Source organism: Synergistes jonesii, assembly GCF_000712295.1.
Taxonomy (GTDB): domain Bacteria; phylum Synergistota; class Synergistia; order Synergistales; family Synergistaceae; genus Synergistes; species Synergistes jonesii.
In genome coordinates, this window is sequence record NZ_JMKI01000054.1 from 1 (window position 1) to 57,671 (window position 57,671).

Below are 57,671 nucleotides of genomic sequence, written 5' to 3' on the forward strand. Positions count from 1 at the left end.
ATGGGGCGTCGGCGCGCGCATCGGCGCCGCCATACGGTCATTCGCGCCGCCGACGGAAAGCCGCGGGCATACCGGCGACGGAACGCCGACAGGGCGGACAGTGCGCCCGCATATCCGCCGCGCCCATTGGCACGGTTTTTGGACGGGCGCGAGAAAAGAGCCGGAAAAGCGGCGCTTCGTACACCGTTGGATACCGCCGATCCCGATAAACGTCCGACCGGACGACGAACTGCCGGCGGTGATACGGGCGGTGAAGAAAAATAAAGGAGAAGCAAAATGATAAAGTATTTTCCAGTTTCAGCGTTAAGCGACAAAGATAAAAAAATAATCATAAAGAAATTCCCGCTCGCCGGCACGCCGGCCGAAGCGGATTATACCGGCGACGGTACAGTGTTTCTCGTCGTCGTGCAGGGGCGTCCCGCGAAAATGTTCTACCCGCTCAAAAACAGAGAGGGGACGCCGGAGCTGCCGGAGGAGTTCTTCGTGAACATACACCCTGAAGCGGAGGGGCTGACCAACATCTATCTTGGCAGGGTGTCGGGCGGCGTATTTTTCGCCATGCGCCGACTTGAGGAAAAAGAAAAATCCTCCGTAACTGATGAATACATGTCCGTCTCCAGCGCGGCGCAGATTATCGGCGTCACGCGGGCGCATTTGTCGCATCTCTGCGCGAAAGGCCGCGTTCCCGGCGCCCAGCGCATCGGGCGCTTCTATCTCGTGCCGCGCGAATGGGTGGCGGCGCGCGTGCTGGCTCGAGTCGGCAGCGTCACGCGCGCCGAAGCGGCACGGCGCCTGGGCGTATCCCGCCAGTATGTAGGGCAGCTCGTTCGGTCTGGCAAGCTGGAAACCGCCGACGATGGGCGCGTAATACTGGACTCGCTTGCGCGCCTGATGGCGGAGCGGGAAGGAAAATAAAATCGGGGCGGAATCTCCTTCATTTAGAGGTGTTGATTTTCTCAACGGCCTCTTTTTTCTTTTCCTCATAACCACGAGAGCGATTTCTCCTATGTAAAACTATAGTAAGCATAAAAAACTGACGGTAGAAAACACGGTAGAAAAAAAGAAAAAATCTATTGAAAATAAAAAGCGCCGGCGCGAAAAGCCACGCCGGCGCTTAATCTTCATGGTGGAGATAAGGGGATTCGAACCCCTGACCTCTTGAATGCCATTCAAGCGCTCTCCCAACTGAGCTATATCCCCATAGACAACGTGAGAAATTATACAGACTCCTGCCGGCGCTGTCAAGAATTTTCTGTGCGGCCGGCGGCGGTTGATTGCAAAAGCTAAACTCTACCCCCAAAGGCTTAGGGCGTTGCGTCAGCTTCTGCAAGTGAAGCGAATTTTCATTCGCTCCTTTTGCCTTTTTTGAAGCGTTAGTTTCGCAGCTCTTGGTTTTGCGGGAAATCTTTTCAAAAGCGGCTTTCGATGTTATTATGTTAGATAAAATCTAATAGAAGATGAGGTCTGAAACGATGGAAAAGTGCGCGTGCCGTGGTTCGTTTCTTGAGAGATTCATCCAACCGTCGATACTGTTGCTTCTCAGCAAAAAGCCGATGCACGGCTTTTCGATCCTGAAAAGCCTCTACAAAAGCGACCTGATGGATTACAGCTCGCTGGACCCGACCGGACTCTATAGGATGCTGAAGAAGATGGAGGAGGCCGGTCTGCTCAGCTCTGAAGTCGAAAATGAAAACGGCCTGCAGGGAAGGCGCGTCTATTCGATAACGCAGGAGGGGCGCGTCTGCCTTGTGTTCTGGAGGGCGACGCTGCTCGACTATCAGAAGAAGATCGTGCGGCTCGCGGAGGCGATACCGGAGAACGTGGAGGACGGCCTCGAATAAGCGAAGGGGCACAGCAGGCGTAAAGCGGATTTCCGCGAATGCAGAGCCGCAATATAATAAATTCCGGAGATGATGGTAATGTCTGCAAACGGCGGCGATGAGAGGAGCTTCGAGGCTGTCACGGCGAGCTGCGTCAAATATTTCGGCGCGCCGCAGGGAAGGCACCCGATGGAGATAGTGCGCGAGGTGATGGACGACGTGAATTTTCCGATGCACAATTTCGCGCACCACTATCTCGTGCCGGCGGTGCTGCTTGCCGCGATGAGCGTGAGGGACGGCTCGACGGCCGAGAGCTTTGAGAAGAGGCTCGCCGAGACGGCGAAGCGCGCGAAGAACGTGCTTCCGGCGTTCTGCGGCTTCTACGGCGCTTGCGGAGCGGCGGTCGGCTGCGGGATTTTCATGAGCGTCTACACCGGCACGACGCCGCTGTCGAAGGATACGTGGTCCTTATGCAATTACGCGACGTCGGGCGCGCTCGAAAAGATGGCGGATATCGGCGGCCCGCGTTGCTGCAAGAGGAACACCTTCACGGCGCTCAAATTCATGAAGCAGTACATAGCCGACAATCTGTCCGCCGAGCTCGACCTGCCGGAGGAGATCGAGTGCGGCTACAGCAAGTTCAATGCCGAGTGCATCAAAAAGGATTGCCCGTACTACAAAGAGGAGGGCGAATAGATGAAGAAATCCCTTATCCTTGCCGTTCGGCATAAGCCTCCCTTTCGTTCACAGCGAAGGGTGCCGACCTGGTGATCTACGGCGGCACGATAACCGAGGGAAGCCAGGACGTGACGCTGTCGACCTCGTTCCTGTTGTTGACGATGGCTGAAATGATTGGGGCGTCGAGCGGCCTCGGCTATTTTATAAAGAATTATTTCGACTACGCCAATTATACGAACGTGATAGCGGGTATAATTCTTATCGGCATCGTCGTGAGAGTTTTGAACGTTTTTCTTTCCTTCGCAGAGAGGCGTCTGATAAAGTGGAAGGAATAGCGAAAGCACCGGGCGTCAAAAAATATATTATAGAAAGGCACTGAAGCGGCATGTCCAGAAGAATAGTGATGATGGACGGGGCTGTCGGAACCAGCCTCTGGGAAAAAGCGGAGAAAAAGGTGTCGGTGTGGCACTACAACATCGAAGAGCCGAAGATAGTCGCCGAGCTGCACTCCGAATATCTTGCGGCGGGCTCGCAGATAATCCTCGCCAACACCTTCGCCGCCAACGGCGCGGAGGTGGCTCGCGACAGCTCCTACACGGTCAGGCAGGTCGTGGGCACCGGTGTAAGGATCGCGAAGGAGACGATCAACGGAAAGGCGAAGGTCGGGCTCGCTATCGGACCTCTGACCGGCTTGCTGAAGCCCTTCGGCGAGATCACGGCCGACCGGGCGAAGGAGCTCTTCGAGGAGCAGATCGGCTGCGGAATGGAAGAAGGGCCTGACCTCATTTACATTCAAACCTTCATGGACCTCGAGATGATGAAGATAGCGATTCGCGCCGCGAAGCATTACGACGTGCCCGTGCTCTGCTCGATGAGCTTCATGGGCGGAGTGAACGCCGCCGGCAAAAAGCCGAAAAAGGCTCACACGATGATGGGCAACTCCGTCAAGGATATAGTGGACGCCGCCGTCGAACTCAAGGTGGACGCGATAGGCATCAACTGTTCGATGGGCCCCGTCGACGCGCTGCCGGTGCTCAGGGAGTACAGGGAAACCACCGATCTGCCGCTGGTCTTCAAGCCGAACGCGGGAAAGCCGAAGATGGGCGACGGGCAGGCGGCCGGCGCCGAGTTCGACATCGAAACCTTCGCCGACGACGTGCTGCCCGCGGTGGACGCCGGAGCGACGTACATCGGCGGCTGCTGCGGCTCCAACCCGGCCTACATCAAGCGCCTCGCCGAAAAGGTCAGGGCGAAGCTGGAAGCCGAAGGCTAAAAAATAAAATTTCGCACAGGTACGACGCGCCGCGGTCAAAAACGCGGCGCGCCCTTTTTGCCTGAATAAAACTCCCGGCTAAGCTGGGAGATCCTTTTTTGTCGTCAGACAGGCGCGAAAATTTTTCCGGTGTCCGTGCCTGATAAGTTTTTTAATCGTCCGCCTCCGTGGCGGCGATATTTTTCTCCTCTTCCGGCGCGGCGCACTATAAAATAGTGTATATAAGAGTATAAATATATACTGTAACAGATTATAATGTTAAAATATACTTGAACATTCGCTTGAATGTTAATATAATAATTGAAGTATAGGGTTTTTAAAATAAATATTTCAATTATAGTTTTTTGGGCTTAGAACAGAAGCGGAACGGACAGGGGGCTTGGGCATGTACACCGCGAATGAAGCACAGCTGAAGGCGTTTAAGAAGGAGCACGCTTATCTGAAGACAAAGCTCGACCTTGGGAAGGAGATACTTTGGTTAACAAGATCTGAATGCATCAAGGCGGGGCCGAGCGTCGAGGAAACGCTCGCTATAGTGAAGGACGCGATGACAGCGCACGGGAAGAAAGAGTACGAGATGCCGGCAAAGATAGGAATACATCCCTTCGAGGACGTATTTTTCCATGCGATGCCGGCCTACGTCCCCGGCAAAACGGCCTGCGGTATGAAATGGATAGAGTGCTTCCCACGCAACCCGCGAGAATATGAGCTGCCGCAGACTACGGGGCTGCAGATAATGAACGACGTGATGACGGGCGTGCCGGTCGCCGTTATGGACTGTACGTGGCTGACCGCGATGAGGACCCCGGCCGTCACGGCGCTCGCGGCCGCCGCGCTGCATCCGGATGCAAAGACCTTCGGCATGTTCGGCTGCGGCGTGCAGGGTGTCGGGCACGTCCGCTTCGTCGCGAAGACGCTGAAGAAGCTTGAGCGCATATATATCTACGACAAATATCCGGAGTGCATGGACCGGCTGATGGCGCAGGTGCGCGGCGAGGTCGGCGTGCCGATAGTCAAGGCGAAGAGCGTTGAGGAGGCCGTCAAGAGCTGTGAGGTGCTGAGCTCTGCGACGTTCATCGTGCGCAAGCCGATGGCTATCGCGAAAAAGGAATGGGTACGGAAGGGGCAGACGATTCTGCCGTGCGACCTCAACACTTTCTGGGAACCGTCGATCGCGCTTGAGGCGGACAAGTATATCGTCGACAGCTCCGACGAGCACGAGCTCTTCAATGAAATGGGCTACTTCCCCGACGGGCTGCCGAAAATTTTCTGCGAGACGGGCGAGATGCTTGCCGGACTGAAGGAGGGGCGCGCGAAGCGCGGCGAATTGATAGTCTGCAGCAACATAGGAATTTCCACGAACGACATAGCAATGGGTCAAGCGATTCTTTCGCGCGCCCTCGAAATGGGAATCGGCACGAAGATGAAGCTGTAGCGCGGGTGTCTTTTAAGGGCCGGATTTTTTTGAGCGGCGCGTCCGGCATGGGTGGGTCGGCCCAGTTGTCGTGTACGCCTATTTGTTATCAGGCGGCCGCGCGCCGCCTGATATCTGTTTGCCTGAATAAAACTCCAGGCTAAGCCGGGAGTTCCTTTTGCGCGGCGCTGGCCGAAAAATACTTGAGAAAACCGCTGAAAGCCGCTGAATTATATGTTATGTCGGCGGCATTCTGCTATAATTACGGAAACAATAAAATATTGTCTCTCAGGGGAAGGGAAACCGGTGCGTATTTTCTATGCCGGTGCGGCCCCGCCACTGTAGCTCGGACGAAAGCGAAAGGATGCCACTGGATTTTTCCGGGAAGGCTCGCGATTAGGATGAAGGGAAGCCAGGAAACCTGCCTGTGAGAGCTCAAGGGGGGATCCGTTTGCGCGGGCGAACGTCTTCACAGCAGGCTCGGAGTTTATGGGCCTGCTGCCGGCAGACACGGTAAGGACACGGGGGATCGCTTCCGGGTCTTTTTTTATGGGCTCCGGAACTTTTTCCGGATAGGTTTTGAAAGGACGGTAAAGAATCGTGAAATCATTTGTAATAGCGCTCGTAACGTTTACACTCGTAATGTCAGGCGTCGCCTACGCCGGCGCGCCGAAGGACAAGCCGGACAAAAAGGGCGTCCTGATCGTCGCCTTCGGCACCTCGATGCCGGATGCGAGAAAGGCGATCGACAACCTCGTCAATTCCGCTAAGGCGGCCTTCCCGGGGACGGAGGTGCGCCTCGCCTATACGTCGAACATCATCCGTAATAAGATAGCCAAGGAGCAGAAGGTCAATATCCCGACGCCGACGTCGGCCCTCGCTCAGATGAACGACGAAGGTTTCACCCACGTATACGTGATGCCGACGCATATCATACCCGGGGAAGAGTACGACGACATTTCGGGCGTGGTTAACGGCTTCGCGGCGATAAAGGGAAAGTACGAATTCAGGGAGCTGAAGCTCGCGCGCCCCTATCTCTCGTCAGCCGACGACTGCGACGCGATGGCCGATATCCTTGTAAAGCGCTTCGCGAAGGATCTCGCGAACGCCGGGACGGAGATCGTCCTTATGGGGCACGGCACGCCGCATCACGCGGCAAACGCCATGTACAGCCAGCTTCAGCTCTCGCTCGATAAGAAGGCCCCCGGGCGCTTCACGCTCGGCACAGTAGAAGCGGCGCCGATGATCGAAGACGTCGTCGCGCGCCTCAAACACAACACAGCCGTAAAGTCGCTCGTTATTTCGCCTCTCATGATCGTTGCGGGCGATCACGCTAACAACGACCTCGCCGGCAGGGATGACCCCGAGTCATGGTACAACCAGCTGAAGGGTGCCGGCTACAAGGATATCAAGGCACACTTGGTCGGGCTCGGGGAGGATGAAGGGATAGCGAAGCTCTTCGTAGCAAAGATAAAGGATATGATGAAATAAAAATGACCGACGCCGAAGAGCTTTCGAGGCACAGGGGAAAACTCAGCGGCAAGCGCCTGCGGTTGGCGGCGCTGCTCTGCCTGCTGCTCTTTATCTCCGCGCTTTGGAGGCTCGGCGCGGGCGAATGGGACATACCGGCCGCCCGCGTCGCGGCGCTGTTGAATCCCTTTTTGGACGAAAGCATGGGCGCGTCGCCGGAGGCTCTTGTCGTAAGGAGCATCCGGCTGCCCCGCTTTTTTGCCGCCGTCGGCTGCGGCGGGCTTCTCGCCGCGTCCGGAGCGGTGCTCCAGGGGTTGCTTACTAACGCGCTCGCAGAGCCCTATACGCTCGGGATTGCGGCGGGTGCGGCGTTCGGAGGCGCGCTCGGCTTTTTTCTCGACTCGTATGCGGTGGTGCCGATGGCTTTTTTAGGCGCGATGTCCTCGCTGTGGCTCGTCAGCCTCATAGCCGCGCGCAGCGGAGGAGGCGCGTCCAGCATCGTTCTCGCCGGCGTCGTCATGAACGCGATACTCTCCGCCGGCGTGACGTTCCTCAAGGCGATCGCGGACGACCGCCTCGGAGCGATAGTCCTCTGGCTGATGGGCAGCCTTTCGGGGGCGTCGCCGTCGGCGGCCGTCATAGTCTGGTGCTCGTCTCTTATATTGTTCGTCCCCGCCTTTGTCTGCGCGCGCCAGATCGACGCCTGCTCGCTCTCCGAGGGGCAGGGCGAACTGCTCGGCGTCGAGGAGAAGAAGCTGCGCGCGCTGCTGCTTGCCGTTTCATCGCTCGCCACCGCCGCGGTAGTCAGCTTTTTCGGGATAATCGGCTTCGTCGGGCTCGTCGTGCCGCATCTTACGCGCTCCTTTATCGGGCCTTCGACGCGGCCGCTGCTCGTCTTCTGCTTCCTCGGCGGCGGGCTGCTGCTCGTGCTCGCGGACGGAGCCGCGCAGGCGATGGGCGAGCTTCCGGTCGGCGTCATCACCGCGCTGATAGGCGGCCCCTTCTTCTGCTGGATATTGATTCGCGGAAAGGCCGGCGCGTGAAGCTCTACGCGTTCAGCGGCCTCAGCGCCGGATACGGCGGGAAAACGGTGATAGACGGCATAAGCGGCGGAATAGAGCGTGGCAGGATCACGGCGCTTATCGGGCCGAACGGAGGGGGCAAGAGCACGCTGCTGCGCACGCTCGGCGGGCTCGGACGCTACGGAGGCAGCCTGTCTTTCGGCTCCAGGGAGGTAAAGGATATCCCGCGCCGCGATTTCGGCCGCATGGTCGGCTTCCTGCCGCAGAGCACGAGCGTCAGGGCGGCCTTTTCGGTATACGAGGTCATCTCGCTCGGGCGCCTCCCCTTCCACGGCGCGCTCGAACCGATGAGACGGCAGGACGACGCGATAGTCCTTGAAAGCGCGGAGCTTGCCGGCGTAGAACATCTGCTTTTCCGCACGGTGACGGAGCTTTCCGGAGGAGAGAGGCAGCGCGTGCTCTTCGCGATGACGCTCGCTCAGAGGCCGGGGACCTTTCTGCTCGACGAGCCGACCTCGGCGCTCGACCCGAACCATTCGCGCCGGATATTCGAGCTGCTGCGCGAACTCGCGGCGGAGGGCAGAAGCGTAGTCGCCGCGGTGCACGACCTCAACAGCGCGATATCGTACTGCGACGACTTTATAGCGCTCAAGGACGGTAAGATCAGAGCCTGCGGCCCGGTAGGATTGCTCGACGGAGACATCCTGCGCGGGCTTTACGGGATAAATTTCCGCCGCTACAGATCGGAGGATGGCAAAATCGCATGGCACCCAGAATAATCTTATATATTCTCATTATGTTTATGCTCTCGCCCTTCCGCGCCGACGCGGAGGCGAGGCGCATAGTCTCACTCTATCCGGGGCATACCGACAATATCGTCGCTCTCGGCGAAGAAAAGCGCCTGGTCGCGATATCCAAAAACGACGACGGCGAGACGCTTCCGCAGCTGAAACGCTTCTCGGCGAGAAGCAGCGCCGAGGAAATACTGGCCCTTAAGCCGGATTTGGTTTTGACGCGCGGCCTGGCTGAGCGCCAAAACCCGCAGCTGCGCAGCGTGCTCGAGCGCGCCGGCGTGCGCGTCGTCTCGATAGAGCCGCCTCAGTGGGACGATTTCGCGTCGTATCTCAGGGAGCTCGCGGAGCTCATAGGCTGCGACCCGGAGGCCGCCGAAGCCAAGCTCAAAAAAATCCGCAAATCGATAGCGGCCGAAGCGTCGAAGAGATCGAAGGGCAAAAAGCCCGCGGTCTTCGTCGAAGCCACCGCGAAGGAGCTGCACACTTGTTCGCCGGGATCGTGGGCCGCAAAGCTTATCGAGCTTGCCGGCGGCAGGAACGCGGCCGCCGACGCGAAGCCGATCAGAAGCGGCAGCGCGATAGCCCCCTACGGCCTCGAGAGGATACTGAAGGCCGCGGCGGCCAGAGAGATAGACGTCTACATCGTGCAGCGCGGCGCGATGAACGCGGCCGACATGGACGCGCTCGCCGCGCGCCCGTGGTATACGGCGCTGAAGGATATCAAAACGGCTGTCGTGCCGGAAAACGAACTGAGCCGCCCCTCGCTGCTCGGCCTCGAAGCCGGCGGCAGACGGCTTATCAAAATATTTTACGGCGAGTGAGAGATATGAGATTTACCGTCGTCGGAGTCGGTCCTGGGGATCCTGAGCTCGTCACGCTCAAGGCGCTGCGCGCGATAAAAAGCGCGGACGTCGTTCTGACTCCCTATTCGCCGCGCGGAAAGTTCTCCGTGGCCGAGCGCATAGTGCGCGAGAGTCTCCCGGAAGTGGAAGTAGTGCCGATCGCCTTCCCGATGTTGACCGACGACGCAGAGCGCGAAAAATTTCTGATCGGCGAACTCGAAAGAATCGGCGCCGCCTGGCGCGGCAAAGAGAGCGTCGTCCTGCCGGTCATCGGCGACTCGGCGCTCTACGCGACCGGCTCTTACCTCTTCAGCGCGTGGAGGAAGCTCGTGCCGGCACTGGAGCTCTCTTTAGTGCCTGGAATCTCGGCGCATCAGCTCGCGGCGTCGCGCGTCGGCGCGTTTCTCGCTATGGGGACGGATATTTTTTCCGTCATCCCCTGCACCGACGACGAGGGGAGCGTCGTCTCGGCTCTGTTGCGCGCGGATTCCGCTGCGCTCTATAAGCCCTGCGTCTTGAAGGAGGCTCTGCCCGGCGTCGTTTCGAAGGCGGGCCCGTGGCGGCGCGTCGTGAGGATAGACCGCGCGGGGCTCGAGGACGAAAAAATTTATGAAGGCGCGGCCGCTCTCGAGGCGGCCTGCGAATATCTTTCGATACTGCTTCTCTGGCGGCGCTGAATGGACTGGTCGGGACTTGCCGCGGGAGAGCTGCGGCTCACCTTCGACATTCTTTTCGGCCTTCTGATAGGCTTCGCGGTGCTGAAGAGCGGCGTTGCGGACAAGTTGATGCGGCGCCTCGTGCCGTACCTGAGCAAGGCCGGCATCTGCCCGTCGCTCGGCATGGCGCTGACGCTGAGCTTAGGCTCCGCCAAGGCGGGGGCGGCGTTCGTGGCGTCGGCTCTCGACAACGGCAGGATATCGCGGCGTTCCGCCAAGTGGGGGACCCTGCTTCTGTCGTTTCCCGCCTACCTGCACAGATGGCCGTCGACTATGGTGATGGCGGCTTCGATGGCCGGGCTCTCTGGCGCGATATTCGCGGCGATACTGCTGTTGCGCAGCGCGGCGCGCTTTGCGCTGATAATTTTCATACTGCGGCGAGAGCGCGCGGGCGACGACGTTGCTGCGGCGTTGCCGCCGGAATGCGAGGCCAAGGCCGTCCGCTTCAACATGCGGCTGCTGAGGAGCCTGCCGCTGGCGTGGCTCTTCTTCGCGATAGCGTATCTGCTCGTGCCCCAGGCCGAGAGTTTCATAAAGCAATGGCTGCTCGCCGGCAGCGCGCTGCCGCTGGCGGCCCTCGCCGTCGCCGCGGCTTCGATGGCTCACGTTTCGGCGGCGCTCGCGCTTGCCGGAGGAAGCCTCGCGGCGGGCGAGCTCAGCGTCGCGCAGGCCGTATTCGCGCTGCTGCTCGGCAACGGCCTCGGCGTCGTCACGAGAGTCTTTCGCTCCAACGCCGGCTATTATTTCGGCATTTTCAGCGGCGATATGGCAAAAGAGCTTCTTTTCTGGAATATCGTGACGACCTCCTTCTTCGCAGTGCTTTCGATAGTTATTGCGGCTCTGCCGCTTTTGTTATAAAAAATAAAAAATTTTATCCGCAGGGGTAATCAGCCATGAAGCCGAAAGAGATAGAACAAAAAAGCATGTGGATAATAGCGTCGGAGATGGGGGCGTGGCGCGGCGCGCCCGAGGAGCTCCCGATAGTGAAGCGCGTGATACATACGACCGCGGATTTCGACTTCGCGGAAAACATGCGTTTTTCCGCGGACGCCGTGAACGACGCGCGCGAAGCGCTGAAAAGGGGCGTCGCGATCGTCACGGACACGAATATGGCGGCGGCCGGAATCAACAAGGCGGCCTGCTCGCGCTTCGGCGTAGAGGTCGTCTGCCGCATGGCCGACCCTGCCGTGCGCGGCGAGGCGGAAGCGCGCGGAACGACGCGCGCGGCCGTGAGCATGGAGGCGGCCGCGGAGACGACGCCGGACGCTATCTTCGCGATAGGCAACGCGCCGACCGCGCTGCTGCGCCTCTGCGAGCTGATCGACGAAGGCAGATGCGCGCCGTCGCTCGTCATAGGCGTGCCGGTCGGCTTCGTCAACGTCGTCGAATCGAAGGAGCGCCTGCTCGCGGCGCATGTGCCTTATATAACCGCGCTCGGACGCAAGGGCGGCTCTTCGGTCGCCTCCGCGATAGTTAACGCGCTGCTCTATGGAATCGAATAAGAAACTTCGCGAGGGATATTCCACGGGGAGCTGCGCGGCGGCCGCCGCGAAGGCGGCGGCGCTGCGCGCCATGGGCGCCCCCTGCCCCGCCGCGGTGGAGGTAACGACGCCGGAGGATAAAATTTTCACGCTTCCGGTGAACGGCTATCACGACGGCAGCTGCGGCGTGGTGAAGGATGCGGGCGACGACGTAGACGCGACCGACGGCATCCTCATCAGGGCGGCGGTCGAACTTCTGCCGGGCGGCGAGATACTCTTTGAGGCCGGAGAGGGCGTCGGCAGCGTGACGCTGCCGGGGCTCAAGCTTCCCGTCGGAGAGCCGGCGATAAACCCCGTGCCGCGCGAGATGATCGAGCGCGCGGTGCGCGACGTGATAGGGGCGCGCGGCGCGCGCGTGACGATCTCGTCGCCGCAGGGCAGAGAAGTCGCGAAGAGGACGTTCAACCCAAGGCTCGGCATAGTCGGCGGCATTTCGATACTCGGCACCACGGGGCGCGTCAAGCCGATGGACGAGGCGTCGCTGCTCGAGTCGATGACGCTCGAGATCAACACGCACGCGGCGGCCGGAGAGAAAATAATCGCGGTCGCCTTCGCTGGCATGGGAGAGAAGGCGCTGCGGTGCGCTTACCGCATAACGAACCGCTCCGTCGTGCAGTGCGGGAACTACATCGGCCACGCGATAGACGAATCGGCGCGCCTCGGACTGAAGCGACTGCTGATCGGCGGACACCCGGGAAAACTGCTGAAGGTCGCGGCCGGCACTTTCAGCACTCACAACCGCGTCGGCGGAGGCTCTAAGGAGGCCCTCTGCGCCCAGGCCGCGATCGCCGGAGCCCCGCCGGATACGGTGAAGAGGCTGTACGAGTGCTCGACGTCGGAGGAGGCGCTTCACGCGGTGCGTGAAAGCGGGCTCGATTTTTTATGGGACATTCTGGCGCGCATCGCGGCGAAGCGCTGCGCCGAACGCGTCTTCGGAGATATAGAAGCAGCGGTCGCGTTCATCGACAACAATGCCAACATTCTCGGCGCGACTGAGAACGCTACCTCTTTTGCGGAGGAGATAAGAAATGAAAAATAAGCTTTACGTGCTCAGCGCCGGCCCGGGAGGCGCCGCGGAGCTCACGCCGGCCGTCAGGGAAGCGATCGCGGCGTCGCGCGCCGTGGCGGTTGCGCCGCGCCATCGTCATCTGGCCGCGGGGCATCCGAACGTCATAGAGATGAGTGACTTCAAGGAGACCTTCGAACGCCTGCGCGAAGAGCTGAAAGCGGGGGACGTCTCCCTGCTCGTCTCCGGCGACGCCGGCATATTCAGCCTGTTGCCGCTGATAAAGAAAAATTTTCCCGACGAGGACATCGTCGTGTTGCCCGGCGTCAGCTCGCTGCAGAGCCTCTGCGCGAAGGCCGGCGAAACGTGGCAGGACGCCGTGATCCTCTCGGGACACGGCCGCAATATTCCTGACGAAAAAATCCTCGACGCGGCGGAGCACAACCGCAGCGTGATATTTTTCTGCGACGCGAAGAAAAACCCCGCTTGGCTCTGCGCTCTGCTCGATAGCGCCGGGCTCGGCGGCGTGAACACCGTGGTCGGCGAAAGGCTCGGCTCTGAGGAGGAGCGCGTGCGCCGCGGCGCCGCGCGGGAGCTGGCGAGGGAGAGCTTCGACTCGCTCGCGATCGTGCTGCTGATAAACGACGGATTCAGCGAACGTGCCCCGCTGCTGCCGGAGGACTCCGATTTCATACGAACGGAAGGCATACCGATGACGCACGAAGAGGTGCGCGCGGTGATAATCGCGAAGCTGCGCCTGACGCCGGGGACGGTGCTCTGGGACGTCGGCGCCGGCACCGGCTCCGTTTCGATCGCGGCCGCGCAGCTGTGCCGCCGCGTCCACGCCGTCGAGGTAAACGCTGAGGCCGCCGAGCTGGTGCGCGAAAACGCGAAAAAGTTCCGCCTGCACAACGTTAAGGTCTACGAATCTTCGGCCCTCGCCAAGCTCGCCGAGCTGCCGAAGCCGGACGCCGTTTTCATAGGGGGCGGCGGCCCGGAGCTTCCCGCGATACTCGACTGCGTATCCGAGCGCGGGAGCGGCATACGCGTCGTCGTCTCGGCGGTCTCGCTGAAGACCTCGGCGCTCTGCACGGTGAAGCTTTCGGAGGATGGATTCACCGCTTTCGACGCCGCGCAGATCGCAGTGAGCAGAATAAAAAGAGTCGGGAACGCGCAGATATGGCAGGCGCGGAATCCGGTGACGATATTTTCCGCGCTCACGCGCGGGTGAGGGGGAGCGGATATGATACATTTTGTCGGGGCCGGCCCCGGCGCGGCGGATCTGATCACGCTGCGCGGCGCCCGGCTGCTGAAAGAGGCCGGAATGATAATCTACGCGGGTTCGCTCGTGAACCCGGAGCTTTTGAAGCTCGCGAAAAAGGACTGCGAAATATACGACAGCGCGCGCATGACGCTCGACGAAGTCGTAGAAAAACTGCGCGAAGCGCACAGCTCCGGCGTCGACGCGGTGCGCCTGCACACCGGAGACCCATCGATATACGGCGCGATACGCGAACAGATGGACAAGCTGAAGGCGCTTCGCATACCGTACGACATAACGCCCGGCGTCAGCTCCTTCTGCGCGGCGGCCGCGGCGGCCGAAGCCGAATACACGCTGCCTTCCGTGAGCCAGACGGTGATAATCACGCGCATGGAGGGGCGCACGCCGGTGCCCGAGAGAGAAAAGATTCGCAGCCTCGCGGCGCATCACGCTTCGATGGTCCTCTTCCTCTCGGCGGGGATGCTCGACGCGCTCTGCGCCGAACTCATAGCCGGCGGCTACGAGCCGCAGACGGACGCCGCGCTCGTCTACAAGGCGTCGTGGCCTGATCAGAAGGTGCTGCGCGGCGCTCTCGCGGAGCTGCCGCGGCTCGCCGAGCAGGCGGGGATAAGCAGGACCGCGCTTGTGCTGGTCGGGGATTTCCTCGGAGACGAATACGAGCTTTCGAAGCTCTACGACAAACATTTTTCGCACGGCTTCAGAAAGGCCGCGGAAGAGCGATGAAGCTTCACGTCGCGGCCTTCTCCGAAAGAGGAGCCGCGCTCGCGCTTAAAATCGCGGACGCCTTCGGCGGCAGCGCTTGGGCCCCGGAAAAATACGCCGGTGGCGGCGTGCTTCCGCTGGGCGCCTCTCTTGCCGAATGGGCCGGCAAACGCTTCGCCGACTCCCAAGCGATCGTCTTTATCTCGTCGTGCGGCATCGCGGTGCGCGCGATAGCTCCGCACATCGGCGGCAAGGAGAGGGATCCGGCCGTAATAGTGGCCGACGAGCTCGGCAAGAACGTGATATCGCTGCTCTCGGGGCATATAGGCGGCGCGAACGAGCTTGCGCTGCGCATAGCGGAGTTCACCGGCGGGCGCGCCGTGATAACGACGGCGACCGACGTGAACGGCATCACGCCGCCCGACTCATGGGCCGTGAAAAACAACTGCGCCATCGAAAACCTTTCGGCGGCGAAGCGCGTCGCGGCGGAGCTGCTTTCCGGCGGCGATGTGGGAGTCGCCGTCACCGACGAGCTTGTCCCGGCTCCCTATCCGGTGACGCTGTGGCTGCGCCCGAAGGATTTGACGGTGGGCGTCGGCTGCAAGCACGGCATAAAGCCCGAGCTGCTGCGCCGCTGCTTCTCGGACTTTATGGAAGACAGCGGCTATTCGCCCCTTTCCGTCACGGCGTTCGCGTCGGTCGACAGGAAAAAGGAGGAGACGGCGATAATAAAGCTCGCGGAATTTTACAAGGTCCCCTTTGAGACATTCTCCGCGGAAGAGCTGATGGCCCTGCCCGGAGTTTTTTCGCCGTCGCCGGCGGCCGCTGCGGCGGTAGGGACGGACAACGTCTGCGAGCGCGCCGCCCTCGCCGCGTCGCGCGGCGGCTACATGGTGCGCCTCAAGACGAAATACGCCGGCATTACCTTTGCGCTGGCAAGAAAAAGGAGCAGGTGAACGATGGCTGTCGAATTCAAGATCGCGGGGCTGGATTACAGATCCGCCACGGTCGGCGTGAGGGAAAAATTTTCCTTCACGGAGAGCGGAAGGCGCGAGTTGCTGCGCGAGATAGCGCCCCGCGTGCGGGAGGCCGTCCTCATATCGACCTGCAACAGGACGGAGCTCGTCGTCGTCTCCGAAGAAGAGCCGGCCGGGCTGCTCCAGCGCGCGCGCGGCGGCGGGAATTTTTTCTCGCTGAGCGGCGAGGCCGTCGTAGAGCGCGTCTTTGAGATCGCCGCGGGGCTCCATTCGCAGATACCTCTCGAAGATCAGATACTCGGTCAGATGAAGGAGGCTCTCCTCCTCGCGCGGCAGGAAAAAGTATGCGGCGCCCTGCTCGGCCAGCTTTTTCAGCGCGCCGTAGCGGCGGGCAAGGAGATACGGACGAAGTTCAAAGCGCTCCCTCACGAAGCTTCGGCCGCGGCCGTGGCCTGCGCGGAGGCTTCAGCCTTTTATAAATCGCTGAAAGGAGTGCGGGCCCTCGTCGTCGGCAGCGGCGAGATGGGGATGGCGGCCGCTAAGCTGCTCGTCGAGCGCGGCGCGGAGGTGCGGATGACGCAGCGCCGCCGCCGGAAGGACGGCGTTCGGCCGCCCGCGGGGGCGGCGTTGATAGCGTACGACGCGAGGTACGAGGCTCTGCGCGAATGCAGCCTCGTGATATGCGCGACGGCGAGCCCGCACTGCGTCCTCGCGGCCGAGGACTTCTCGGACGACGGGGCGAAGCGGCTGATGATAGACCTGGCGGTGCCGCGCGACATCGACCCAGCCTTCGCCGAGCGTCCGTCGGTGACGCTCGTGGACATGGACGGGCTGGGCTGCAAAGCGCTGCCGGAAGGCTTCATGCGGGAGATAAGGAAGAGCCTCGAAGCAAATATCAAACGTTTTCACGAATGGCTCGACGTACATGAGTGCGTGCCTTACATAGAAAACATATGCTCCTTCGCGGAACGCGAGATGGTAGAGGGGCTCGGCTGCGAAAGCGAAGAGGAGCGACTGCGCGTGAAGGAGGCTTCGCGGGCTATGATGAACAAGCTGCTCTTTTCAATGAAGAAAGGGGTCGATATGGATATGGCTAAGGAATGTTACCGCGCGCTCTCAAAGGGGGTGCGGGCGTGATATACGTCGTGGGGCTCGGCCCCGGAGGCGCGGGGGAGATAACTCCGAGGGCGCTTGCGGCGCTGGAGAAGTGCGACCTGATCGTCGGCTACAAGGCCTATGTCGAGCTTGCGCGTCCGCTCTTCGACAAGGAGAAGGAGTTCGTCGTCTCGGCGATGAAGCAGGAGCGCGATCGCTGCGAGGAGGCTCTGCGCCTTTCGCTCTCGGGACGCACCGTCGGCCTTATCTCAAGCGGCGACCCGGGGATATACGGCATGGCCGGCATCATGCTCGAAGTCGCCCGCGGCAGGACTGAGGTCGAGATAATCCCCGGCATAACTGCCGCCTCGAGCTCCGCCGCGATACTCGGCGCACCGCTCGGCTGCGACTTTGCCGTGATAAGCTTAAGCGACCTGCTGACGCCTTGGAAGGTTATCGAAGGGCGTCTGCGCGCCGCCGCGCTGGCCGACTTCGTGATCTGCATCTATAACCCCGCGAGCCACGGCCGTCCGGAGCATCTCTCCCGCGCTGCGGATATACTTATGGAAATCCTGCCGGCGGAGCGCCCCGCGGGCTGGGTGCGCAGCGCCGGCCGCAAGGGAGAGAGCTGCCGCGTCACGACGCTCGGCGAGCTGAAGAATCAGAAAATAGACATGTTCTGCACCGTGATAATCGGCAGCTCGGCCACCTACGTGATCGACGGACGCCTGGTGACGCCGCGGGGCTATAGAGAATAAGATGGAAAAGAAGGTACTGCTTTTCGGCGGCACTTCGGAGGGGCGCGAGCTGACGCGCTTCGGGCTGCCGATGATATATTCGGCCGCGACGGAGTACGGAGCGGAGCTGGCGCGCGGCGCGGAAAATACCGAAATCGTCGTCGGGCGCATGGACGCCCGTGAGATGAAAAAATTCATTGATGAATCGCACGTCGCCTGCGTCATCGACGCGACACACCCCTATGCGGCCGGCGCGAGCGAAAATATCCGCGCGGCCTGCGCCGCGTGCAGCGTGCCGCTGATGCGCGTGCTGCGGCGCGCGAGCGAGGCCAGGCGCGCTTCGCTCCTCGTGAAGAGCGCGGCGGAAGCCGCGGAGCACATAGAGAAGACATCCGGCAACGTGCTGCTGACGACCGGCAGCAAGGAGTTGGCGGCCTTCGCGCGCGTGAGCGACCGTTCGCGCCTCTTCGTGCGCGTGCTGCCGGACCCCGATGTGATAAAAAAATGCGCGGAGCTCGGCTTCGACAGCGGACACATTATCGCGATGCAGGGCCCCTTCAGCGCCGCGATGAACGAAGAGATGCTGCGCATGACAGGCGCGCGTTGGCTCGTAACGAAGGACGGCGGCGCGGCCGGCGGCACGGGCGCGAAGATGGACGCCGCCGAAAAGTGCGGCGTCTCCGTCATTATGATAGAGCGTCCGCGCGAGGAAGATGGACACAGCTGCGCCGAGGCGCTCCTCTGGGCGCGCAGGCAGCTCGGCCTTCCGCGCCCGCCGCTCTTCCCGATGCTGACGGACTTGGAGGGGCGCAGCGCGGTGATCGCCGGCGGCGGCGCGGTGGCGGCGAGGCGCGCCGCGACTCTGATAAGATGCGGAGCTGAAGTGACGGTGGTCAGCCCGGAATTCTGCCGCGAATTGGAGGAGCTGAAATGCGGCCTCGTGCGGAGAAAGTGGGAGGAAGCGGACCTTGACGGCGCGTCGCTCGCGGTCGCCGCGACCGACGATAGGGAGGTCAACTCCGAGATCGGAGCCGCGGCGAAGAGGCGCGGCATACCGGTGAGCGTCGCGGACAACGCCGCGGCGTGCAGCTTCTTCTTCCCGTCGCTCGTGACGTGCGGCGAGGCGTCCGCGTCGGTATCGGCCGGCGCCTTGAGCCCCGCTCTGACCCGCAGGCTGGCGGAGAGGCTGCGCTCCGTCTGGGAAGAATGGGTGAAAGAAGAACGTTCTGCCGTTGAAGGCGAAAAGGATAAAAAAAATGAGTAAGAGGACGATACGTTTCGGAAGCAGAAAAAGCGAGCTCGCCGCGATACAGGCGAGAATCGTGATGGACGCGGTAGCGCGCGCACATCCGGAGTTAGCGGTGGAGCTCGTGGCGATGGAGACGTCTGGCGACAGGAACATGAAGCCCTTCTCCGAAGCCTCCGACAAATTCGGGATAAAGGGGCTCTTCACGCAGGAGATCGAAGAGGCGCTGCGCTCCGGCGCGATAGACGTCGCGGTGCACAGCCTCAAGGATATGCCGGTGAACGCCGCCTCGGCCCTGCCGATCGTCGCCTGCCCGAAGCGCGGGGATCCGCGCGACGCCCTCGTCCTGCCGGCCGGCCGCGCGCTGCTCGAGCAAGGGGGCGCCGTAGGCTGTTCGTCGGCGCGCCGGCGCCTACAGCTTGCCGCGCTCCTGCCGGGAGTTTCGGCCGCGCCGGTGCGCGGCAACGTCAACACGAGACTGCGCAAGCTCGACGGCGGAGATTTTTCCGCTCTCGTGCTCGCCGCCGCGGGTCTCAGGCGCCTCGGCCTCGGGAAGCGGATATCCAGATTCTTCGAGCCCTGCGAGATGGTTCCGGCCCCCGGGCAGGGGATAATCGCCTGCCAGGGGCGCGCCGGCGGAGATTATTATTATCTTGACGCGCTGCGCGACAGAGACACCGAGCTCTGCGGCGAGGTCGAGAGGGCTTTCTCCGCCGAGCTCGGCGGAGGCTGCACCGCCCCCGTCGGCGCCTTCGCGGAAATCAGCGGCAAGGAAATAAAAATAATCGGCTTCTGCTGCGGCGAAGGCGGCGCCCGCCGCGCTTCGATAAGCGGCAGGGCCTGCGAAGGAGTGAAGCTCGCCGTAGCTCTCGCGCGGAAGCTTTCAGGGAGGGAAGGGGCATGACTAAAGGCGGAGGATTTGTCGCGCTGATCGGCGCGGGCCCCGGCGACGCCGGGCTTTTGACTCTGCGCGGCCGCGAGCTGCTCGCAGCGGCGCAGTGCGTCGTCTACGACAGGCTCGTCGGCGACGGCGTGCTGGCGATGATGCCGCCGGAGGCCGTGAAGATAAACGTCGGAAAGGTCGGCGGCGGCCATTTCGTGCCGCAGCAGGAGATAAACGGCATACTCGTGCGCGAGGCGCAGAAGGGGCGCTTCGTCGTCCGCCTGAAGGGCGGAGACCCCTTCGTCTTCGGTCGCGGCGGCGAGGAGATAGAAGCGCTCAACGAAAGCGGCATAGCCTTCGAGGTCGTCCCGGGCGTCACATCGGCGCTCGGCGGGCTGGCCTGCGCCGGCATACCGGCGACGCACCGCGGCGTGGCGCGTTCGATACACGTCGTCACCGCGCACACGAAGGAAGGGGGCTTAGCTCACCTTGATTACGAGGCGCTTGCTAAGCTCGGCGGCACACTCGTCTTTCTGATGGGCGCGGCGGCTGTGCCGGAGATATGCTCCGAACTGCTGCGCGCCGGAATGCCGGAAAGCTCTCCGGCCGCGGCGCTGGAAAACGCGAGCGTCGCGGCCCAGCGGCTGATACGCGGGACGCTCGCGGAGCTTGCCGGCAGATGTGCGGCGGAAAAGTTGAAAGCGCCGGCTCTCGTCGTAGTCGGAGGAGCGGTGGGATTCGCCGAGGCCTTCGCGTGGAAAAAATTCCTGCCGCTTGCCGGGCGCAAGGTAGTCGTCACGCGCCCGCGCGGAAGAGGGGGGATGCTTTCGGCGATGCTGCGCGCGCGCGGCGCCGAGGTCGTCGAACTGCCCTGCATCTCCACGCGCCGCATAGAGGCCGAATTGCCGGAGTTTGCGAGATACGGCTGGCTCTGCTTTACGAGCGCGACGGGAGTCGAGGCGCTCTTCGCTCTGCTCGCCGAGGAGGGGCGCGACGTCCGTTCCATCGGCGCGGCCAAGATCGCCGCGATAGGGCCGGCCACTGCAAAAGCGCTGAAGGAGCGCGGCCTTGTGACCGATTATATGCCGGAAGTCTACGACGGAATACATTTGGCGCGCGGGCTGGCGCGGCTCGTTAAGGAAAAGCCGGCTCTGATGTTCCGCGCTAAAGAGGGCTCGCCGGAATTGACGGAGGAGCTCGCGGCGCAGAAAATAAATTTCACGGAGCTTCCGCTCTATGAGACGCTCTATGAAAAGCCGGAAATAATCCCGCAGAGCGCCGACACTGCGCTCTTTACTAGCGCGTCGACGGTGCGCGGCTTTAAGGCCGCTATGCCCGAGCTGAAGATCGAATGCGCCTGCTGCATAGGCGAACAGACCGCGGCTGAGGCGCGCCGCGCGGGCTTCAAAAGGATAATCACGGCGCGGGAGGCGACGCTCGAAAGCCTCGTAAAAGCGCTGGAGGAGGATAAAAGGTGATCATACGTCCAAGAAGGCTCAGAAGAAATAAAATCATTCGCGATCTGGCGGCCGAGACGAGGCTCTCGCCGTCGATGCTCGTCTATCCACTCTTTGTCCGCGAAGGGCGCGGCATCGTCGAGGATATACCGGCGATGCCGGGGCAGAAGCGCTACAGCCCCGATACGCTGCCGCGCGCGCTCGAAGAGGTCCGGAAGGCCGGCGTGAACTCCGTGCTGCTCTTCGGCATCCCCGAACACAAGGACGAACGAGGCAGCGAAGCCTACAACGACGACGGCGTGATCCAGCAGGCGCTGCGCGAAGGCAAAAGACATTTTCCCGACATCTGCTTCATCGCCGACGTCTGCCTCTGCGAATACACGTCGCACGGCCACTGTGGGCTGCTTAAGGGCGAAGCCGTCGACAACGACCCGACGCTCGATCTGCTCGCGCGGACCGCGCTCTCGCAGGCTCAGGCCGGCGCAGACATGGTCGCCCCATCCGACATGATGGACGGGAGGGTCGCGGCGATTCGCGCGAAGCTCGACGGCGCCGGCCTGGAAGATACTCTGATCTTCTCCTACGCCGTGAAGTATGCGTCGGCCTTCTACGGCCCCTTCCGCGAGGCGGCCGGCTCCGCGCCCTCCTTCGGCGACCGCAGAGGCTATCAGATGGACCCGCGCAACGTGCGCGAGGGGGTGCGCGAGGCGCTGCTCGACATAGAAGAGGGAGCCGACATGATAATGGTGAAGCCGGGACTGCCCTACCTCGACGTGCTGCGCGCCGTCAAGGAGAGGAGCTGCGTCCCCGTCGGCGCCTACTGTGTCAGCGGCGAGTACTCGATGATAAAGGCCGCGGCGGAGCGCGGATGGCTCGACGAGAGGCGCGTGGCGGCGGAATCCGCGATATGCCTCGCGCGCGGCGGCGCGGATATAATCGTCAGCTACTTCGCGCCGGAGCTGGCGCGCATGATGAAGGAGGGCGAACTGTAATGAGCCGCTGTGAAGAGCTTTTCGCGGAAGCGCGGCGCTACATACCGGGAGGCGTCAACAGCCCGGTGCGCGCCTTCAGGAGCGTCGGCTGCGCGCCGGTCTTCGCGACGCGCGGCGAGGGCGCCTATATCTGGGACGCGGACGGAAGAAAATACGCCGATTACATCGGCTCTTGGGGGCCGCTGATCTTAGGGCACGCCTACGCGCCGGTGACGGAAGCCGTATGCGCGGCGGCGCGCGGCGGCGCGAGCTTCGGCCTTCCTACCGAAAGGGAAGTCGAAATGGCGCGGCTGATCGCCGAACTCGTCGAAGGAGTCGAGCTCGTGCGCATGGTCTCTTCCGGTACGGAAGCCGTGCTCTCCGCGCTGCGCGTCGCGCGAGGCTTCACCGGCCGCGAACTGATAGTCAAATTTGAGGGCTGCTACCACGGACATTCCGACGGCATGCTCGTCAAGGCGGGCTCCGGCCTCGCGACGGCCGGCCGCCCCGACAGCGCCGGCGTCACCGCGAAGACCGCCGCCGAGACGATCAGCTGCCGCTATAACGACGTCGGGGAGATGAAAGAAATATTCGCCGCGCACAAAGGTGAGATCGCGGCGGTGATAGTCGAGCCCGTCGGCGCGAACATGGGGGTCGTCCCGCCGGCGCCGGGCTTCCTTGAGTCTCTGCGCGAGCTCACGACTGCGCAGGGGGCGCTTTTGATATTCGACGAGGTCATAACCGGCTTCCGCCTTTCGCTGAACTGCGCATCGGGGTACTTCGGCGTAACGCCCGACCTCTGGACCTTCGGCAAGATAATAGGAGGAGGTCTTCCTGTGGGAGCCTACGGCGGGCGGCGCGACGTCATGTCCGTTGTGGCGCCTCTCGGGCCGGTATATCAGGCGGGCACCCTCTCGGGAAACCCCGTGGCGATGGCCGCGGGGCTTGCTGCGCTGAAGACGCTGCGCGGAGCCCCGCACATTTATAAGGAGCTCGCGGCTAAGGGAGAAAGACTGCGCCGCGGCCTCGCGGAAATATTTAAAAAATGCGACATACCGGCCTGCGTGCAGGGAATCGAATCATTAGCCACGATATTTTTCACAGAAGGCCCCGTGAGAAGCTACGACGACGCGAAGAAGAGCGACACGGCCCGCTACGCGCGCTACTGGAAGAGCATGGAAAAGCGCGGCGTGCTGCTCGCGCCGTCGCAGTTCGAGGCGCTCTTCATCAGCGCCGCGCACAGCGGCGAAGACATAGAATACTTCCTCAGCTGTGCCGAAGAGGCGGCGCGCGGCGGGGAACTCTGACGCGCGATGGACGGCGAAGAGGGCAGGGTACAGATATACACCGGCTGCGGCAAGGGCAAAAGCACGGCCGCCTTCGGCCTGGCGATGCGCTGCGCCGGAAACGGCGGCAGGGTCTTCGTGATCCAGTTTCAGAAGGCGAGGGAATGCGGCGAGCACAGAAGCGCCGAGAAGCTCGGCGTCTCTGTGACGCGGTGCGCCGGCGGGCGCGGCAGCTCCCCGTGCGCGCGGCGCTGCCCGCTGCTTTCGGCCGCCTTCGATATATTTGAAAGGCAAAGCGCGGACCTCCTTATCCTCGACGAGATAATGGCGGCGATAAGGCACGGCTGCGTCAGCCTTTCAGATGCGCTGGCGCTGCTTTCCGCACGTCCGCGCGGCGCCGAGCTCGTGATGACGGGGCGCGGCGCGCCCGAGGCGCTTATCGAACGCGCCGACCTCGTTACTGAAATGAAAAAGATAAAGCACTACTACGACGAAGGGATCCCGGCGAGGCGCGGCGTGGAATTTTAGCGCGCCGCCCTATGCCGGACCGATAGCGCCGGCCGAGGTGAAAAACAATGAAAAAATGCAGAGGCATCATGGTACAGGGGACGTCGAGCGACGCGGGGAAGAGCTTCATCGCTACGGCGCTCTGCCGCATATTCTCCGACATGGGATACGCGGTCTGCCCCTTCAAATCTCAAAATATGTCGAACAATTCCTGCGTCACGCTAGACGGCCTCGAGATGGGACGTGCCCAGGGCGTGCAGGCGGAGGCCGCGCGCGTCGAGCCTCAGGCGTACATGAACCCGATACTGCTCAAGCCGAGGAAGGACACCTCCTCCGAGATCGTCCTGATGGGCAAGGTATACGAAGCGCCCTGCGACAAAAATTATTACCGCCTCTTCACGATGGACAAGGGGCTGGAGACGGTGCGCGAGGCGCTCTCGCTGATAGACGACAGATACGACGTGATGGTCTGCGAAGGGGCGGGAAGCCCCGCCGAAGTCAACCTCAACGCCGCGGAGATCGTGAACATGCGCGTCGCCAACGAGGCCGACATCCCGGTGCTGCTCGTCGCGGACGTCGACCGCGGCGGCGCGCTGGCCTCCGTCGTCGGCACGCTCGAGCTGCTCGGCGCGGACAGGCGGCGCGTGAAGGGCATCGTCTTCAACAAATTCCGCGGCGACATCTCGCTCTTCGAAGACGCCGTAAGTTTCACCGAAGAAAAGACCGGCGTCAAAGTCGTCGGCGTCATGCCGTGGCTCGCCGACGTCGTGATCGAAGGGGAGGACATATTGAGCCTCAACTGGCAGAGAGGGAATCAAGAACGCGCCGGCGAGGAAAAGCTTCGCATCGGCGTCGTGAAATTCCCGCGCGTATCCAACCACACGGACATCGAAGCCTTCCGCTTCGAGCCGGACGTCGAGATAACGGAGCTCTCTTCGCCGGCGCAGCTCGCGCGTCTCGACGCCGTGCTGCTGCCCGGCACCAAGAGCACCGTGCTAGACATGAAATATCTTATCGACTCGGGGCTCGCCGACGCGATACGCCGCTTCTACAAGGAAGGCGGCGCCGTCTACGGCCTCTGCGGCGGCTATCAGATGCTGGGCGAAAAAATAGACGACAGATACCTCCGCGACAACGAAAAGATTCCCGAAATAGAGGGGCTCGGGCTGCTTCCGGCCGTCACGCTCTTCGACGACGAAAAAACGACGGTCCGCAGCAGCGGCCGAGCGGCGCACCCATGCTTCAAAGAATACACGCCCGTCGAGGGCTACCAGATACACTTCGGAAGGACGCGTGCGCTGCGCGGCGGCGAGGGCTTTTCACCGCTCTTTGAGCTCGACGGAAAAAAGGAAGGCTTGGCCGACGCGGATCTGCGCGTCGCCGGCAGCTACCTTCACAACGCGTTCCACAACGACCTTTTCCGCACGACGTGGCTCAACCTGCTGCGTAAGAGGCGCGGGCTGCCGGAGCGCGCCGCCGTCTCGACGGCCGAGGCGAAGGAAGCCGCCTACGACGCGCTCGCGGCCTCGGCTAAAGAAAACCTCGACGTCGATTATATAATCAAGATCATGGGGCTTCCGGCGGCTCAGCCGGGCTCCGCCTCGCGGCGCGGGGAGGCTGGATAAATGGAAGTCGTGCGCCCAAGGCTGGTCGTCGCGGCGGTCCACAGCGGCAGCGGCAAGACGACGATAGCGAGCGGCATAGCCGCGGCGCTTGCCGCCCGCGGGCTGCGCGTGCACCCCTTCAAGGTCGGCCCCGATTACATCGACCCCGGCTACCTCGGGCTCGCGGCCGGCTCGCGCGCCGACAGCCTCGATACGTGGCTCACAGGCGAGGAGACGATGAAAAAAATATTCCTCTCCGCCTCCGAGGGCGCCGACGTCTCGATCATCGAAGGGGTTATGGGGCTCTACGACGGCGGGGCGGGCGGCGTGAGCAGCACAGCGCAGATAGCCAAGCTGCTCCGCGCTCCGGTGTTGCTCGTGATAGACGTCCGCTCGATGGGCGAAAGCGCCGCGGCGATCGCGGCGGGTTTCCGCGATTACGACCGCGGGGTCGCCCTTCGCGGCGTGATAATAAACCGCTTCGGCTCCGAAAATCATAAGAAAATGGTCTGCGACGCCGTGCGGTGCGCGGGCCTTCCCGTCTTGGGCGCGCTGCCGCGCAATAAGGATGCCGAAGTGCGCGAGCGCCACCTCGGGCTGCTGCCGGTCGAGGAGAACGACGACGGCCGCTACATAGAGACGGTCATAAAAATGACGGAAAACTCCGTCGACTTGGACGCGCTGCTGCAGATCGCGCGCGGCGCGCCGCCGCTCGGCGAGCTCCCGGCGCCGGCCGCGCGCGCGGAGAAAAAAGCGAAAATCGCCGTCGCGCGCGACGAAGCGTTTTCATTCTATTACCCCGAGAGCGTCTACGCGCTCGAAGCGGCCGGCGCGGAGATAATAAATTTCAGCCCGCTGAACGACGAAAAAATTCCCGACTGCGGCGGCCTCATCTTCGGCGGCGGATTTCCCGAAGTCTTCGCGGCGCGCCTCGCGGCCAACGGGCCGATGAAAGAATCCGTCGCAGCCGCGGCTTCGTCGGGGATGCCTATATACGCCGAGTGCGGCGGCTTCATGTACCTCACGCGCGAGATTACTGACCTTGATGGGGTCCCCCATAAGATGGCCGGAGTCATCCCCATGAGATGCCGCATGAACGACAGCCTGCGCACCGTAGGCTACGTCACCGCGAGGGCCCTCTCCGACAGCGTCGTAGCGGCCGCAGGCGAAAGGCTGCGCGGGCATGAGTTCCACTTTTCGAGCGCCGAGGAGGAGGAAGAGATACCGCACGCCTTCGAATTCACGAAAAACCGCGGCGGTGAAACGTACAGCGCCGGCTACGCGAAGGGGAACGTCCTCGGCTCCTACCTGCATCTGCACTTCGCCGGCTTTCCCAAGGCCGCCCTTCGCTTTGTCGAAAAGTGCGCGGAATACGAAAAGCGGGTGTTGCGGCGCCGACTTCCGCCCGAGTGAGCGCGCCGGGAGGATTTTTTTGACAAAACCCGCCCTTGAGGATATAATTTCACCGCTATGGCTCAAGACAGCAGGCGCCGCCGGGCTTAATTTCCTGCCGAGGTCTCGCGAAGGATAATCTGTGCGTATAAGACACTTATTATGGCTTCCGAAACGCGCTTGAGTTCGGAAGCCTTTTTTGCGCGCTCGCGCTGAAAATGCGTTTTCCGAGTTTACATTTGAACGCGGGAGGTGAAAATCGAATATGCCTACACAAGCAAAACGTGAAATGATCGACATGCTGGCCGAAGCGCTGAAAAAGACCGACGCCGTCTTCGTGGCGGAGTACCGCGGACTGACGGTCAAGAAGGCCAACGAACTCCGCAGGCTCATCCGCAACGCCGGAGGCGAGATGAAGGTCTGCAAAAACACCCTCATGCGCATCGCCCTCGACGAATGCGGAATGAAGAGAATGTCGGACTGCGACTCCGGCCCCAACGGCTACGTGCTCTCCTATGGGGACGCCGCGGCGGTGGCGAAGGCGATACGCGACTTCGCGAAGGAGAAGGGCAACGAAGCGCTAGTCATCAAAGGCGGGCTCCTAGGGGGGAATCAGACGCTTACGAAGGGGCAGGTCTTAGCGCTCGCGGAACTTCCGTCGAAGGAGGCTCTGCTCGCGCAGGTCGTCGGCACGATCGCGGCTCCGCTTCGCGGACTCGTCACCGTGCTCTCCGGACCTCAGAGGAATCTCGTCACGCTACTTGCGAAGATTCGAGATCAGAAAGAATCGGCGGCGTAACGCCGCGCAAATCTGCCGCTTAGCGGCGTAAAAAATTTTATTTGCGAAAAACATAGGAGGAAACAGAAATGACACGTGAAGAACTCATCCAGGCTATCAGCGAAATGTCCGTACTCGAGCTTTCGGAGCTCGTCAAGGAACTCGAAGACAAATTCGGCGTCTCCGCCGCCGCTCCGGCAATGGTGATGCCGGCGGCGGGCGCAGCCGCGGCCGGCGCCGCCGCGCCCGCGGAAGAAGAGAAGACGGAATTCGACGTCGTCCTCGTCGAGCACGGCGCGAACAAGATCGCCGTAATCAAGGCGGTCCGCGAGATCACAGGGCTCGGACTCAAAGAGGCGAAGGATCTCGTCGACGGCGCCCCCAAGACGGTGAAGGAAGCCGCTCCGAAGGAAGAAGCCGAAGAGATGAAGAAGAAGCTCGAGGAAGCCGGAGCGAAGGTAGAGCTGAAGTAATAATTCGGCGTAGTAAGCTTGTCCAGGCGCGCCGAAAGGCGCGCCTTTTTGCCGTCCGCCGCGGGAAAAAATTTTTGCCTCTTGCCTCTACACCCTGATATATCTCGACGCTCTTCCAGCCCCGATTCGCTTAATTGTACCTTCCTTTATCATAGCTCCCAGCACGGCCTCCACGGTCGTGGGGCTGACATCCGGGAGTATTTTGCATATCTCCGCTTTGGAGATAGGAGTCAGGCTGTTTAACACGGACGCCTCGATGCGGGCTTTCTTGGTGATCTTATTCCCATGTACTACCGCAAAACGTTTGTCCAGCTCTTTATAGCACATATACAGTGTGGATAGGAAGTTCTCTATAAAGGGGAAGCAACTGTTCTCGTTTGTATGCCAGCCGTCGGACGATTGCTTCAAAGTTTCGTAATAAAAGCCTTTATGGTTGTTGATCTGCTCCTCAAAAGATACGTATTTCACCACGTCATAGCCGTTTTTGTATAGCAGCAGGAGCGACAGCAGCCGGGACATCCTTCCGTTCCCGTCCCGGAAGGGATGAATACAGAGAAAGTCCAGGATCACGCAGGGAATCAGCAGGAGCTGATTAATGCCGGTGTTGCCGCAGGCGTCCAAGTAGGCAAGCTCCAACTGCTCCATCGCCGCCTCTGTCTCGGAGGCCGGCGTTGGAGAAAAGCGCACTTTCCGCTTTCCAGCCGCATCGACTTCCAAAATTACATTATCGTCCGTTTTATAGCGGCCGCCGTACTCATACCCGGCAATAGACAGCAGCGTCTCATGCAGGCGCAGAATGTCGCCCTGTCGGAAATTGATATGCTCGTACCCCAGGTGGATTTCATTCAGGGCGTCTCTGTATCCGGCGACCTCCGCCTCATTGTGGTTCAGTGGTGCGCTGTTCTGGTTGACGATGGCTGCGATACGCTCATCGCTGGCAATGATCCCCTCGATGGCATTGGAGCTTTTGACCGACTGTACCTTTGCAATAGCCTCCAACTCCGTAAAGATACGCACATATCCCTCTTTCCGAATGCCGGCCATCGTTTTCAGGTTTGCGATGCCTACGGCGAGGTTTATCAAACTTGCGGGCAGCAGTCCGTTATCTAGGAAAGAATAATCAAATTTTCTCACTGCGAGCCTCCCATCTGCATATAAATATATCGGATTATATGCAGATAATCAAGAGGTCAAGGGAAATATCTGCATATAATCAGTTGCATTATATGCAGATGCGCGCCTTTTTGTGTGCATAAGAGCGCGTGTAAAAGGCTGACTGCCTTTTTGCCGTCCGCCGCGTTTCAACGGGCGAAAAAAGCTTTTGTGAGTTCGGCTTGCTTTTTTGACGTTTACATGAACATATTTTTTATAAAATCTATCCTGCGGCGGGCGCCGATCGCTTCGTACAGCTCGACGGCCTGCGCGGCGTATTCTTTTGCGGAGTGCGTCAGGTAGCCGGATATTTCGGCGCCTGAGCCCTCGTCGTCGGCCAGCGCGGATACCCACGCCTTGGCCATCAGCTGAGCGGCGCACCAGCTTCTTTTCCCTATTGAGGCAAGGAAGTCGGCTTTTTCCAGCGCCCGCAGCGCCGCGCCGAAGTCGCCGCCGCGGGCGTCGCAGACGGCTTTAAGGCTGTAGAGGATAGAAGAGCAATGCCCTCCCTGCGAACTCTCGAAGAGCGACACGCCTTCTTCGATATGCGCGCGGAGCAGATCCCAGTCGCCCATGTCGAGCGCGGCGTCGGCAGCGTGGGCGTGAAAATGGCTCTGCCCCCAGAAGAGGCCGGCGCTTCTGCATCTGTTTAGGCAATATTCATAGCGCTTCATCGCGTATCCGCTTTCCCCCGCCCATTGATGCATTTCGCCTATGTAGCAGTGCGGCGCGAGCATGCTGAGCGTGTAAAATTTACCGGTCATTTCCAGCGCCTCGAAGAGCTTTATCGATTCGATGAAGGTGCTTTCAGCGCCCCTGTAATCTCCCTCGATGAGCTGCGACATGCCGATCAGCCTGAATGCCAGACCTTTATGGTTCTCTTTACCCAGCTTCCCGGCAAGGGCAAGTATCTCTTTGCCGTATTTTGACAGCTCGGCGCTTTGATCGGTCTGCAAATAATGATGAGCTATGTCTTCCAGGCAGTGCAGCTCTATTTCGTCGAAGCCGCACTCGCGGGCCGATACGAGCCCGGCGTCCGTTAAGCGCCTTCCGCCCTCGTATTCTCCCCAGTTGATCTTGTAGCCGCCGTACATCTCCAGGTACGAGGCCTCCAGCTTTTTGAACAGCAGGCTGCTGCTGTCCGAATAGCCGCATTTATGCAGGAGGTTTAAAATTATCGTGAATTTCCGTTCGGTTTCTTCTCTGTCGCTGAAAGGCAGGGAACATTTTAAGAGGACGTCGTCCTGAATCAGGGGAAAAAGAGTATGGTTCAAATTTATGTGAAAGCTCATCTCCTGCAGATATAGCTCCAAAACTGCAAGCTCGTTGCCGGACATCCCGTAATGATACTTTAGCTTTTCGATGAGCGCCGGGCTCCATTTGTGCGGAGAGTAATGTCTTTTCAGGACTTCCGCTATTTTTTGATGGGTCATTTTCCTTTTGAATTTTGGCATTGCGTCATAAATACATTCCCGCACGTTGTCGTGCAGGAATTCCAGAAGGAAATCGCCGTTCTCTTCAGTTTCGCGAATCATTTTGCGTCTGAGCAGCGTCTCGATCGGCTGGGAGATGTCCTCCAGCGCTATTCCGGCGGCGAGCGCCGCATCCTCGGCGCTCGCGGGGCCGCCGAATACGGAGAGGATGGAAAGCGCTTCGCGCTCTTTTTCCGTCAGTCCTTCCATGCGCCCCATGATCAGTCCGCGCAGGCCGGCGCGGCACTCCGCGCGGCCGTTTTCCCTCAGCATCTTCGCCATTTCGACGAGCAGCAGCGGCATGCCGGCGCTTTCGCGAATAAAATAGCTTTCCCCCCTTTCCTCTATAAGCTCTTCCGAAAGGAAGAGACGACAAAAATACATCACCTCGTCTTTTGTAAAGGGCAAAAGCTGCATGCTCAGCACGGAATGTTTTATCGGCGGCCTAAGGGCGTATATGAGCTTGATAACGGCCTCCGAACGTTCCGGCCTGCTCGTCATAAAGAAAACGGCGGGCACTCTCAGCTCCGAGATGAAAAGGGAGAGCAGCTTCAGCGAGGAAGCGTCAAACCAATGCATGTCTTCCAGAACGAAGAGCGGGCGTTTGCCTTCGCACAGCCGCTCCGTCATATCGGCGACGATTTTCGCTATGACCAGCGCCTCCCTTTCGGGCGGCAGGAGGGCGGCGCCCCTGCAATATCCTTCGCTTGAAAAATCGTTGAAATATCTCGTAAGTATAGAGAGCTTTTCCCGTCCTATCGCAAGCTCTTTCTCTCTGCACAGATTCACCAGCCGCACGACGACGCCCCTCCATGCGGAGTAATCAAAGCCCTCGCCGACCGGCGGCGGGGAAGCGTGGAACGCTATTATATTCTCCGACCCCATTAATTTTATTACGTGGTTGATAAGGGCCGTTTTCCCAACGCCGGCCTCGCCGTAGATAAAATAGAGCCGCATGCGGTTATCGTGGTATGCGGAATCCAGAATCTGCCGGACTTCGTTTTTCCTTCCGCAGAAACAATCGTCGCAGCTCGTATTTTTGGCGGAAAATTCCATCGACAGCTTTTTTGCAAACTGCCGCAATTCGCCGCCGGGCAGAATATCCGCTTCCCTGCGCAGCCTGTGCGAAAAATCTTTATAAACGGAGAGCGCTTTTGAAATTTGGCCGTCGGCCGCATGTAATCTCATGAGCTCCAGCACGGCCGACTCGTCAAAGGGATCCATTCTCAGCATCGCGTTCAGACAATCGGCGCCCGCGCCGGCGTCTTTTCTCTTTGAAGACTCGAAAAAACGAGACTTGAGCCAGGAAACGATTCGGTCCCTGATTTGTTTTCTCTTGTATATGAGCCATTCGTCAAAGTCTCCTATGTCGAGCGCCTCAAAGCCGCAAAGCGGCTCCTCAAAGATAAAAGAGGGTATCTCCGCTTCGTCCGACGAGCATATTTCGTCGATGTCGGTCGTGCAGCCGCTGACGGCCAAGCAGCCGTGCTTCGCTTCAAAATGCTCCGGGAAATGTTTCCTCAGCAAATAGATGACGTTTCGTAGGTTGCCGGAGGCCTGACGCTCGCCCTTATCGCCCCAGAAAAGGCATTTGACCTTTTCTTTCGGGCGCGCGCCCTCCAGCGCGAGATAAAATACGACGGCCTCCGCTTTTTTGAACGGCAGCGATATTCTTGCGCTATCTTTCTCGATATAGGCCTGTCCGAGAAGGTGCAGAGTCAGCTTCAATATATCGCCTCCATCCTAAAGGTGCCGTCTCTATAGATACAGCTTTAAACATATTCCAGCGCTTATTAGTATAATGGCTTTCGCGTCAAAAAAATATAAAAAATATGTCAAAATATAAAAACGCCGAGTTTCGCCGCGGCGAATCGCTCAAACGCGCTTATTGCGCTTTTTATATATGTTTTATGCCGGATAAATATACTACACAGCAGTAAAACTAATTGGGAACGCCAAGCCGCCGGCGCCGCTTGCTCCCGTTTATTCGCTTTCAAGGAGGAGAAAAGGATGATGAACAACAAACAGTTGGAAAAGGCAATGAAGATAAGGCTGGAATTTCCCGACGGGCTGCCGCCTGAGAAGGAATTCGACCCGCGGTACCGCCGCGCGCCGAACCGCGTTTACACTCTGAATGAAAAGGAGACGGTGCTCGCGCTGAAGAACGCGCTGCGCTACATCCCGGAGGAATATCACGCGGAGGTCGCCCCCGAATTCCTTGCAGAACTGCGGACTCGCGGGCGCATTTACGGCTATCGCTTCCGCCCCGCCGGAAAGCTCTACGGCAAGCCGGTTGACGAGTATAAGAGCAATTGCATAGAGGGAAAAGCCTTTCAGGTGATGATCGACAACAACCTCGACTTCGACGTCGCGCTCTACCCCTACGAGCTCGTCACCTACGGCGAGACGGGGCAGGTCTGTCAGAACTGGATGCAGTATCTTCTGATAAAAAAATATCTTGAGATACTGACGCCGGATCAGACGCTCGTCGTTGAATCGGGACATCCGCTCGGACTTTTCAAATCTTCCCCCAACGCGCCGCGCGTGATGCTCACCAACGGCCTGATGGTCGGCCTCTTCGACAATCAGGAGGAGTGGCACCGCGCGATGCAGCTCGGCGTCTCCAACTACGGTCAGATGACGGCCGGCGGCTGGATGTACATCGGGCCGCAGGGCATCGTTCACGGCACCTACAACACGGTCCTCAACGCGGGACGGATAAAGTTCGGCGAGAGCGGCGAAGGCTTGAAGGGGCGCCTCTACGTCACCTCCGGGCTCGGCGGCATGAGCGGCGCGCAGCCTAAGGCGGCCGACATCGCCGGCTGCGTTTCGATCACCGCCGAGGTAGACTGGTCGCGTATCGAGACCCGCCATGGACAGGGCTGGGTCAGGCGGATCGCCGAGACGCCGGAAGAGGCTTTCGCGATGGCGAAAGAGGAAATGGCCAAGGGCGAAGTCAATTCTATCGCCTTCCACGGCAACGTAGTCGACCTGCTCCAGTATGCCGTCGACAACGATATTTCCATAGACCTGCTCTCGGACCAGACAAGCTGCCACGCCGCCTACGACGGCGGCTACTGCCCCGTCGGCGTCACCTTTGAGGAGCGCACGCGGCTTCTTAAAGAAGAACCGGAAAAATTCAGGAAGCTCGTCGATATGTCGCTCAGAAGACACTTTGAGCTGATAAAGCTCCTTGTCGGCCGCGGCAGCTACTTCTTCGACTACGGCAACTCCTTCCTGCGCGCGATCTACGACGCCGGCGTCAAAGAGGTGGCGAAGAACGGTGTGGATACGCACGACGGCTTCATCTTCCCGAGCTACGTCGAAGACATCATGGGACCGCTGCTCTTCGATTACGGCTACGGACCATTCCGCTGGTGCTGCCTTTCGGGGAACCCGCAGGATCTGCACAGGACCGATATGGCGGCGATGGAGTGCATAGACCCGAACCGGCGCTTCCAGGACCGGGACAACTGGGCCTGGATACGCGACGCCGAGAAGAACAAGCTCGTCGTCGGCACGCAGTGCCGCATCCTCTATCAGGATGCGGAGGGGCGCATCCGCATCGCGCTCAAGTTCAACGAGATGGTGCGCAACGGGGAGATCGGCCCGGTGATGCTCGGGCGGGACCATCACGACGTCTCGGGCACCGACTCGCCCTACCGCGAGACGGCGAATATCAAAGACGGCAGCAACGTCACGGCGGACATGGCGACGCTCTGCTTCGTGGGCAACGCCGCGCGAGGCATGAGCCTCGTGGCGCTGCATAACGGAGGCGGCGTAGGAATCGGCAGGGCGATCAACGGCGGCTTCGGGCTCGTGCTCGACGGTTCGTACCGCGTAGACGAGACGATAAAGAGCGCGATGAACTGGGACGTGATGAGCGGCGTGGCCAGACGCGCCTGGGCGCGAAATAACGGCGCGCTCGAAGTCTCTGCGGCTTTCAACGGCGGGCGCGGCGGTCAGCATATCACGCTGCCCTATCTTGCCGACGACGAGTATCTTACAGAACTCGTGGCGAAGAAGTGATCGTAGTTTGCATATCTTAATCTAACGGAGGAATCGTGCTATGGAAAAAGGACGGAACAACGCTGCGGTATTGAAATTTCTTCTTTACAGCCTATTCGGGATATTCATGTTTTTCTTCCCGTTGAATATCGGCGGCAAGTCGACCATACCGGTGGACCATATAATCACGTTTATCACCAAGGATCTGGCCGTAGCCGCCAAATATTACATTCTGCTCGTAATGTACGTCGGCGCTGCGCTGCCGTTTATCCGCAAGAATTGGAATAAAGACGGCATCAGCATATTCTTCTCTGTGGCTAAGGTATGCGGAGCCGTCGTCGGCACAATATTAGTCTTCGACCTCAACCCGCCGGCGTGGCTGAGCCGCCCCGACTTCGGCCCCTTTCTTTACAATAAATTATCCACGCCGGTCGGGTTGGTCATCCCTATAGGCTCGGTCTTCCTCGCCTTCCTTGCGAGCTTCGGGCTTATGGAATTCACCGGGGTCCTGATGACTCCCGTCATGCGCCCCGTCTTCAGGACGCCGGGGCGCTCGGCGATAGACGCGGTCGCCTCCTTCGTCGGCAGCTACTCCATCGCGCTGCTCATCACCAACGGGGTATACCGCCAGGGAAAATACTCGGCGCGTGAAGCGGCGACGATAGCCACCGGCTTTTCAACGGTCTCGGCGACATTCTTGCTGATCGTGGCGAAGACCTTGGACCTCATGGATCGCTGGGGGCTTTATTTCTGGGTTACATTGGTGGTGACGTTCGTAGTCAGCGCGATAACGGCGCGGCTTTGGCCGCTCTCCTCCATACCCGACACATATTACACCGGAGAAAAAACGGCCGAGCCGGAGTATACCAGCAATCTGCTGACACGTGCCTGGTGCGCCGGCGTGGATACGGCCGCCAAGACGGAGGCGCTTCCGAAGCTGGTGTGGAGCAACCTCTACGCGGGGCTCAACATGGCCTTCAACGTCATCCCCTCCATTATGTCGGTTGGGCTTTTAGGGCTGGTCTTGGCCGAGTACACACCGCTCTTCGATTGGTTCGGCTATGTCTTTTACCCCTTCTTCAAAATCTTCGGTGTGCAGCAGGCGGCGCTGGCCGGCAAGGCCGCGGCCGTTTCGCTCCCTGAGATGTTCCTGCCGGCGATACTGATCGCGAAGAGCGCCACGCCGCTCGTCAAATTCGTAATCGCCGTCGTCAGCATCTCGGAGATACTTTTCTTCTCGGCGAGCATCCCCTGCGTGATGGGTACGGACATCCCCATCACGCTGAAGGACATATTGGCGATCTGGTTCGAGAGAGTCGTGCTGAGCATCGTCATAACCGTGCCGCTCGCCATGCTGCTGGGCTTCAAGGACGTGCTGTAAAGGCCGTCCGAGCGGCGCGCCGACCGCATTCGTAATGAAAGGAGCATTAGAGATGAAAGAAAATTATTATGCGCGGAGCCTCAACGCCGAAAGGCTTCGGCAGGTCTACGACACGGCGATAGCGAGGGTCGCCCGGTACCTCGAATGCGAGATATCCTTCGTATGCGGCGGCCTGAAAAAGAGCGACGAGGTGCTCGAGCTGGCCGCGGGATACGGACGGATCATGAAGAAGGTCGCGCCCTTCGTCAGGAGCGTGACGGGGCTGGACATCTCTGCGGAGAACGTGCGCTTCGGAGCGGAATATCTGAAAGATACGAAAAACGCCGAGCTTTTAGTCATGGATGTGCACGAAATGGATTACGACCGCCGTTTCGACGTCGCGCTCTGCCTGCAGAACGGTCTCTCCGCGGTGAAGGCCGAACTGCCCGAGGCCTTTGCCGCGAAGGTGCTGAAAGCCCTGAAAATGGGCGGCAAGGCCTACTTCAGCACATACCATCCGCGATTCTGGGAGCACAGGCTGGCGTGGTTCAAGGAGCAGGCGGAAAAGGGGCTGCTCGGAGAGCTCGACATGGAAAAGTGCAAAGACGGCGTCCTCGTCTGCAAAGACGGCTTTCGGGCCACTACACAGTCGGCGGAGGATTTGGAGAGAATCGGCCGCGCGTCGGGATACCGCTGGCAAATATCCGAGGTGGACGACTCCAGCCTCTTTTTGGTAATCGAAAAAATAATCTGAAGAAAGGAAAGACGGCGATGTTTCTGGTCTTAACGACGTACGCTAAAGGGATGGAGGAAGTCGATAAGTTTTTGCCGGCGCATTCCGCGTTTTTGGACAAATATTATGCGCAGAAAAAAATTATTTTCTCAGGGCGCCGCAATCCGCGCGTCGGCGGGGCGATATTGTTTAGAGTAGAAACGGAGGACGAGGTAAAGGCGATACTCGCCGAAGACCCTTTCAGAGTCAACGGCATCACGGAGTGCGAATACTATGAGATCATTCCGACGAAATACGACGAAGAGTTCGCCGGCTTCCTGCCCTCCCGCCGGCGGACGCTCGCCGTCCGCAAAGGAGGCGCTTAAAATATGGGGCCGAACGAAAGCCTGTTTTCCTTGAAAGGGAAAACCGCTTTCATCACGGGAGGAGCCCGCGGGCTGGGCTTTGCCATGGCTTGCGCGCTGGCCCGCGCCGGGGCGAAGATAGCGTTTAACGCCAGGAGCGGGAAATCGGTCGATAGGGGGCTTGCGGCGTATTCCGCAAATGGGATGGCGGCGGCCGGATATGTTTGTGACGTTACCGACGAAGCCGGCATGAACGAGCTGTTCAGGCGCGTCGCCGAAGAGGTGGCCCCGGTGGATGTTCTTCTGAACAACGCCGGCGTCATCAACAGGGCGCCGATGATCGAAATGGAGGCGTCGGATTTCCGCAGAGTCGTCGATACGGACCTTACCGGGCCTTTCATTGCAGCCAAGGCCGTCATACCATCGATGATCGAGAGAGGAGGCGGGAAAATCATCAACGTCTGCGGCATTATGAGCGAAGTCGGAAGAGAAACGGCCGCCGCCTACGCTTCGGCGAAGGGCGGGTTGAAGATGCTGACGAAAAACATCGCGTCGGAGTACGGCGCTTACAATATCCAGTGCAACGCGATAGCCCCCGGCTACATGGCCACCTCCCTTAACGCCTCGTTAAGGGAGCGGCTGCCGGACGGCTCCAAAAATCCCTTCGATGATTATATCTGCGCTCGGACGCCCGCGGGGCGCTGGGGCAGCGCCGAAGCCGACCTGGCTGGACCGGCCGTCTTTCTCGCCTCGGCCGCCTCCGATTTTGTCAACGGGCAGATATTGTACGTCGACGGCGGATTCTTATCATATCTGGGACGCAGTGCATGAATGGCGGCTGCGGCGTTGAAAGCGCAATACCGTAAAACGATCGGGCCCCTCGCGTAGGGGCCCTACTCTTTGAATCGCCGCCGCGCTTTTGTCTGAGTTTCAAATAAATGCGGCGCTGTGCACGCCATCGAGCTCCGAAGCAGGACGCCCGGCGCCGCCGTCTTTCCCCTCTAACTCTACGAACTGCGGCGCAGCCCGTGATTGCCGCGCCGTAAAGTTATTTTAAATAAAGAAAGCAAGATACATTCTCTGTTGACAAATTTGTATCGCGGTAATAGTATTTGAGCCACTGAAAATCGTATAGGATTTTATAATATACGACTATTATTTTATGGAGGATGATAATCATGCTCAATGCAAACCCGCTGATAATCGCCTGTGTGATCGTCTACCTGGCCGCCGTCCTCATCATCGGCCTCTATCTCACAAAGAAAAAGGTCAGCAGCTCCGACGACTTCGCCGTTGCGAACCGCAGCCTGCCGACCGTCGTGCTGATTGGCACGCTGCTCGCTACCTGGTGCGGCGCCGGCGGCATCACCGGCTCGGCCAATCTGATATGGCGCAACGGTCCGCTCTTCGGCATTCTCGTCTTTATCGGCGCGCCGATCGGCATGCTGCTGCTTTACTTCGTCTCGGGGCGCGTGCGCCAGGCGACGACTTACACGATACCCGAGCTCTTCGAGATTCGCTTCGGCACTGCCGCGCGCGTCATCGCGACCGTCTGTATCGTGCTCGGCTACATAGGCATCCTCTCCTCGCAGTTCAAGGCCGCGGGGAACATGATCAACCTCACGACCGGCATGGAGCTTGAAACGGCTGTCATCCTCTCCGGCGTCGTCATGTTGGTGCTGGCCGTCAGCGGCGGCATGTTCAGCGTCGCCTACACCGACGCGCTCAGCGCCTTCCTCTTCGTCGGAGGCTTCCTCGTGGCGATACCGCTGCTCGCCTCCCAGATCGACGGGGGGCTCGCCGGCATGTTCGCGAACCTTCCCGAAGGGCGCCGCACCTTCATCGGCAGCCTCAACTTCGTCCAGGCTATGGGTTACATTTTCCCGATATTCTTCCTCGTCCTCGGCGACCAGAACATGATCCAGCGCATGGGCGCGGCCCGCGACGTCAGGACCGCGAAGCGCTCCGGCCTCGGCCTCGTCGTAGCGGAGGTCGTCGTCTGCGCGCTGATAATCATCCTCACGACCGCGGGCATCTACCTGCTGCCGGATATCGAACGGCCGGACACCGTCATCTTCCAGCTCGCGATAGGCTTCCTGCCCACGATCGTCGGAGGCCTGACGCTGGCGGCCTGTATGTCCTTCATCGTGACGACTGGCGACTCTTACATCCTCACGATATCCTCGAACATCACCTACGACATCTGGAACCGATTCGTGAAACGCGACGCCACCGACAAAGAGAAGCTTCTCTTCCTGCGCGCGGCCGCCGTCGGCACGGCCCTCCTCGCCTACGTGATGGGGCGTTTCTTCCCCGACATTCTCTCGGTGCAGATGTACGCCTACTCCATGTACGGCGCCTCTGTGACGCCGGCGCTCGTCTGCGCGCTCTTCGCCAGGAACGTGACGAAGGCCGGCGGCGTCTGCGGCATCCTTGCCGGCGGCGTCGGCACCATCGTTTGGGAGATCGTGCTGCATTCGCCGTTCGGCATAAAGAGCGCGATCATAATGGTCCCCCTCTCCTTTGCGGTCATCTTTGCGGTCTCCGCATTTACGAAGGGCGGCGGCTTCGTGCCGCTCGACGAGCTCTACAAAAAGGCTGCCTGAGGCGACGCTATGACGACCGTACTCGACAGATTTCTGAAATATGTGAAAATCGACAGCGAATCGGCTTACTCGCCGGCGCGGCTCCCAAGCACGGAAGGGCAGAAGGATTTCGCCGCCCTCTTAGCGGAGGAGCTCAGGGAGATCGGCGCGGAGGAGGTCTTCGTTGCGGAGAGCGGCTGCCTATACGCGAAGCTGCCGGCTAACTGCGAGGGCGCACCGGCGATCGGCTTCTGCTCGCATCTCGATACGACGCCGGAGTTCTGCGGCCGCGGCGTGAAGCCGCGCGTCGTGAAAAACTACGACGGCGGCGACGTCGTGCTCGGCGCAGAGGGCGGCGTCATGGAGGCCGCGAAGTTCCCGCATCTGAAGAACTACGTAGGCTGGGACCTGGTCGTCTCCGACGGCACGACGCTGCTCGGCGCCGACGACAAGGCCGGCATCGCCGAAATCATGACGATGGCGGAGCACTTCCGCGACCACCCGGAGGAGAGGCACGGCGAGATACAGTTCTTCTTCCCGAGCGACGAGGAGGTCGGCTGCCTCGGCGCGAAGACTCTCGATAAAAAGCGCTTCGCGCCGGACTTCGCCTATACGCTCGACGGCGGCCCGCTCGGCGAGATAACGTACGAGACCTTCAACGCCGCCTCCGCCGAAGTCTTGGTGAATGGCGTCAACATCCACCCTGGCCTCTCTAAGGGGCAGATGAAGAACGCCGTCCTCATAGCCAATAAATTCATCTGTATGCTGCCGCCGGCCGAGACGCCGTCGCATACGGAAAAATACGAGGGCTACTACCACGTGCTCGAGATCGAAGGGGGAGTCGAGCGCACGGCGATGCGCCTCTATCTGCGCGACCACGACAGCGCGAAGTTCGAAGCGCGGAAGGCACGTCTGCGCGAGATAGCCGGCTTCCTCAACGGCGAATTCGGCGCCGGCACCGTCGAGGTCGCCGTCAGCGACACGTACCGCAACATCCGCGAAGCCGTCGAACCGCACTTCGAAATCGTCGAAGCGGCGGCTGCGGCGATGAGGGCCGAGGGGGTCGAGCCCTTCTATGTGCCGATGCGCGGCGGCACCGACGGTACGGTGCTCTCCTTCGAGGGCATCCCCTGCCCAAACCTGTGTGTCGGCGGGCACAACTTCCACGGCCGTTACGAATATGTGCCCGTTCAGTCGATGGAGAAGATATCAGCCATACTCGTGAACATCGTCAAAGGCTTTGCTCGCCGCTGAGGCGCGCCGGCGTAGACTTCCGCGCGGAGCTCCGTTCCCGCCCGCGGCTTGCGCAATGTTGCGCCCATGCCTTAAAATGAAGGGGAATCGCAAACATTCAGCCTTGAAGGGGCGGGAAAAAGATGCCGGATATATCGCTGGCCGATCAGTCGGCGAACAGGATAAGGAAACTGATAGAGCAGGGCAGGTTCAAACCTGGAGCCCATCTGAACATAGACCTGCTGGCCAAGGAATTCGGCGTAAGCCAGACCCCGGTGCGCGAGGCGCTGAAGAAGCTCATCCACGAAGGGCTGGTCGTCTACCGGCCGAAGGTCGGCTACTCCGTGCGTAACCTTACGCTGCACGAATATCTGCAAGTCTGTGAACTGCTGCAGACGCTGGAATGCCACCTTGTGCGCGAGCTTGCGAAGACGCCCTTCGCCGTCGATATCGAGGGGCTGAGGGCCGTAAACGCCGAATTCGCCGCCTGCCTGCCGCGTGGCGACCGCCGCGCCGTCGGACGCGTCAACGACCGTTTCCATGAGAAACTATACGAGAACTATCCCAACAAGATCATGATGGAACACTTGAACAGCCTCTGGCGTGGGGCGCGCGCGCCGCGCGACTACATGTACGACAACAAGCTCTTCGCCGGCCGCATCGCCGCCGAACACGAAGCGATAATATCCGCGATAGAGCGCGGAGACCCGGCCTCCGCCGAAGCTGCGATGAACGCCCACTACGTCAGCGGCCGCGAAAGCGCGATAACCTCTTTCCCCGTGGAAGCGTAGGATCTTTATAGGCGTGAGCGTGAGGAGGGATAAAAATCCCTTCGCGGCTCTGCGCGTTTTCCGCGCGCTTTTCTTTTCTGCCGGCCATGACCGCGTCTGCGGAGTATATAGCGAGCGCCGCCCATATGCAGCAGAAGGTGGCCAGCCTGTATATCGAGAGCCCCTCGCGGTAGACGAAGGTCCCTATGAGGAATGTCATAGTCGGCGATACGTATTGTATGAAGCCTATAGTCGTCAGCCTTACTCTGTGAGCGGCGAAAGCGAAGAGCAGCAGCGGCACGGAGGTCATCACGCCGGTGCCGGCGAGCAGCAGCGTCGTCGCCGGATCGTAAGGGAAATCCGCACGGCCGGCGAACTGCAGGTAAAGAAGGTAGACGAGGGCCGCCGGCGCTACGGATATAGTTTCGATAAAAAGCGATTCCCTGGACTCCAGTGCGACGGCCTTCTTCATCGCTCCGTAGAGACCGAAGGTGAGCGCGATGCCGAGCGAAACGAGGGGGACTTCTCCGAGCGCCGCGATCTGTAGGCAGACTCCGGCGACGGCCGTCGCTATCGCCGCCTTCTGGGCGGCGCGCAGCCTTTCGCCGAAGAGGAGCGTCCCGAAGAGCATCGAGACGAGCGGGTTGATATAGTAGCCGAGGCTCGTTTCGAGGATGTGTCCGACGTTTATCGCCCATACGTAGAGCCCCCAGTTGAGGGTGATCAGATATCCGCCGATGAAGAGCAGCCGGGAATTCTTCTTATTGCGCGATATGTAGGAGACTGCACTGCCTAAGCGCCCGCCGAGCAGCGTGAGGACGAGCGTGAACGCCGCCGACCAGACTACGCGGTGCCCCAATATCTCAGATGAAGAAATCGATTGGAGGGCCTTCCAGTAAAAGGGCATCGATCCCCACCATAAATAGGCGAGGAACGCTGCGGCGGCCCCCTTTTGAGGATTCGTCATATTATCTCCTCCGTACCTTCGCGGCGGCGCGCCTGCTGAAATTGCCTAAAAAACCCCGCCACACGCAATATTTTACACGTTACCGCCGTTTTGTGATAAACTATTCTGACGTATTGCAGGTATTTTCCTGTGCGGAAGGAAGAAGTTTTATGGATGAACATCTGAGGCTTTCGTCGTTGGGAGCTTCCGTGCTTGCGGATGCCGAAGAAATTGCAAACGATATGCAGGAGTGGCGCAGGGATTTTCATCAATTCCCGGAGCTCGCGTTCGAGGAGAATATAACCGCTTCAAAGATAGTGCGCGTGCTGAGCTCCATCCCCGGGATGGAGGTCTATCCCGGCTTCGCGCTGAAGACCTCTGTGATAGGAGTGCTCGGCGCTGAAAAAGAAGGCCCCGCGCTGATGCTTCGCGCGTCGATGGACGCGGACGCGGGCGACGAGCAGACCGGCCTGCCCTTCTCATCCTGCGTGCCCGGGGTCGTACATTCCGCCGGGCATGACGCCGAGATGGCCTCGCTGCTCGGCGCGGCTTCCGTCCTTTCAAAATACGGGGATCAGCTGAAGCAGAAAATAGTCTTTCTCTTCCAGCCGGCCGGCGAGGGGCGCAGCGGCGCGCAGACCCTCGTCGAAAACAAAATAATAGAAGAATTCAACATCGGCAGGGCCGCGGCGGTCAACTGGGGGCCGGACCTCGCCTACGGCGCGCTCTTCACGCGCAGGGGGGTCATGACGGCCCTATCCGATAAAATACATATCGACATAAGGGGTATGACTGGACATGCGTCGGAGCCCCATACCGCGGTAGACCCGATCATGATAGCGGCGAACGTCATCCTGACGATAGAGGCGATGCTGTCGCGCGAGGTCGACCCGCGCGAGCCGATAGTCGTCTCCTTCGGGCGGCTCGAGGCCGGCGAAGCTTACAACATCATTCCGGAACAGGCGAACATCTGGGGCACTCTGCGCGCTTTCGATCCGCAGGTCCGCGACTTCGTACAGGGTCGGATCGAAACCGTCGCGCCGGCGATAGCGAAAGCGCTGCGCGGGCTCGCGTCGGTGGAATATACGCGCAATTACGCGCAGGTCGACAACAACCTCGATATGGTGGACGAGCTCCTCCGCGTCGGAGTTCCTTTTTTTGGGGAGGACGGCATATCGATGCTGGAAAGGCCACTGCTTATGGGCGAGGACTTTTCTTTTTTCAGCAACAGGGTGCCGTCGCTCTTCATGCTGCTCGGCGCGGGGCTCGAGTATCCGCTTCACCATCCGCGCTACGACGTGCCGGAGAGCATGCTTCCCCTTTCAGCCGCGTGGGAGGCGTATCTCGCTCTGACCCTCGCGCTTTGAAGGCTTTCGAACGGGGCCGTACCCGATAAAACAGACGATTGGTGTGATTCGTTTGGCTTCAAGACTGGATATAATCGTCAGAGACAATCTGAACAGGCTCCCCAGCGAGCCCTTTATCTGGTGGCAGAAAACGTGGTGGAGCCGCGGCGCCTTCCTCGAGCTCATCGAGGAGTGTGAAAAGAGGCTTGCCGCGAGCAATTTCAAAAGGGGGCAGCGCGTCGCCCTGCTGATGCCGAACAGCCCGGTGCTTCTCGCGACGGCCGTCGCGGTGTGGCGCCTCGGCGGCGCGGTCGCGCTGATAGACTTCCGCTCCGGCTACGCCCCGCTGATAAAACAGCTGTGTCACGCCGACGTCTTCGCCGCTCTGACCTACCGCGGCCTCGAAGACATAGTCCCGCTCATCTCGGAGGAGGGTATCCCCTGTTCCGTGATGAACCTTGACACGCTCGACGAAAACATACCGGGGCGCCCCTGCTCGCAGGAGGACGAGGAGACGGCCGTTATCTTCTACACCTCCGGCACGACGGGAGAGCCGAAGGCGGTCCCCCTAACGCACGATAATCTGATGGCCTGCATCGACGGCTGCGTAGAGCACATCGACATGCTCGACGAGGACGACGTCTTCCTGAACGCGCTGCCCAACTCGAATGTTTTCGGCTTCCTCTGCGGCGCGCTGCTGCCGCTCGTCAAGGCGACGCGGCAGGCGGTACTCGCCTCTTTCATGCCGGTGGCCGCGGCGATGGACGCGATAAAAAGCGCCGAAGTCTCCATAATCCCGGCCGTGCCGGCGATGGTGGGGATGATGGCGAGCGCCGTTTCGCACGGCATGCCCCTTTCGTCGTCGCTGCGCTGCGTGCTCTCCGGCGGCGACCGGCTGCCGCCCGAGATTTCCAGGCGCGCCGGCAAGATACTCGGCGTCCCCGTGTTGCAAGGCTACGGGCTGACGGAGGCGTCGTCGGTCGTAGCGCTGCCCCCATCGATGAGTTCGGCGAGAGAGGGAAGCGTCGGCACGCTCCTTTCCTGCGTCGAGGCGAAGATATGCGGCGACGGCGGCGAAGAGCTTCCCTGCGGCAGCGAAGGCACGCTGTGGCTGCGCGGCGCCTCGGTCGCGTCGCGCTACTATCACAACGAGGCTCTGACCGCCGAGCGCTTCGCGGACGGCTGGTTCAACACCTGCGACATAGCGAAGTTCGACGGGGAGGGCTACCTTTATCTCGTAGGGCGCTCCAGCGACGTGATATTCGTCGGAGGCTTCAAGGTCTACGCTCGCGAGGTGGAGAACGTGCTCGAAGAGCATCCTTCGGTGAAGAACGCTGCGGTCGTCGGCGTGCCGCGCTCGATAAGCGGCGAGATAGTGAAAGCCTACATCCTGCCCGAGGGCGGCGAAAAGCCGCGCCCCAAGGCACTGATAGATTACTGCAAGAAGAGGCTCGCCTATTACAAGGTGCCGCGGATAATAGAGTTCGTTTCGGAGATGCCGCGCTCCACGGCCGGCGAGATAGTAAAGAGAAAGCTTTTGAAGGATTAAACCGGGATGTTTGGATACAGCTGCCGCGTCGTAAGAAAAATATGCGGTTACGAGAAGAGGGAGGTCGAGGCCCTCTTGTGCAAGAGCGGCCTCGTCTTTGAAGGCTCGCCGGAATACACCGCCGTCGCCGAGGACGGCGACGAAAGGATAATCGCTACCGCGAGCCTCGCCGGGGGCGTGATAAAAATGGTCGCCGCTGAAGCCGAATGGCAGGAGGCGGGGCTTTCCTCGGCGGTGATTTCGGCTCTGATGCAGGCCGCGCGCGCGGACGGCGTATACCGCTTCTTTTTATTCACGAAGCCGGAAACGGCGGAGCGCTTCGCCGCGCTCGGCTTCCGCGCTCTCGCGGCCTCCGACGAAAGTGTGCTGATGGAGTGCGGGGCGCCGTCGGCCGAAGATTTCCGCAGGACGCTGGAGCGCGAAAGGGAAAAAAACGGAGCGCCGGCCGCGGCCGCGGTGATGAACTGCAACCCCTTCACGCTCGGCCACCGCTATCTTATCGAAGAAGCGGCGTCGCGAGAAAGGCTTTTCTACGCGATAGTCGTCGAAGAGGACGCTTCGGCCTTCCCCTTCGCCGACCGCATTGCGCTTGTGCGCGCCGGCACTGCAGACATTGCCAACGTCCGGGTGCTGTCGAGCTCCCGCTACGCTGTATCCTCCGCGACTTTTCCTTCGTATTTTCTTAAGGACCGTGCCGAACTCTCCGTCGCGAAGGTGCAGGCGGAGCTCGACGCCAAATTATTCGCCTCCCTCTTCGTCCCCGCGCTCGGCGTGGCGCGGCGCTACGTCGGCAGCGAGCCGCTGTCGCGCGTCACGGCGCTTTACAACGAGGTGCTGAAAGATACGCTGCCGCGCTTCGGCTGCCCCGTCTGCGAGATAGACAGGAAGGGCGCCGCCGGCGGCGTAATATCGGCGTCGCGCGTGAGGGAGGCGATCGCCCGCGGAGGGGGCGGAGAGCTTTCCGCGCTTCTGCCGCGCGTGACCCTCGAATACCTAAAGACGCCGAACGGGCGCGCCGCCGCGGAAAAGCTGCGGTGCGGAGGCGAAGGAGAAAATGAATCGTGACGCCGCTCGAGGAGGTGCTCTCCGGCCGCGAAGAGCGCTTCGCGTTGCAGAACGAATGGCTTTCGTCCGGCGACGGATTTTTTGTCGTGCAGATAGCGCTGAACGTGCCGGGCTATCCGAAGCGCCTTCCGAACGACGTTAAGGTCGTGGCGGCCTTCCGCGCGCTGCTGCTCGGCCGCTCTTCCGCCGCGCCGCGCGGCGAGCGCACCGTCGAGAACGGCGCCGGCGTATGCTGGCAGGGCGCGTTCGATTCGTCGCTCTGCGACGCCGCCGTGATGAAGCGCCTCGCAGTCGCCGCCGAAAGCGAAACGCCGGCCGGGCGCGCCCTCGACATCGACGTAATAACGAAAGATGGACCGCTGTCGCGCGCCGCTATGGGACTGCCTGAGCGGAGCTGCCTGCTGTGCGGCGCCCCCGCTAAGGTATGCGCGAGAAGCTGCCGGCATTCCGCGGAGGAGCTGCGCGCGCGCGTGGCGGAGCTTCTTGAGGGGGCGGAGCGCGATAAAGGTAAAAAGTGAGCCGCCTTTTGCGGCTCATTAAAATTTCCGCTTGAAAAAAGCAGGGCGGATTCATGCCGAAAAATAGCGTTTTACGATTTGCTTGTGTAATAATTGAAAAAGGCAAACGCTCGTCCGAGCGTTTCGCATTCTGTTCGGGAGGGACCATATGAACGAACGCCCTGACTGGGATATATATTTTCTTTTGCTGGCGCAGGTCGCGGCGATGCGCTCCACCTGCCTCAGGCGGAGGGTCGGCGCCGTGCTCGTGCGAGACAGGCAGATACTTAGCACGGGCTATAACGGGGCTCCGCGCGGGGTAAGCCACTGCGAGGAGGTCGGCTGCCTGAGGGAGCGCCTCGGCATCGCGTCGGGGGAGCGGCATGAGATATGCCGGGGCTCGCACGCCGAGATAAACGCGATAGCGCAGGCCGCGGCGGCGGGTACCTCGACGGCCCGTTCATGGCTCTATTGCACGCACGAGCCGTGCATATACTGTACGAAGGCGCTGATCAACGCGGGCTGCGAAAAGGTTTTTTATCTGTACGAATACCCCGACGAGCTCGCGCGCGCGGTGATGGAGGAATCCGGAGTCGAGAGCGTCCGCGTGGACCCGTCGAAGCTGCCGGAGATTATTTTTCGCTGACCGTCGAATAACCGTAAACAAAGGTGTGTGGTATCTTGAGCATTACAATCTTAGTTGCCGACGACCATCCCCTTACGCGGGAGGGCATCAGGGGCTATCTTTCCAAAGAACCGGACTTTGAAGTCGTGGGGGAATATGAAGAGGGGGCGTCGGCCTGGAAGGGGATATGCGCGCTCAAGCCGCAGGTCGCTCTGCTCGACATTCGCATGCCCGGGCTCGACGGCATCGCGATAGCGCGCAGGATCAAAGAGGAGTCCCTGCCGACGGCGGCTTTGATGCTCACGTCGTACGACGCAAGCCAGTACGTCATAGCGGCTCTGCGCGCCGGAGCGCGCGGCTATCTGCTGAAGACCGCGCCGATGAAAATCGTCTCCGAGGCCATACACAGCGCCGCGCACGGCAGCGTCTACCTTGACAACGACGTCTCGAGCGTAGTCGAGGGCGGCCGGGACTTCGTCCCCGAGCAGCTCTCGTCGAGGGAGCGCGAGGTGCTGACGCTCGCGGCGAGGGGGCACTCCGGCAAAGAGATCGCGGAAAAGCTCTTCATCAGCGAGCGCACCGTGCAGGCGCATCTCGCTTCGATCTACGACAAGCTCGGTGCGAAGAACAAGACGGAAGCGATGCTCCTTTCGATAAAGTACGGCGTGGTTACGTTGGAGGAACTCCTCGATTAAATGAAGAAGCCCCCGATGCTGTACCGTTTCATCGCAGCGCTTCTAGCCCCCGCCGCGGCCGCCATCCTGCTTGCCGGAGTGGTCTATACGCAGTTCGGGAAGAGCATGGAGGCGAACGCGAATTATTACGTCGAGAATCTGGTCGACAGCATAGCGACGCGCATCGGGGCAAAGATATGGGACGCCGCGCCCAAGGGCGTCTACAGCCGCTTTCAGGAGGGCGACGTCCCAGCCGCTACGATAACCTCGGCGCTTTCCGACATCACGCAGCCGGGAATCTTCCTCGTCCGCCGCGGCGACGGCACCGTTCTTTACCGCTCCTTCACAGATAAAAGACTCTTAAACCTGCTTGAGAAAAAATTCCGCTCGCCGGTCCCTGCAAAGATCCGCGTCGGCCTGCTCAATTACTACACTGGCATGTGCTACCGCATCCCGTACGAAGACCTCTTCGTGATCGGCGCCGTCTCGTGGGAAAAACATTTCGGCTTCATGGTGCTGTTAGTGACGGTTTGGCCTTTCATAATGGGCGCGCTCGCCGTCGCGACGGTACTGATAATCTACACGCTCTACGACAAGCTCATACTCCCCTTGAGGGCGTTCGACAGAGAAATGTCGTCGCTGCGCCTCGGCTACGGCCTCACGCGGGAGCCGGCGGACTACTCCGTGCCGGAGATGCGGCATCTGCGCTCGGCTCTCGAACTGCTCGCGCAGTCGGAGATAGAAAAAGAAAATCTGTCGCTCGATTACGTCAGCGACATCATAAAGGTGCAGGAGGAGGAGCGCGAGAGAATCTCGCGCGAAATACACGACGGACCGCTGCAGTCCGTTACCGCGCTCGTCCAGCACCTCAGGCTCCTGTCGCTCGACCTCACCGACGAAGAGGCGGCGAAGAAGATCGCGAGCGCCGAGCGCATCGCCATGGCCGGCGTCAGTGAGCTGCGCGAGTTCTGCAACAACCTTACGCCGCCGTGGCTCGACCTGGGCCTTCCGCAATCGCTCGACGAGCTCTGCAACAGGATGTCCGCGCAGTACGGCGTCGAAATAGATTTGGACGCCGGGAACTGCGGCGGCGACCTCCCGCCGCCCCTCTGCCTCTCCTTTTACAGGGTGGCGCAGGAGGCTATAAGCAACTCCGTCAACCACGGGAAGGCGACGGCGATATCGCTGCGCCTCGAAGCCGGGGAGGGCGTGCTCGCGATGCGCGTCGAGGACAACGGCACTGGGTTCGAGATGCCCGGCGACATCAAGGAGCTGCGCGTCAAAGGGCACCGCGGCATCTCCAATATGAAGGAGAGGATGCGCCTCGTAGGAGGCACTCTGGAAATCAAGTCGTCTTTCGGAATCGGCACAATTATAAGTTGTGAAGTTCCGCTTCAGAATGTAAAATAGTACAGGGCGCTGGAGCGCCGCCGCGCTTTGCGCGAACGAAACATCATATATTCGGATTCTCGAAAGGTGGGGGCCCCTCGGGCGTTGTGATGAAATTAAGGATATTGGGCGCGGCAGGCGAAGTAACCGGCTCCAATTACATGATAGAGACAAAGAATTACAAGGTCCTCGTCGACTGCGGCACGCATCAGGGGCGCGACGAAGAGAAACACGCCGGCGAGGATTTCACATACGATCCGTCGGATATAGACGCGCTGCTTTTGACCCACGCGCACATCGACCACAGCGGTAGGATACCGCTGCTCGTAAAAGAAGGTTTCAAAGGAAAAGTTTACTGTACGAACGCCACGTCCGAGCTCGTCGAGATACTTCTGCGCGACTCGGCTCATCTGATGCGCGAGGATGCGGAGTGGCGCACGCGCAAAAACGCGCGCCGCGGGCTGCCTCCCGTCGAGCCTATCTATGGCGAAAAGGACGTCGAGGATATGCTGACGCACCGCCAGCCGCTCCCATACGACGAAGTAGTCGACATCCTCCCCGGACTTTCGGTGCGCTTCCGCGAGGCGGGGCATATATTGGGAAGTTCGATAATTGAAGCGTGGATATCCGAGGAGGAGGGACAGAAGCCCGTCAAAGTGGTCTTTTCGGGCGACCTCGGGCAGCTCGACGGCGTTATAGAGAAGCCGCCGACCGTCATCGACGAGGCGGACTTCGTGCTCATCGAATCCACCTACGGCGACAGAATGCACAAGTCGCTCGCCGACACGCGCGCCGAGTTCCAGAGCGCTATGGAGGAGGCGATACGCTCGGGCGGAAAGGTGCTCGTGCCGACCTTCGTGGTAGACCGCGCGCAGAGGATGCTCTACGAGTTCAAGCTTCTCCAGAAGAAGCTGCCCGGCCTCCGGATGCCGCCCATTTATCTCGACTCGCCCATGGGAGTCAGGACGACCGAGATATATTCGAAATACAAGCATCTGCTCTCGCGCGAGCTGAAAGAGCTGCTCGCAGCCGGCGAAGACCCCTTCGAGCCCGACGGCTTCCGCTTCGTGCGCACCGCCGAAGAATCGCGCGCGATAAACGACGTGAACGAGGCCATAGTCTTAGCCGGAAGCGGCATGTGCTCCGGAGGGCGCATCATGCACCATTTGAAGCACAGCCTGTACAGAAGGGACACGCAGGTCTTCTTCGTCGGCTATCAGGCCCACGGCACGCTCGGACGACGCCTCGTCGACGGAGCGAAGACGGTGAGGATCATGGGCGAGGAGGTGGCGGTCAACGCGGCCTTCCGCACGCTGAACGGCTTTTCAGCGCACGCCGACCAGGACGACCTGCTGAAATGGGCCGGGCATTTCCCGCGGAAGGCGCAGTTCGTCGTAGTGCACGGCGAGCCTAAATCTTCCGAGGCCCTCGCGCAGTGTCTCGCGTACGAGGGTTACTTCGCGCGGGTGCCGGCCTTCGGCGACGAGATAGATCTGAGCTCCAGGGCGCCGGAAGACGCCAGGTGCCCCGTTATTTCACACCGTATGCGCGACCGCGTCGACATCTATCCGCAGGACGTGGAGGACGCCCTCAACGATATCGCCTCCTGCATGGAGGATATGAAAGAGGGCGTGATAAGCAACGCAAAACGGTACAAGGAGACCATGCCGCTGCTGATATCCGCCCGCGTGCTGCTCGAGGCCGCCGCTGCGCTGAGCGACGGCAGGCTGGCGTACAAAGAAAGGACCCCGGCAAAATAAAAGCCGCGGCGACAGGGGATAAAGGATGGGAAGTCAGATGGTGAAAAAGGCCGTAATTGCCGCAGTATGCGTGTGCTGCGCTGCGGCGCTTCTGCTTTTCATATTTTTCGGCCCGGGCTCGAAGGGCATCATGACGATGCTGCCGAAGCCGGACGAAAGGGAAATGTATTTGATAGCCGAGACGACGGGCGGTTGTCCCGAGCTCGTCGTCTCGCTTTTCAGCGAATCCTTCGGTGCGGAAGGCAGAAGCATGTCGGCCGAAAGCGCGCTGCTGGCTGCCGCGGCCGCGGCCGAGGAGGCGGCGCTGCTCGTCGAGAAAAATGAGGGCGACGGATATCGTCTCTGCGCGTCGCTGCACTTTTCCTCCGCCGAAACTTCGTCGCTGAAGAAGGGCAGGCTCGGCGCCGAGCTCGGCAAGATATTCAAAAGCGCCTCGATACGTGAGGGCGGGGCTGAGGGAGTTTTCGCGATAGAATCGGCCGCGTTCGGCGAGCCGCTGTTCTATAAGGTAAGCGGAAGATACACCGCGATGGCGGCCGACGCGGCCGCCTTGCGCCGCATGGAAGAGGCGTCGAAGCGCAGCTCCGCGAACCTCGGCGGCAAGAAATGGAGCGTGGAGAGAGGATGGCCCGCGCATATCGAAATATGCGACGGCGGCGCGATCACCGCGAACGCGAAGGAAAAATTCCCGGTGACGCTCGAAGCCGCATGGCGCGGCGCCGACGCAGAAGAGGCTTCCCCCGCCGAAGGCGAGGCGCGCTGGGCCTTCGTCAACCTCGGCAAGCCCGCCGAGCTGTGGCTTTCGCGCTCCCTCAAGGCCGAAAAATGGGAGACGGGAAACTATCTGATACCGGAGCCGCTCCTCTTCTCCGCCGGTATAAACCTGCCGGAGCCGAAGGGGAAATATAAAGACTGGCCCTTCCCGCTTTCGTCGCTCGGAGAGATAGCGGAGAACATAGGGCTCAGCGACTCTCAGGCGAGAGAAATCCTCGGGGGGCAGACCGTCTTTTCGCTCGGAGGGCAGAATAGGATATTGTGGTTCTCGCTGCCTGGCTTCCTCGTCGAATTCACCGGACGTCCCGCGCTGATGAGGGAACTCGTCGAAAAATTCTGGGAGAATCTCTTCTTCGGCGCGGAGCCGAAGCCTATGGCCGGCTTTGAGGCAGGCGGCTCGGCTAATCTGCCCTTCTCGGCGGTGGGAGCCGCGCGCGGGGGTGTAGCGGCGCTCGGCCTCGCGACGCCGCAGTCGCTTGAGGGCGGAGCCAAGACCCTCGGCAGATATCTTAAGGACGGCGAAGAGGCGATAGGCTGGGCGATAGCCGACCTGCCGCGCATCGGCGCCGCGCTCTCCGATATGACCAAGATGAGCAGCTTCCTCGAAGAGGAGGCTTACGAGGATGAAGATTTTTCCGATTTTGAAAGCGGAGGCGTCCCCGGCATGCTTCAGCCGGATATAACGACGACCCCTTTTGATCAAGAGATAGCTGACTCCTTCGGAAACGTCCTCAAACGCATGGGGCGCATATTCATAGTATGGGAAAAACCCCTCTCCGGCAGGCTGCTGTGGTACAGCTCGCAGAAGTCGGCAAATTAAACCTGGAGGTTTTCATATGTACACAAACGCACTGAAAGTGCTGCGCGAGCGCGGCTTTATCGAGTGGAGCAGCCACGGCGAAGAGCTTGAGAAGCACTTCGCCGAAAATATGGTCACGGGCTACGTCGGCTTCGACCCAAGCGCCGACAGCCTGCACGTCGGCAACCTCGTCGCGATAATGGGGCTCGCGTGGCTGCAGCGCCTCGGACACCGGCCGATCGCGCTGGCCGGCGGCGGCACGGGCAGGATAGGCGATCCCTCCGGCAAGAGCGCCGAGCGCAATCTGCTAGCCGAGGATCAGATTCTGCACAACGTCGGATGCATAGCGGCACAGCTGAGGCACTTCCTCGACTTCAACTGCGGCGAGAACAGCGCGCTGCTGCTGAACAACAACGACTGGCTCAAAAAGCTGAATTATATAGAATTCCTGCGCGACATCGGCAAATTCTTCTCCGTCAGCTTCCTCGTCAACCGGGAATACGTGCGCGCGCGCGTGCTCGACCCCGACAAGTCGATAACCTACACCGAGCTCTCCTACATACTGCTGCAGGCCTTCGACTTCGACCACCTCTACGGAGGATACGGCTGTACGCTTCAGATGGGCGGCAACGACCAGCAGGTCAACATCATCGCCGGCATGGAACTGGCGCGCAAGAAATCCGGCGGGCAATGCTACGGCATGACCTTCCCGCTGCTGCTCAACGCGCAGGGGCAGAAATTCGGGAAATCCGAAAGCGGGGCCGTCTACCTATCGCCCGAGCGCACGAGCGTCTACAAATTTTATCAGTTCTGGATCAACGTCGACGACAGAGATCTGGAGAAGCTCTACAAGCTCTTCACCTTCCGAGGGCTCGGCGAGATAAAGGCTCTGCTCGCGGAGCACGAAAAAGCGCCGCATCTGCGCGCGGCTCAGAAGGAGCTGGCGTGGGAGATGACCTGCCGCGTGCACGGCGAAGAGGCGGCGGCGCGCGCTAAGGCCGCGAGCGCGGTGCTCTTCGGCGAAACTAAGATAAAGGACGCCCCCGCCGAGGCGCTGGAAACGCTCTCCGCCGAAATAGCCTGCACCGAGACCGAACTCTCCGACGACAAGACCGTCGCCGACTACCTCGTCCAGTGCGGCGCGAGCGAGTCGAAGGGCGACGCGAAGAAAAAGATCAAGGCCGGCGGCGCGTACCTGAACGGCGAAAAGCTGACCGACGCCTTCCGCAGGCTCACGGAGGAGGACCTTCTTGCCGGGCGCTTCGTGCAGCTCAACATAGGCAAAAAGGACTTCCGCCTGCTCAAAATAAAATAATCCGTTTTTTTGAGGCTTGGGAGAGAGAGGAAAGCGTTCCTCTCTCTTCTTGTCGTAGAGGGGATTTAAAAATCTTGAAAAAGAGCGAAAAGGAAAAAACTGCCGAAAAAAAGACGGGCGCGAAGGTGCGCGCCTGCATGGCCTTTGCGAAAAGCATACGCCCTGGGTGGCGCGCGGACGCGCTCGCCGGCCTGCTTATATTCATCCTGAAGCTGCTCGGCGTACGCAAGAAAATCGCGCTGGACAACATAGCGCTCTGCCTGCCGGAAAAAACTTGCGAAGAGCGCAGAAAAATCCTCGCGGAATCCTACGAGAGCATGGTGTGGACCGGCGTCGAAATGCTCGCGTGGCAGCGGGACGCGTCGCTGTTGGACAGGATGCTCGTCGAGATCAGCGGGCGCGAATACATCGACGAAGCGCTCGCCGCTGGGCGCGGCGCGATAATAATCTCCGCCCACATCGGGAGCTGGGAGTACGCCGCGGCGTGGCTGGCGCGTCACTATCCCTTCTACGGCGTGGTGCGGCATTCCGACAGCCCCTTCCAGCGCGAGCTGATCGAAGAAATGCGCGAGACCTCTGGCCTTATGACCATATCGAAGGACGCGTCGATGAAGCGCGTCATAACCGTGCTGCGTAAAAACGGAGTCTTCGGCCTGCTCGCCGACCAGCACGGAGGCGACGAAGGACTCCTCGTTCCCTTCTTCGGGCGGCTCACGCGCACGCCGGCCGGCCCCGCCGCTTTCTCCGTGCTGGCCGGGGCTCCGATGATTCCGTTTATGGCGCGGCGCCTGGAACCCTTTAAATTTTCGATAACTGTGTCGCCGCCGATGCCGCGCCCGGACAAGAATCTCTCAAGAGACGAAGCGATAGCCGACCTGACGGCTCGAATGAACCGTGAATTCGAAAAGATGATAATCGAAAACCCGGGGCAGTGGCTCTGGCAGCACAGGAGATTCAGAAAAGAAGACGAAGAATAGCGCGGCAGGCGGCGTGCGCCGCTTTTATACCCCTATCCTCCGTCGAAGGTTCTCTTTTTTGTGCTCTTTTCCCTCCGCCACGGCCTTATGAAGCTGTAGCGGCGCTGAGGCGTCGGCTGTGCGGTGGAGGAGCCTATCCATTTGTTGAGCTCTTTCGCGCTCACCGCCGATTCCTTTTTCAGCTTCATCGTCGGGTCCGCCTCCATTATCTTCTGCGCGCGCAGCAGGTCCCTCTGCTTCGGGCAGTCCTCGAGCCGGACGCCCTTTTTGTTTTTCATCTTCGTTATGTAACTTTCGAGCGTCCACAGGTCGTCGCAAGAGAGCTCGTCCGGCAGCTGCGGCTCTGGGAAGGCCGGAGTCTGCGAAAAGTCCGCGAGCTCCTTGAAGGAATCTATCGAAAGGGCGCGCGCCATCTCCATAGCGAGCATCGCGCAGCCCTGCGCGTCGCTGCCGGCGTGGTGCGGCAGCAGCTCGATGCCGTAAAGGGCGCAGAGCGCCTCGAGGTTGTATTTGTTGTTTTCGTCGTGGATGTCCGCGCGCTGCGCCAGCTCGAGCGTGCAGAGGTGCCCGTAGCTCCTGTATTCGTATCTTATGCCGTAGCACCGGAGCGCCGCGTCGAGCGTCAGCGCGTCGTCGCGGAAGCTGTGGGCGACGAGCGCCCGCCCCTCTATATCCGGGAATATCGCCTTCCAAACCCTATCGAAAGTCGGCGCGCCGCGCACGTCCTCATAGGTTATGCCGTGGATTTGCACCGCGTTTCTCTGGAAATAGAAAGCCTTTTTCGGAGGCCTGACGAAATATTCGTAGGACCTGACGATCCTGCCGCGCTCAACGACGCAGAGTCCGAGCTGGCAGATCGAGCTCTGCGCGTTGTTGGCCCTTTCGAAGTCTATCGCGGTGAAGGTGAAGTCGTCGCACCGCGGCAAGTATTTGCGGACCGTGATGATCATGCGCGGCTTTCCTCCTCTCCGCTGGGCAGGCTCTCGACGACGTAGGGAGCCGTTACCGAGCTTTTGCAGGCCGGCATTTCCGACGGGAGGCCGGAGAATATTATCTCTCCGCCGGAGCGTCCGCCGCCGGGCCCGAGCTCTATTATATAGTCCGCTTCCTTCATTATATCCACGCTGTGCTCCACGAGGAAGAGCGTGTTTCCCGCGTCGGTCAGCTCGTTGAAGAGCTTGAGCAGCGTCTTTATATCGCCTAAGTGCAGCCCATCGGTCGGTTCGTCGAGTATGAATACCGAGCCGCGCTCGGCCAGGTGAGACGCTAACTTCACGCGCTGCAGCTCGCCGCCGGAGAGGGTCGTCATCGACTGGTTCAGGTGAAGGTAGCCGAGGCCGACGCGCCGAAGCGAAGTCAGCTTCGCGCAGAGCGGCCTGCCGCCGAAGAAGGCCGACGCCTCGTCGACAGTCATATCCATCACTTCGGCGATGTTTTTGCCGTTATAGGAGAAAGCGAGCGCCTCCTTAGAGTAGCGCTTGCCGCCGCAGAGGTCGCAGAGGGATTCTATCTCGTCCATGAAGTGCATGCCGGAAACGACCACGCCCGAGCCGCCGCATGCGGGGCAGGCCCCCTTAGAGTTGAAGCTGAACCAGGCGGCGCTCGTCTTGTTCGCCGCTGCGAAGATCGCGCGTATCTCGTCCGCTATGTCGAGATACGTCGCCGGCGTCGAGCGTAGGTTTATGCCGATGTTTTTCTGCCCGATGAAGACCGTCTCCTCCGCGAACTGCCTGCGGAAAGATTCCATCAGCGACGACTTGCCGGAGCCCGCGACCCCGGCGATCACCGTCATCACGCCGAAGGGCAGCTTGAGCGAGACGTTTTTCAAATTGTGCAGCGACGTCGGGGCGAGCGCGAACCAGCCCGTCGGCTTGCGCAGCGCTTTCTTGAACGGGGTTTTCCTTTTCAGCATTCTGCCGGTGAGGCTGCCGCAGGCGAGCAGCCCGTCGTAGCCGCCCTCGAATACTATCTTTCCGCCCTCCGCTCCGGCGCCAGGCCCCATGTCTACGATGTGGTCCGCAAGCTTTATCACCTCGCGGTGGTGCTCGACTATCAGCACCGTGTTGCCGTGGTCGCGCAGCGCGCAGAGAGAATCTTTCAGCAGGCTGATGTCCTTCGGGTGCAGCCCTACTGAGGGCTCGTCGAGGACGTAGGCCATGTCCGTGAGGGCCGAGTTGATGTATTTCGCGATTTTTATGCGCTGCGCCTCGCCGCCGGAAAGAGTGCCGGTCGCGCGCGAGAGGGAAAGGTAGCCGAGCCCGATCTGCACGAGCGCGCCGAGCCTGCGCGACAGCTCGCGCTTTATGTCCGCGGCCATCGGGTCCGTTATCCC

At 60.6% G+C, this 57,671-nt stretch carries 53 protein-coding genes, 1 tRNA gene, 1 pseudogene, 1 riboswitch and 1 other annotated feature (1 of these 57 running past the window's edge); of the genes and pseudogenes, 49 read left to right on the top strand and 6 right to left on the bottom strand.

The genetic code is table 11. The features are described from left to right. Both EH55_RS14495 and EH55_RS12330 read left to right on the top strand, forming a co-directional pair. Positions 1–280: pseudogene (locus EH55_RS14495) on the top strand (hypothetical protein); the annotation flags it as partial. Continuing rightward, on the top strand, positions 277–915 hold the full coding sequence (locus EH55_RS12330) for a helix-turn-helix domain-containing protein (protein WP_037974966.1): 639 nt from the start codon (positions 277–279) through the stop codon (positions 913–915). The pseudogene EH55_RS14495 and the gene EH55_RS12330, both read left to right, overlap by 4 nt. Before the next feature lie 209 nt (positions 916–1,124). Here EH55_RS12330 and EH55_RS12335 read toward each other — a convergent pair. Beyond that, a tRNA-Ala gene (locus EH55_RS12335) sits at positions 1,125–1,200 on the bottom strand. Between the two features lie 272 nt (positions 1,201–1,472). Here EH55_RS12335 and EH55_RS12340 point away from each other — a divergent pair. The 28 genes from EH55_RS12340 to rplL all read left to right on the top strand — a co-directional run bounded on the left by EH55_RS12340 (position 1,473) and on the right by rplL (position 27,966). Continuing rightward, positions 1,473–1,841 (top strand): PadR family transcriptional regulator, encoded by a 369-nt coding sequence (locus EH55_RS12340; protein ID WP_051682897.1) that lies wholly within the window; start codon positions 1,473–1,475, stop codon positions 1,839–1,841. A 78-nt stretch (positions 1,842–1,919) separates the two neighbouring features. Beyond that, positions 1,920–2,516: a DUF5714 domain-containing protein gene (locus EH55_RS12345; protein WP_037978399.1), complete on the top strand. Its 597-nt coding sequence runs from the start codon at positions 1,920–1,922 to the stop codon at positions 2,514–2,516. 71 nt (positions 2,517–2,587) lie between these two features. Then, positions 2,588–2,833, top strand: a complete 246-nt coding sequence (locus tag EH55_RS12350) for a hypothetical protein (protein ID WP_037978401.1) — start codon at positions 2,588–2,590, stop codon at positions 2,831–2,833. A gap of 50 nt (positions 2,834–2,883) precedes the next feature. After that, positions 2,884–3,771: a homocysteine S-methyltransferase family protein gene (locus EH55_RS12355; protein ID WP_081839584.1), complete on the top strand. Its 888-nt coding sequence runs from the start codon at positions 2,884–2,886 to the stop codon at positions 3,769–3,771. A 385-nt stretch (positions 3,772–4,156) separates the two neighbouring features. After that, positions 4,157–5,206: an ornithine cyclodeaminase family protein gene (locus tag EH55_RS12360; protein WP_037978407.1), complete on the top strand. Its 1,050-nt coding sequence runs from the start codon at positions 4,157–4,159 to the stop codon at positions 5,204–5,206. A gap of 208 nt (positions 5,207–5,414) precedes the next feature. Continuing rightward, positions 5,415–5,628: riboswitch (cobalamin riboswitch) on the top strand. A gap of 157 nt (positions 5,629–5,785) precedes the next feature. Continuing rightward, entirely contained in the window at positions 5,786–6,676 is an 891-nt protein-coding gene (locus tag EH55_RS12365; protein ID WP_236617135.1) for a sirohydrochlorin cobaltochelatase, read from the top strand. 2 nt (positions 6,677–6,678) lie between these two features. Continuing rightward, positions 6,679–7,698, top strand: coding sequence for a FecCD family ABC transporter permease (locus EH55_RS12370; RefSeq protein WP_037978409.1), 1,020 nt, complete (start codon positions 6,679–6,681; stop codon positions 7,696–7,698). Further along, positions 7,695–8,456, top strand: a complete 762-nt coding sequence (locus EH55_RS12375; RefSeq protein WP_037978412.1) for an ABC transporter ATP-binding protein — start codon at positions 7,695–7,697, stop codon at positions 8,454–8,456. Before EH55_RS12370 ends, EH55_RS12375 begins: the two co-directional genes overlap by 4 nt. After that, the gene (locus tag EH55_RS12380; protein WP_051682899.1) at positions 8,441–9,292 is read left to right on the top strand and encodes an ABC transporter substrate-binding protein; all 852 of its coding nucleotides are present in this window, start codon (positions 8,441–8,443) and stop codon (positions 9,290–9,292) included. The genes EH55_RS12375 and EH55_RS12380 overlap by 16 nt, the downstream gene beginning before the upstream one ends. A 5-nt stretch (positions 9,293–9,297) precedes the next feature. After that, positions 9,298–9,990: an SAM-dependent methyltransferase gene (locus tag EH55_RS12385; protein ID WP_037978414.1), complete on the top strand. Its 693-nt coding sequence runs from the start codon at positions 9,298–9,300 to the stop codon at positions 9,988–9,990. Further along, complete coding sequence (locus EH55_RS12390; protein WP_037978416.1) at positions 9,991–10,887, top strand: membrane protein; 897 nt, start codon at positions 9,991–9,993, stop codon at positions 10,885–10,887. 35 nt (positions 10,888–10,922) lie between these two features. Beyond that, a complete protein-coding gene (locus tag EH55_RS12395) occupies positions 10,923–11,531 on the top strand; it encodes a precorrin-8X methylmutase (RefSeq protein WP_037978418.1) in 609 nt (202 codons plus the stop codon). Then, entirely contained in the window at positions 11,518–12,609 is a 1,092-nt protein-coding gene (gene cbiD / locus EH55_RS12400) for a cobalt-precorrin-5B (C(1))-methyltransferase CbiD (RefSeq protein ID WP_037978421.1), read from the top strand. The genes EH55_RS12395 and cbiD overlap by 14 nt, the downstream gene beginning before the upstream one ends. Next, positions 12,599–13,807, top strand: coding sequence for a precorrin-6y C5,15-methyltransferase (decarboxylating) subunit CbiE (gene cbiE, locus EH55_RS12405; protein ID WP_051682900.1), 1,209 nt, complete (start codon positions 12,599–12,601; stop codon positions 13,805–13,807). Before cbiD ends, cbiE begins: the two co-directional genes overlap by 11 nt. A gap of 12 nt (positions 13,808–13,819) precedes the next feature. Continuing rightward, positions 13,820–14,581: a precorrin-4 C(11)-methyltransferase gene (gene cobM / locus EH55_RS12410; protein ID WP_037978425.1), complete on the top strand. Its 762-nt coding sequence runs from the start codon at positions 13,820–13,822 to the stop codon at positions 14,579–14,581. Further along, positions 14,578–15,516 carry a cobalt-precorrin 5A hydrolase gene (locus EH55_RS12415; protein ID WP_037978427.1) on the top strand — a complete coding sequence of 313 codons (939 nt, stop codon included), beginning with the start codon at positions 14,578–14,580 and terminating at the stop codon, positions 15,514–15,516. Before cobM ends, EH55_RS12415 begins: the two co-directional genes overlap by 4 nt. Before the next feature lie 3 nt (positions 15,517–15,519). Then, positions 15,520–16,674, top strand: coding sequence for a glutamyl-tRNA reductase (locus EH55_RS12420; protein WP_051682901.1), 1,155 nt, complete (start codon positions 15,520–15,522; stop codon positions 16,672–16,674). Further along, positions 16,671–17,390, top strand: coding sequence for a precorrin-3B C(17)-methyltransferase (gene cobJ, locus EH55_RS12425; RefSeq protein ID WP_037978429.1), 720 nt, complete (start codon positions 16,671–16,673; stop codon positions 17,388–17,390). The genes EH55_RS12420 and cobJ overlap by 4 nt, the downstream gene beginning before the upstream one ends. Before the next feature lies 1 nt (position 17,391). Continuing rightward, entirely contained in the window at positions 17,392–18,633 is a 1,242-nt protein-coding gene (gene cobK, locus EH55_RS12430) for a precorrin-6A reductase (RefSeq protein ID WP_037978432.1), read from the top strand. Further along, positions 18,626–19,519, top strand: coding sequence for a hydroxymethylbilane synthase (gene hemC / locus EH55_RS12435; RefSeq protein WP_037978587.1), 894 nt, complete (start codon positions 18,626–18,628; stop codon positions 19,517–19,519). Before cobK ends, hemC begins: the two co-directional genes overlap by 8 nt. After that, on the top strand, positions 19,516–20,976 hold the full coding sequence (gene cobA, locus EH55_RS12440; RefSeq protein ID WP_037978435.1) for a uroporphyrinogen-III C-methyltransferase: 1,461 nt from the start codon (positions 19,516–19,518) through the stop codon (positions 20,974–20,976). The genes hemC and cobA overlap by 4 nt, the downstream gene beginning before the upstream one ends. Beyond that, positions 20,973–21,947: a porphobilinogen synthase gene (hemB, locus tag EH55_RS12445; RefSeq protein WP_037978437.1), complete on the top strand. Its 975-nt coding sequence runs from the start codon at positions 20,973–20,975 to the stop codon at positions 21,945–21,947. Before cobA ends, hemB begins: the two co-directional genes overlap by 4 nt. After that, positions 21,947–23,233 carry a glutamate-1-semialdehyde 2,1-aminomutase gene (gene hemL / locus EH55_RS12450; protein ID WP_037978440.1) on the top strand — a complete coding sequence of 429 codons (1,287 nt, stop codon included), beginning with the start codon at positions 21,947–21,949 and terminating at the stop codon, positions 23,231–23,233. The genes hemB and hemL overlap by 1 nt, the downstream gene beginning before the upstream one ends. Before the next feature lie 6 nt (positions 23,234–23,239). Beyond that, on the top strand, positions 23,240–23,740 hold the full coding sequence (locus tag EH55_RS12455) for a cob(I)yrinic acid a,c-diamide adenosyltransferase (RefSeq protein WP_037978442.1): 501 nt from the start codon (positions 23,240–23,242) through the stop codon (positions 23,738–23,740). A gap of 47 nt (positions 23,741–23,787) precedes the next feature. After that, complete coding sequence (locus EH55_RS12460) at positions 23,788–25,344, top strand: cobyric acid synthase (RefSeq protein WP_051682903.1); 1,557 nt, start codon at positions 23,788–23,790, stop codon at positions 25,342–25,344. Continuing rightward, positions 25,345–26,736, top strand: coding sequence for a cobyrinate a,c-diamide synthase (locus EH55_RS12465; RefSeq protein ID WP_037978445.1), 1,392 nt, complete (start codon positions 25,345–25,347; stop codon positions 26,734–26,736). Positions 26,737–26,779: 43 nt separating this feature from the next. Continuing rightward, positions 26,780–26,925 (top strand) — a sequence feature (ribosomal protein L10 leader region). 55 nt (positions 26,926–26,980) lie between these two features. Beyond that, entirely contained in the window at positions 26,981–27,514 is a 534-nt protein-coding gene (gene rplJ / locus EH55_RS12470; protein ID WP_037978448.1) for a 50S ribosomal protein L10, read from the top strand. A gap of 68 nt (positions 27,515–27,582) precedes the next feature. Continuing rightward, positions 27,583–27,966: a 50S ribosomal protein L7/L12 gene (gene rplL, locus EH55_RS12475; protein WP_037978449.1), complete on the top strand. Its 384-nt coding sequence runs from the start codon at positions 27,583–27,585 to the stop codon at positions 27,964–27,966. Positions 27,967–28,053: 87 nt separating this feature from the next. Here rplL and EH55_RS12480 read toward each other — a convergent pair whose 3' ends face one another. After that, positions 28,054–29,100, bottom strand: a complete 1,047-nt coding sequence (locus EH55_RS12480; RefSeq protein ID WP_037978450.1) for a Fic family protein — start codon at positions 29,098–29,100, stop codon at positions 28,054–28,056. 215 nt (positions 29,101–29,315) lie between these two features. After that, positions 29,316–32,318 (bottom strand): AAA family ATPase, encoded by a 3,003-nt coding sequence (locus EH55_RS12485; RefSeq protein WP_037978452.1) that lies wholly within the window; start codon positions 32,316–32,318, stop codon positions 29,316–29,318. 282 nt (positions 32,319–32,600) lie between these two features. On the opposite strand from EH55_RS12485, the gene EH55_RS12490 reads away from it, so the two are divergent. The 8 genes from EH55_RS12490 (at position 32,601) to EH55_RS12525 (ending at position 41,644) form a co-directional block, all read left to right on the top strand. Then, complete coding sequence (locus EH55_RS12490; protein WP_037978453.1) at positions 32,601–34,619, top strand: urocanate hydratase; 2,019 nt, start codon at positions 32,601–32,603, stop codon at positions 34,617–34,619. A 40-nt stretch (positions 34,620–34,659) separates the two neighbouring features. Beyond that, positions 34,660–35,979: a YjiH family protein gene (locus tag EH55_RS12495; RefSeq protein WP_037978455.1), complete on the top strand. Its 1,320-nt coding sequence runs from the start codon at positions 34,660–34,662 to the stop codon at positions 35,977–35,979. A gap of 52 nt (positions 35,980–36,031) precedes the next feature. Continuing rightward, a complete protein-coding gene (locus EH55_RS12500) occupies positions 36,032–36,712 on the top strand; it encodes a class I SAM-dependent methyltransferase (protein ID WP_037978456.1) in 681 nt (226 codons plus the stop codon). A 17-nt stretch (positions 36,713–36,729) separates the two neighbouring features. Next, positions 36,730–37,056, top strand: coding sequence for a YciI family protein (locus tag EH55_RS12505; RefSeq protein ID WP_051682904.1), 327 nt, complete (start codon positions 36,730–36,732; stop codon positions 37,054–37,056). A 3-nt stretch (positions 37,057–37,059) separates the two neighbouring features. Beyond that, positions 37,060–37,866, top strand: coding sequence for a gluconate 5-dehydrogenase (locus tag EH55_RS12510; protein ID WP_037978458.1), 807 nt, complete (start codon positions 37,060–37,062; stop codon positions 37,864–37,866). Between the two features lie 347 nt (positions 37,867–38,213). After that, positions 38,214–39,641 (top strand): sodium:solute symporter family protein, encoded by a 1,428-nt coding sequence (locus tag EH55_RS12515; protein WP_037978460.1) that lies wholly within the window; start codon positions 38,214–38,216, stop codon positions 39,639–39,641. Positions 39,642–39,650: 9 nt separating this feature from the next. Continuing rightward, the gene (gene pepT / locus EH55_RS12520; protein ID WP_037978461.1) at positions 39,651–40,874 is read left to right on the top strand and encodes a peptidase T; all 1,224 of its coding nucleotides are present in this window, start codon (positions 39,651–39,653) and stop codon (positions 40,872–40,874) included. Between the two features lie 122 nt (positions 40,875–40,996). Next, on the top strand, positions 40,997–41,644 hold the full coding sequence (locus EH55_RS12525; RefSeq protein ID WP_037978463.1) for a GntR family transcriptional regulator: 648 nt from the start codon (positions 40,997–40,999) through the stop codon (positions 41,642–41,644). On the opposite strand, the gene rarD is transcribed toward EH55_RS12525, so the two are convergent. After that, the gene (gene rarD / locus EH55_RS12530) at positions 41,598–42,590 is read right to left on the bottom strand and encodes an EamA family transporter RarD (protein ID WP_051682905.1); all 993 of its coding nucleotides are present in this window, start codon (positions 42,588–42,590) and stop codon (positions 41,598–41,600) included. The two genes, EH55_RS12525 and rarD, sit on opposite strands and share 47 nt — an antisense overlap. A gap of 149 nt (positions 42,591–42,739) precedes the next feature. On the opposite strand from rarD, the gene EH55_RS12535 reads away from it, so the two are divergent. The 11 genes from EH55_RS12535 (at position 42,740) to EH55_RS12585 (ending at position 55,339) form a co-directional block, all read left to right on the top strand. Further along, a complete protein-coding gene (locus EH55_RS12535; RefSeq protein WP_037978464.1) occupies positions 42,740–43,936 on the top strand; it encodes a M20 metallopeptidase family protein in 1,197 nt (398 codons plus the stop codon). A gap of 43 nt (positions 43,937–43,979) precedes the next feature. Continuing rightward, positions 43,980–45,464, top strand: a complete 1,485-nt coding sequence (locus tag EH55_RS12540; protein ID WP_236617136.1) for an AMP-binding protein — start codon at positions 43,980–43,982, stop codon at positions 45,462–45,464. A gap of 6 nt (positions 45,465–45,470) precedes the next feature. After that, the gene (gene citC / locus EH55_RS12545) at positions 45,471–46,529 is read left to right on the top strand and encodes a [citrate (pro-3S)-lyase] ligase (protein ID WP_037978466.1); all 1,059 of its coding nucleotides are present in this window, start codon (positions 45,471–45,473) and stop codon (positions 46,527–46,529) included. Further along, positions 46,526–47,047, top strand: a complete 522-nt coding sequence (locus EH55_RS13665; protein WP_051682906.1) for a citrate lyase holo-[acyl-carrier protein] synthase — start codon at positions 46,526–46,528, stop codon at positions 47,045–47,047. Before citC ends, EH55_RS13665 begins: the two co-directional genes overlap by 4 nt. A gap of 148 nt (positions 47,048–47,195) precedes the next feature. After that, complete coding sequence (locus EH55_RS12555; protein ID WP_037978468.1) at positions 47,196–47,672, top strand: deoxycytidylate deaminase; 477 nt, start codon at positions 47,196–47,198, stop codon at positions 47,670–47,672. A 35-nt stretch (positions 47,673–47,707) separates the two neighbouring features. Next, positions 47,708–48,346: a response regulator transcription factor gene (locus EH55_RS12560; RefSeq protein WP_037978471.1), complete on the top strand. Its 639-nt coding sequence runs from the start codon at positions 47,708–47,710 to the stop codon at positions 48,344–48,346. Then, complete coding sequence (locus EH55_RS12565; RefSeq protein WP_051682907.1) at positions 48,347–49,735, top strand: sensor histidine kinase; 1,389 nt, start codon at positions 48,347–48,349, stop codon at positions 49,733–49,735. An 89-nt stretch (positions 49,736–49,824) separates the two neighbouring features. Further along, complete coding sequence (locus tag EH55_RS12570; RefSeq protein WP_037978473.1) at positions 49,825–51,474, top strand: MBL fold metallo-hydrolase RNA specificity domain-containing protein; 1,650 nt, start codon at positions 49,825–49,827, stop codon at positions 51,472–51,474. Between the two features lie 25 nt (positions 51,475–51,499). Further along, complete coding sequence (locus tag EH55_RS12575; protein WP_141730567.1) at positions 51,500–53,068, top strand: hypothetical protein; 1,569 nt, start codon at positions 51,500–51,502, stop codon at positions 53,066–53,068. A 16-nt stretch (positions 53,069–53,084) separates the two neighbouring features. Continuing rightward, entirely contained in the window at positions 53,085–54,362 is a 1,278-nt protein-coding gene (tyrS, locus tag EH55_RS12580) for a tyrosine--tRNA ligase (protein WP_037978477.1), read from the top strand. Positions 54,363–54,436: 74 nt separating this feature from the next. Further along, positions 54,437–55,339: a lysophospholipid acyltransferase family protein gene (locus EH55_RS12585; protein ID WP_051682908.1), complete on the top strand. Its 903-nt coding sequence runs from the start codon at positions 54,437–54,439 to the stop codon at positions 55,337–55,339. Positions 55,340–55,371: 32 nt separating this feature from the next. On the opposite strand, the gene EH55_RS13670 is transcribed toward EH55_RS12585, so the two are convergent. Both EH55_RS13670 and EH55_RS12595 read right to left on the bottom strand, forming a co-directional pair. Further along, entirely contained in the window at positions 55,372–56,289 is a 918-nt protein-coding gene (locus tag EH55_RS13670) for an exonuclease domain-containing protein (RefSeq protein WP_051682909.1), read from the bottom strand. Further along, positions 56,286–57,671, bottom strand: partial view of an ATP-binding cassette domain-containing protein gene (locus EH55_RS12595; RefSeq protein ID WP_037978478.1) — the 3' portion only. It continues 891 nt past the right edge of the window; the window shows 1,386 of its 2,277 coding nt (coding positions 892–2,277); its start codon lies off the right edge, out of view — the gene reads right to left on this strand; the stop codon is at positions 56,286–56,288. Before EH55_RS12595 ends, EH55_RS13670 begins: the two co-directional genes overlap by 4 nt.

Excerpts from the sequence above, each read along its gene's own strand:
- tyrS (WP_037978477.1), top strand. The coding sequence starts at position 53,085 with ATGTACACAAACGCACTGAAAGTGCTGCGCGAGCGCGGCTTTATCGAG.
- EH55_RS12535 (WP_037978464.1), top strand. The coding sequence starts at position 42,740 with ATGGATGAACATCTGAGGCTTTCGTCGTTGGGAGCTTCCGTGCTTGCG.
- EH55_RS12510 (WP_037978458.1), top strand. The coding sequence starts at position 37,060 with ATGGGGCCGAACGAAAGCCTGTTTTCCTTGAAAGGGAAAACCGCTTTC.
- EH55_RS12570 (WP_037978473.1), top strand. The coding sequence starts at position 49,825 with ATGAAATTAAGGATATTGGGCGCGGCAGGCGAAGTAACCGGCTCCAAT.
- hemC (WP_037978587.1), top strand. The coding sequence starts at position 18,626 with ATGAGTAAGAGGACGATACGTTTCGGAAGCAGAAAAAGCGAGCTCGCC.
- citC (WP_037978466.1), top strand. The coding sequence starts at position 45,471 with ATGTTTGGATACAGCTGCCGCGTCGTAAGAAAAATATGCGGTTACGAG.
- rarD (WP_051682905.1), bottom strand. The coding sequence starts at position 42,590 with ATGACGAATCCTCAAAAGGGGGCCGCCGCAGCGTTCCTCGCCTATTTA.
- cobM (WP_037978425.1), top strand. The coding sequence starts at position 13,820 with ATGATACATTTTGTCGGGGCCGGCCCCGGCGCGGCGGATCTGATCACG.
- rplL (WP_037978449.1), top strand. The coding sequence starts at position 27,583 with ATGACACGTGAAGAACTCATCCAGGCTATCAGCGAAATGTCCGTACTC.
- EH55_RS12385 (WP_037978414.1), top strand. The coding sequence starts at position 9,298 with ATGAGATTTACCGTCGTCGGAGTCGGTCCTGGGGATCCTGAGCTCGTC.
- EH55_RS12515 (WP_037978460.1), top strand. The coding sequence starts at position 38,214 with ATGCTCAATGCAAACCCGCTGATAATCGCCTGTGTGATCGTCTACCTG.
- cobK (WP_037978432.1), top strand. The coding sequence starts at position 17,392 with ATGGAAAAGAAGGTACTGCTTTTCGGCGGCACTTCGGAGGGGCGCGAG.
- EH55_RS12355 (WP_081839584.1), top strand. The coding sequence starts at position 2,884 with ATGTCCAGAAGAATAGTGATGATGGACGGGGCTGTCGGAACCAGCCTC.
- EH55_RS12395 (WP_037978418.1), top strand. The coding sequence starts at position 10,923 with ATGAAGCCGAAAGAGATAGAACAAAAAAGCATGTGGATAATAGCGTCG.
- hemL (WP_037978440.1), top strand. The coding sequence starts at position 21,947 with ATGAGCCGCTGTGAAGAGCTTTTCGCGGAAGCGCGGCGCTACATACCG.
- EH55_RS12565 (WP_051682907.1), top strand. The coding sequence starts at position 48,347 with ATGAAGAAGCCCCCGATGCTGTACCGTTTCATCGCAGCGCTTCTAGCC.
- pepT (WP_037978461.1), top strand. The coding sequence starts at position 39,651 with ATGACGACCGTACTCGACAGATTTCTGAAATATGTGAAAATCGACAGC.
- EH55_RS12340 (WP_051682897.1), top strand. The coding sequence starts at position 1,473 with ATGGAAAAGTGCGCGTGCCGTGGTTCGTTTCTTGAGAGATTCATCCAA.
- EH55_RS12500 (WP_037978456.1), top strand. The coding sequence starts at position 36,032 with ATGAAAGAAAATTATTATGCGCGGAGCCTCAACGCCGAAAGGCTTCGG.
- cobA (WP_037978435.1), top strand. The coding sequence starts at position 19,516 with ATGACTAAAGGCGGAGGATTTGTCGCGCTGATCGGCGCGGGCCCCGGC.
- EH55_RS12575 (WP_141730567.1), top strand. The coding sequence starts at position 51,500 with ATGGGAAGTCAGATGGTGAAAAAGGCCGTAATTGCCGCAGTATGCGTG.
- EH55_RS12370 (WP_037978409.1), top strand. The coding sequence starts at position 6,679 with ATGACCGACGCCGAAGAGCTTTCGAGGCACAGGGGAAAACTCAGCGGC.
- cbiE (WP_051682900.1), top strand. The coding sequence starts at position 12,599 with ATGAAAAATAAGCTTTACGTGCTCAGCGCCGGCCCGGGAGGCGCCGCG.
- EH55_RS12490 (WP_037978453.1), top strand. The coding sequence starts at position 32,601 with ATGATGAACAACAAACAGTTGGAAAAGGCAATGAAGATAAGGCTGGAA.
- EH55_RS12330 (WP_037974966.1), top strand. The coding sequence starts at position 277 with ATGATAAAGTATTTTCCAGTTTCAGCGTTAAGCGACAAAGATAAAAAA.
- EH55_RS12505 (WP_051682904.1), top strand. The coding sequence starts at position 36,730 with ATGTTTCTGGTCTTAACGACGTACGCTAAAGGGATGGAGGAAGTCGAT.
- EH55_RS12415 (WP_037978427.1), top strand. The coding sequence starts at position 14,578 with ATGAAGCTTCACGTCGCGGCCTTCTCCGAAAGAGGAGCCGCGCTCGCG.
- EH55_RS12495 (WP_037978455.1), top strand. The coding sequence starts at position 34,660 with ATGGAAAAAGGACGGAACAACGCTGCGGTATTGAAATTTCTTCTTTAC.
- EH55_RS13670 (WP_051682909.1), bottom strand. The coding sequence starts at position 56,289 with ATGATCATCACGGTCCGCAAATACTTGCCGCGGTGCGACGACTTCACC.
- EH55_RS12390 (WP_037978416.1), top strand. The coding sequence starts at position 9,991 with ATGGACTGGTCGGGACTTGCCGCGGGAGAGCTGCGGCTCACCTTCGAC.
- EH55_RS12380 (WP_051682899.1), top strand. The coding sequence starts at position 8,441 with ATGGCACCCAGAATAATCTTATATATTCTCATTATGTTTATGCTCTCG.
- EH55_RS12455 (WP_037978442.1), top strand. The coding sequence starts at position 23,240 with ATGGACGGCGAAGAGGGCAGGGTACAGATATACACCGGCTGCGGCAAG.
- EH55_RS12460 (WP_051682903.1), top strand. The coding sequence starts at position 23,788 with ATGAAAAAATGCAGAGGCATCATGGTACAGGGGACGTCGAGCGACGCG.
- EH55_RS12360 (WP_037978407.1), top strand. The coding sequence starts at position 4,157 with ATGTACACCGCGAATGAAGCACAGCTGAAGGCGTTTAAGAAGGAGCAC.
- rplJ (WP_037978448.1), top strand. The coding sequence starts at position 26,981 with ATGCCTACACAAGCAAAACGTGAAATGATCGACATGCTGGCCGAAGCG.
- EH55_RS12465 (WP_037978445.1), top strand. The coding sequence starts at position 25,345 with ATGGAAGTCGTGCGCCCAAGGCTGGTCGTCGCGGCGGTCCACAGCGGC.
- EH55_RS12345 (WP_037978399.1), top strand. The coding sequence starts at position 1,920 with ATGTCTGCAAACGGCGGCGATGAGAGGAGCTTCGAGGCTGTCACGGCG.
- cbiD (WP_037978421.1), top strand. The coding sequence starts at position 11,518 with ATGGAATCGAATAAGAAACTTCGCGAGGGATATTCCACGGGGAGCTGC.
- EH55_RS12420 (WP_051682901.1), top strand. The coding sequence starts at position 15,520 with ATGGCTGTCGAATTCAAGATCGCGGGGCTGGATTACAGATCCGCCACG.
- EH55_RS12525 (WP_037978463.1), top strand. The coding sequence starts at position 40,997 with ATGCCGGATATATCGCTGGCCGATCAGTCGGCGAACAGGATAAGGAAA.
- EH55_RS12555 (WP_037978468.1), top strand. The coding sequence starts at position 47,196 with ATGAACGAACGCCCTGACTGGGATATATATTTTCTTTTGCTGGCGCAG.